The 56088-nt window shown below is 53.5% G+C and carries 58 protein-coding genes (2 of these 58 running past the window's edge); 24 read left to right on the forward strand and 34 right to left on the reverse strand.

Features of this window, described 5'->3' with window-relative positions:
* Positions 1 to 605 carry the start of a bifunctional phosphopantothenoylcysteine decarboxylase/phosphopantothenate--cysteine ligase CoaBC gene (gene coaBC / locus EPIR_RS00375; RefSeq protein WP_023653309.1) on the reverse strand. 610 nt of this gene lie to the left of the window's left edge, so only the first 605 of its 1215 coding nucleotides appear in the window; its start codon is at positions 603 to 605; the stop codon falls past the left edge of the window.
* A gap of 194 nt (positions 606 to 799) precedes the next feature.
* Between coaBC and radC the strand changes: the two genes are divergently transcribed.
* The 4 genes from radC to mutM all read left to right on the forward strand — a co-directional run bounded on the left by radC (position 800) and on the right by mutM (position 3104).
* Positions 800 to 1471 (forward strand): RadC family protein, encoded by a 672-nt coding sequence (gene radC, locus EPIR_RS00380; RefSeq protein ID WP_023653310.1) that lies wholly within the window; start codon positions 800 to 802, stop codon positions 1469 to 1471.
* Between the two features lie 297 nt (positions 1472 to 1768).
* Complete coding sequence (gene rpmB, locus EPIR_RS00385) at positions 1769 to 2005, forward strand: 50S ribosomal protein L28 (RefSeq protein WP_004154798.1); 237 nt, start codon at positions 1769 to 1771, stop codon at positions 2003 to 2005.
* A gap of 16 nt (positions 2006 to 2021) precedes the next feature.
* Positions 2022 to 2189, forward strand: coding sequence for a 50S ribosomal protein L33 (rpmG, locus tag EPIR_RS00390; RefSeq protein WP_001051798.1), 168 nt, complete (start codon positions 2022 to 2024; stop codon positions 2187 to 2189).
* 105 nt (positions 2190 to 2294) lie between these two features.
* On the forward strand, positions 2295 to 3104 hold the full coding sequence (mutM, locus tag EPIR_RS00395) for a bifunctional DNA-formamidopyrimidine glycosylase/DNA-(apurinic or apyrimidinic site) lyase (RefSeq protein WP_023653311.1): 810 nt from the start codon (positions 2295 to 2297) through the stop codon (positions 3102 to 3104).
* Between the two features lie 8 nt (positions 3105 to 3112).
* Here the strand turns inward: mutM and coaD are convergent, their stop codons facing one another.
* Genes coaD through waaA form a run of 3 tightly spaced genes read right to left on the reverse strand, consistent with a single transcriptional unit; the run spans position 3113 to position 5637 of the window.
* The gene (coaD, locus tag EPIR_RS00400) at positions 3113 to 3589 is read right to left on the reverse strand and encodes a pantetheine-phosphate adenylyltransferase (protein WP_023653312.1); all 477 of its coding nucleotides are present in this window, start codon (positions 3587 to 3589) and stop codon (positions 3113 to 3115) included.
* Positions 3586 to 4362 carry a glycosyltransferase family 2 protein gene (locus EPIR_RS00405; RefSeq protein WP_023653313.1) on the reverse strand — a complete coding sequence of 259 codons (777 nt, stop codon included), beginning with the start codon at positions 4360 to 4362 and terminating at the stop codon, positions 3586 to 3588. Before EPIR_RS00405 ends, coaD begins: the two co-directional genes overlap by 4 nt.
* Positions 4363 to 5637, reverse strand: coding sequence for a lipid IV(A) 3-deoxy-D-manno-octulosonic acid transferase (waaA, locus tag EPIR_RS00410; RefSeq protein ID WP_023653314.1), 1275 nt, complete (start codon positions 5635 to 5637; stop codon positions 4363 to 4365).
* Positions 5638 to 6010: 373 nt separating this feature from the next.
* Between waaA and EPIR_RS00415 the strand changes: the two genes are divergently transcribed.
* Positions 6011 to 7024 (forward strand): glycosyltransferase family 9 protein, encoded by a 1014-nt coding sequence (locus tag EPIR_RS00415; protein ID WP_023653315.1) that lies wholly within the window; start codon positions 6011 to 6013, stop codon positions 7022 to 7024.
* On the opposite strand, the gene EPIR_RS00420 is transcribed toward EPIR_RS00415, so the two are convergent.
* Genes EPIR_RS00420 through rfaQ form a run of 3 tightly spaced genes read right to left on the reverse strand, consistent with a single transcriptional unit; the run spans position 7021 to position 10319 of the window.
* The gene (locus tag EPIR_RS00420; RefSeq protein WP_023653316.1) at positions 7021 to 8118 is read right to left on the reverse strand and encodes a glycosyltransferase; all 1098 of its coding nucleotides are present in this window, start codon (positions 8116 to 8118) and stop codon (positions 7021 to 7023) included. The two genes, EPIR_RS00415 and EPIR_RS00420, sit on opposite strands and share 4 nt — an antisense overlap.
* Before the next feature lie 3 nt (positions 8119 to 8121).
* Positions 8122 to 9249 (reverse strand): glycosyltransferase family 4 protein, encoded by a 1128-nt coding sequence (locus tag EPIR_RS00425; RefSeq protein WP_023653317.1) that lies wholly within the window; start codon positions 9247 to 9249, stop codon positions 8122 to 8124.
* The gene (gene rfaQ / locus EPIR_RS00430; RefSeq protein WP_023653318.1) at positions 9246 to 10319 is read right to left on the reverse strand and encodes a putative lipopolysaccharide heptosyltransferase III; all 1074 of its coding nucleotides are present in this window, start codon (positions 10317 to 10319) and stop codon (positions 9246 to 9248) included. The genes EPIR_RS00425 and rfaQ overlap by 4 nt, the downstream gene beginning before the upstream one ends.
* Before the next feature lie 160 nt (positions 10320 to 10479).
* On the opposite strand from rfaQ, the gene EPIR_RS00435 reads away from it, so the two are divergent.
* Both EPIR_RS00435 and EPIR_RS00440 read left to right on the forward strand, forming a co-directional pair.
* Positions 10480 to 11436: a polysaccharide deacetylase family protein gene (locus EPIR_RS00435; RefSeq protein ID WP_023653319.1), complete on the forward strand. Its 957-nt coding sequence runs from the start codon at positions 10480 to 10482 to the stop codon at positions 11434 to 11436.
* Between the two features lies 1 nt (position 11437).
* Positions 11438 to 12541, forward strand: a complete 1104-nt coding sequence (locus tag EPIR_RS00440) for a glycosyltransferase family 9 protein (protein ID WP_023653320.1) — start codon at positions 11438 to 11440, stop codon at positions 12539 to 12541.
* A gap of 12 nt (positions 12542 to 12553) precedes the next feature.
* Here the strand turns inward: EPIR_RS00440 and EPIR_RS00445 are convergent, their stop codons facing one another.
* The 8 genes from EPIR_RS00445 to envC all read right to left on the reverse strand — a co-directional run bounded on the left by EPIR_RS00445 (position 12554) and on the right by envC (position 21328).
* On the reverse strand, positions 12554 to 13534 hold the full coding sequence (locus EPIR_RS00445; protein ID WP_023653321.1) for a glycosyltransferase: 981 nt from the start codon (positions 13532 to 13534) through the stop codon (positions 12554 to 12556).
* Positions 13528 to 14772 carry an O-antigen ligase family protein gene (locus EPIR_RS00450; protein ID WP_023653322.1) on the reverse strand — a complete coding sequence of 415 codons (1245 nt, stop codon included), beginning with the start codon at positions 14770 to 14772 and terminating at the stop codon, positions 13528 to 13530. Before EPIR_RS00450 ends, EPIR_RS00445 begins: the two co-directional genes overlap by 7 nt.
* A 13-nt stretch (positions 14773 to 14785) precedes the next feature.
* Positions 14786 to 15958 carry a glycosyltransferase gene (locus EPIR_RS00455; protein WP_023653323.1) on the reverse strand — a complete coding sequence of 391 codons (1173 nt, stop codon included), beginning with the start codon at positions 15956 to 15958 and terminating at the stop codon, positions 14786 to 14788.
* On the reverse strand, positions 15955 to 16920 hold the full coding sequence (gene rfaC, locus EPIR_RS00460) for a lipopolysaccharide heptosyltransferase RfaC (protein WP_023653324.1): 966 nt from the start codon (positions 16918 to 16920) through the stop codon (positions 15955 to 15957). The genes EPIR_RS00455 and rfaC overlap by 4 nt, the downstream gene beginning before the upstream one ends.
* Positions 16921 to 17967 (reverse strand): ADP-heptose--LPS heptosyltransferase RfaF, encoded by a 1047-nt coding sequence (gene rfaF / locus EPIR_RS00465; RefSeq protein WP_023653325.1) that lies wholly within the window; start codon positions 17965 to 17967, stop codon positions 16921 to 16923.
* 14 nt (positions 17968 to 17981) lie between these two features.
* Positions 17982 to 18914, reverse strand: coding sequence for an ADP-glyceromanno-heptose 6-epimerase (gene rfaD / locus EPIR_RS00470; protein WP_023653326.1), 933 nt, complete (start codon positions 18912 to 18914; stop codon positions 17982 to 17984).
* 173 nt (positions 18915 to 19087) lie between these two features.
* On the reverse strand, positions 19088 to 20014 hold the full coding sequence (locus tag EPIR_RS00475) for a divergent polysaccharide deacetylase family protein (RefSeq protein WP_048696610.1): 927 nt from the start codon (positions 20012 to 20014) through the stop codon (positions 19088 to 19090).
* Between the two features lie 6 nt (positions 20015 to 20020).
* Entirely contained in the window at positions 20021 to 21328 is a 1308-nt protein-coding gene (envC, locus tag EPIR_RS00480) for a murein hydrolase activator EnvC (RefSeq protein ID WP_048696584.1), read from the reverse strand.
* A 351-nt stretch (positions 21329 to 21679) separates the two neighbouring features.
* Between envC and EPIR_RS00485 the strand changes: the two genes are divergently transcribed.
* The 5 genes from EPIR_RS00485 to cysE all read left to right on the forward strand — a co-directional run bounded on the left by EPIR_RS00485 (position 21680) and on the right by cysE (position 24855).
* A complete protein-coding gene (locus EPIR_RS00485) occupies positions 21680 to 22111 on the forward strand; it encodes a rhodanese-like domain-containing protein (RefSeq protein ID WP_023653329.1) in 432 nt (143 codons plus the stop codon).
* Positions 22112 to 22151: 40 nt separating this feature from the next.
* Positions 22152 to 22403, forward strand: coding sequence for a glutaredoxin 3 (grxC, locus tag EPIR_RS00490; RefSeq protein ID WP_023653330.1), 252 nt, complete (start codon positions 22152 to 22154; stop codon positions 22401 to 22403).
* Between the two features lie 84 nt (positions 22404 to 22487).
* On the forward strand, positions 22488 to 22949 hold the full coding sequence (gene secB, locus EPIR_RS00495) for a protein-export chaperone SecB (RefSeq protein WP_023653331.1): 462 nt from the start codon (positions 22488 to 22490) through the stop codon (positions 22947 to 22949).
* The gene (gene gpsA, locus EPIR_RS00500) at positions 22949 to 23968 is read left to right on the forward strand and encodes an NAD(P)H-dependent glycerol-3-phosphate dehydrogenase (protein ID WP_023653332.1); all 1020 of its coding nucleotides are present in this window, start codon (positions 22949 to 22951) and stop codon (positions 23966 to 23968) included. The genes secB and gpsA overlap by 1 nt, the downstream gene beginning before the upstream one ends.
* Positions 23969 to 24033: 65 nt before the next feature.
* Entirely contained in the window at positions 24034 to 24855 is an 822-nt protein-coding gene (gene cysE / locus EPIR_RS00505) for a serine O-acetyltransferase (RefSeq protein WP_023653333.1), read from the forward strand.
* Positions 24856 to 24970: 115 nt separating this feature from the next.
* Here the strand turns inward: cysE and trmL are convergent, their stop codons facing one another.
* The 3 genes from trmL to cpxR are packed head-to-tail and all read right to left on the reverse strand — an operon-like array spanning position 24971 to position 27557.
* The gene (trmL, locus tag EPIR_RS00510) at positions 24971 to 25444 is read right to left on the reverse strand and encodes a tRNA (uridine(34)/cytosine(34)/5-carboxymethylaminomethyluridine(34)-2'-O)-methyltransferase TrmL (RefSeq protein WP_023653334.1); all 474 of its coding nucleotides are present in this window, start codon (positions 25442 to 25444) and stop codon (positions 24971 to 24973) included.
* Positions 25445 to 25482: 38 nt separating this feature from the next.
* Positions 25483 to 26862 carry an envelope stress sensor histidine kinase CpxA gene (gene cpxA / locus EPIR_RS00515; protein ID WP_023653335.1) on the reverse strand — a complete coding sequence of 460 codons (1380 nt, stop codon included), beginning with the start codon at positions 26860 to 26862 and terminating at the stop codon, positions 25483 to 25485.
* Positions 26859 to 27557: an envelope stress response regulator transcription factor CpxR gene (gene cpxR, locus EPIR_RS00520; RefSeq protein ID WP_023653336.1), complete on the reverse strand. Its 699-nt coding sequence runs from the start codon at positions 27555 to 27557 to the stop codon at positions 26859 to 26861. The genes cpxA and cpxR overlap by 4 nt, the downstream gene beginning before the upstream one ends.
* A 152-nt stretch (positions 27558 to 27709) precedes the next feature.
* Between cpxR and cpxP the strand changes: the two genes are divergently transcribed.
* The 6 genes from cpxP to EPIR_RS00550 all read left to right on the forward strand — a co-directional run bounded on the left by cpxP (position 27710) and on the right by EPIR_RS00550 (position 33379).
* Positions 27710 to 28219 carry a cell-envelope stress modulator CpxP gene (cpxP, locus tag EPIR_RS00525; protein ID WP_023653337.1) on the forward strand — a complete coding sequence of 170 codons (510 nt, stop codon included), beginning with the start codon at positions 27710 to 27712 and terminating at the stop codon, positions 28217 to 28219.
* 503 nt (positions 28220 to 28722) lie between these two features.
* The gene (locus EPIR_RS00530) at positions 28723 to 29022 is read left to right on the forward strand and encodes a TM2 domain-containing protein (RefSeq protein ID WP_023653338.1); all 300 of its coding nucleotides are present in this window, start codon (positions 28723 to 28725) and stop codon (positions 29020 to 29022) included.
* A 203-nt stretch (positions 29023 to 29225) separates the two neighbouring features.
* The gene (gene fieF, locus EPIR_RS00535) at positions 29226 to 30128 is read left to right on the forward strand and encodes a CDF family cation-efflux transporter FieF (RefSeq protein WP_023653339.1); all 903 of its coding nucleotides are present in this window, start codon (positions 29226 to 29228) and stop codon (positions 30126 to 30128) included.
* 208 nt (positions 30129 to 30336) lie between these two features.
* Positions 30337 to 31299 (forward strand): 6-phosphofructokinase, encoded by a 963-nt coding sequence (gene pfkA / locus EPIR_RS00540; RefSeq protein ID WP_023653340.1) that lies wholly within the window; start codon positions 30337 to 30339, stop codon positions 31297 to 31299.
* Positions 31300 to 31443: 144 nt separating this feature from the next.
* Complete coding sequence (locus tag EPIR_RS00545; protein ID WP_023653341.1) at positions 31444 to 32433, forward strand: sulfate ABC transporter substrate-binding protein; 990 nt, start codon at positions 31444 to 31446, stop codon at positions 32431 to 32433.
* A 190-nt stretch (positions 32434 to 32623) separates the two neighbouring features.
* Positions 32624 to 33379 (forward strand): CDP-diacylglycerol diphosphatase, encoded by a 756-nt coding sequence (locus EPIR_RS00550; RefSeq protein WP_048696589.1) that lies wholly within the window; start codon positions 32624 to 32626, stop codon positions 33377 to 33379.
* Positions 33380 to 33459: 80 nt separating this feature from the next.
* Here the strand turns inward: EPIR_RS00550 and yhjD are convergent, their stop codons facing one another.
* From yhjD to EPIR_RS00565, 3 genes are all read right to left on the reverse strand, one after another.
* The gene (yhjD, locus tag EPIR_RS00555) at positions 33460 to 34464 is read right to left on the reverse strand and encodes an inner membrane protein YhjD (protein ID WP_023653343.1); all 1005 of its coding nucleotides are present in this window, start codon (positions 34462 to 34464) and stop codon (positions 33460 to 33462) included.
* 173 nt (positions 34465 to 34637) lie between these two features.
* Positions 34638 to 35489: a PhzF family phenazine biosynthesis protein gene (locus EPIR_RS00560; RefSeq protein WP_023653345.1), complete on the reverse strand. Its 852-nt coding sequence runs from the start codon at positions 35487 to 35489 to the stop codon at positions 34638 to 34640.
* 100 nt (positions 35490 to 35589) lie between these two features.
* Complete coding sequence (locus EPIR_RS00565; protein WP_202813326.1) at positions 35590 to 37023, reverse strand: aminotransferase-like domain-containing protein; 1434 nt, start codon at positions 37021 to 37023, stop codon at positions 35590 to 35592.
* 157 nt (positions 37024 to 37180) lie between these two features.
* Between EPIR_RS00565 and EPIR_RS00570 the strand changes: the two genes are divergently transcribed.
* Positions 37181 to 37762 (forward strand): LysE family translocator, encoded by a 582-nt coding sequence (locus EPIR_RS00570; protein WP_023653347.1) that lies wholly within the window; start codon positions 37181 to 37183, stop codon positions 37760 to 37762.
* Between the two features lie 60 nt (positions 37763 to 37822).
* Here the strand turns inward: EPIR_RS00570 and mqo are convergent, their stop codons facing one another.
* The 3 genes from mqo to EPIR_RS00585 form a co-directional block, all read right to left on the reverse strand.
* A complete protein-coding gene (gene mqo, locus EPIR_RS00575; protein WP_048696593.1) occupies positions 37823 to 39421 on the reverse strand; it encodes a malate dehydrogenase (quinone) in 1599 nt (532 codons plus the stop codon).
* A gap of 471 nt (positions 39422 to 39892) precedes the next feature.
* The gene (gene tpiA / locus EPIR_RS00580) at positions 39893 to 40660 is read right to left on the reverse strand and encodes a triose-phosphate isomerase (protein ID WP_023653349.1); all 768 of its coding nucleotides are present in this window, start codon (positions 40658 to 40660) and stop codon (positions 39893 to 39895) included.
* A gap of 118 nt (positions 40661 to 40778) precedes the next feature.
* Positions 40779 to 41372, reverse strand: a complete 594-nt coding sequence (locus tag EPIR_RS00585; protein WP_023653350.1) for a DUF1454 family protein — start codon at positions 41370 to 41372, stop codon at positions 40779 to 40781.
* Positions 41373 to 41461: 89 nt separating this feature from the next.
* On the opposite strand from EPIR_RS00585, the gene EPIR_RS00590 reads away from it, so the two are divergent.
* Positions 41462 to 41905, forward strand: coding sequence for a DUF805 domain-containing protein (locus EPIR_RS00590; protein ID WP_023653351.1), 444 nt, complete (start codon positions 41462 to 41464; stop codon positions 41903 to 41905).
* Here the strand turns inward: EPIR_RS00590 and fpr are convergent.
* Complete coding sequence (gene fpr, locus EPIR_RS00595; protein ID WP_023653352.1) at positions 41896 to 42642, reverse strand: ferredoxin--NADP(+) reductase; 747 nt, start codon at positions 42640 to 42642, stop codon at positions 41896 to 41898. The genes EPIR_RS00590 and fpr overlap by 10 nt on opposite strands.
* A 113-nt stretch (positions 42643 to 42755) precedes the next feature.
* Here fpr and EPIR_RS18635 point away from each other — a divergent pair, with 113 nt between their 5' ends.
* Together EPIR_RS18635 and emrD are read left to right on the forward strand one after the other, a co-directional pair.
* The gene (locus tag EPIR_RS18635) at positions 42756 to 42917 is read left to right on the forward strand and encodes a hypothetical protein (RefSeq protein WP_157037484.1); all 162 of its coding nucleotides are present in this window, start codon (positions 42756 to 42758) and stop codon (positions 42915 to 42917) included.
* A gap of 35 nt (positions 42918 to 42952) precedes the next feature.
* Positions 42953 to 44131: a multidrug efflux MFS transporter EmrD gene (gene emrD, locus EPIR_RS00600; RefSeq protein WP_023653354.1), complete on the forward strand. Its 1179-nt coding sequence runs from the start codon at positions 42953 to 42955 to the stop codon at positions 44129 to 44131.
* A 46-nt stretch (positions 44132 to 44177) separates the two neighbouring features.
* On the opposite strand, the gene glpX is transcribed toward emrD, so the two are convergent.
* Complete coding sequence (glpX, locus tag EPIR_RS00605) at positions 44178 to 45188, reverse strand: class II fructose-bisphosphatase (protein WP_023653355.1); 1011 nt, start codon at positions 45186 to 45188, stop codon at positions 44178 to 44180.
* Between the two features lie 210 nt (positions 45189 to 45398).
* On the opposite strand from glpX, the gene EPIR_RS00610 reads away from it, so the two are divergent.
* Positions 45399 to 46391, forward strand: coding sequence for an arsenic resistance protein (locus tag EPIR_RS00610; RefSeq protein ID WP_023653356.1), 993 nt, complete (start codon positions 45399 to 45401; stop codon positions 46389 to 46391).
* Positions 46392 to 46446: 55 nt separating this feature from the next.
* Here the strand turns inward: EPIR_RS00610 and glpK are convergent, their stop codons facing one another.
* Together glpK and EPIR_RS00620 are read right to left on the reverse strand one after the other, a co-directional pair.
* Positions 46447 to 47961 carry a glycerol kinase GlpK gene (gene glpK, locus EPIR_RS00615; RefSeq protein WP_023653357.1) on the reverse strand — a complete coding sequence of 505 codons (1515 nt, stop codon included), beginning with the start codon at positions 47959 to 47961 and terminating at the stop codon, positions 46447 to 46449.
* A 43-nt stretch (positions 47962 to 48004) separates the two neighbouring features.
* Positions 48005 to 48838, reverse strand: a complete 834-nt coding sequence (locus EPIR_RS00620) for an MIP/aquaporin family protein (RefSeq protein ID WP_048696597.1) — start codon at positions 48836 to 48838, stop codon at positions 48005 to 48007.
* Between the two features lie 446 nt (positions 48839 to 49284).
* On the opposite strand from EPIR_RS00620, the gene zapB reads away from it, so the two are divergent.
* Positions 49285 to 49524: a cell division protein ZapB gene (zapB, locus tag EPIR_RS00625; protein WP_023653360.1), complete on the forward strand. Its 240-nt coding sequence runs from the start codon at positions 49285 to 49287 to the stop codon at positions 49522 to 49524.
* A gap of 76 nt (positions 49525 to 49600) precedes the next feature.
* Here the strand turns inward: zapB and rraA are convergent, their stop codons facing one another.
* From rraA to priA, 6 genes are all read right to left on the reverse strand, one after another.
* Positions 49601 to 50086, reverse strand: coding sequence for a ribonuclease E activity regulator RraA (gene rraA / locus EPIR_RS00630; protein WP_023653361.1), 486 nt, complete (start codon positions 50084 to 50086; stop codon positions 49601 to 49603).
* Between the two features lie 182 nt (positions 50087 to 50268).
* Complete coding sequence (hslU, locus tag EPIR_RS00635) at positions 50269 to 51600, reverse strand: HslU--HslV peptidase ATPase subunit (RefSeq protein ID WP_023653362.1); 1332 nt, start codon at positions 51598 to 51600, stop codon at positions 50269 to 50271.
* Positions 51601 to 51612: 12 nt separating this feature from the next.
* A complete protein-coding gene (hslV, locus tag EPIR_RS00640; protein ID WP_004154863.1) occupies positions 51613 to 52143 on the reverse strand; it encodes an ATP-dependent protease subunit HslV in 531 nt (176 codons plus the stop codon).
* 91 nt (positions 52144 to 52234) lie between these two features.
* The gene (gene ftsN, locus EPIR_RS00645) at positions 52235 to 53116 is read right to left on the reverse strand and encodes a cell division protein FtsN (protein ID WP_023653363.1); all 882 of its coding nucleotides are present in this window, start codon (positions 53114 to 53116) and stop codon (positions 52235 to 52237) included.
* Positions 53117 to 53285: 169 nt separating this feature from the next.
* A complete protein-coding gene (cytR, locus tag EPIR_RS00650; protein ID WP_023653364.1) occupies positions 53286 to 54323 on the reverse strand; it encodes a DNA-binding transcriptional regulator CytR in 1038 nt (345 codons plus the stop codon).
* Between the two features lie 210 nt (positions 54324 to 54533).
* Positions 54534 to 56088 carry the 3' portion of a primosomal protein N' gene (priA, locus tag EPIR_RS00655; protein ID WP_048696601.1) on the reverse strand. It continues 644 nt past the right edge of the window, so the window shows 1555 of its 2199 coding nt (coding positions 645-2199); its start codon lies off the right edge, out of view; its stop codon occupies positions 54534 to 54536.

Here is a 56088-nt window from a genome sequence, read left to right on the forward strand (position 1 = left end):
GCTTCCCGGGTTGGCCCGGCGGTAATCATAATATTGAGATGTTGCAGATCGTTGACGGAGGCTGTCCATGTCGCGGCGTAGTCAACAATATCAAGCGGGTCGAGCATACGCCCTGGCCCTATATCACCACAGGCCTGGCTGCCGCTGTCCGGCCCCCAAATCATCACGCCGCGTTGGGTCAATAGCTGCAAGTTGTGTTGAGTGGGCAGGGCGCGGTACATCTGCTGGTTCATCGCGGGCACGATGGCAAGCGGAGCCGCCGTCGCCAGGCAAACGGTGGTCAGCAGGTCATTCGCCATTCCGGCTGCCAGGCGGGCAATCAGATCGGCCGTAGCGGGGGCGATAATGATCAGATCGGCCCACTTACCCAGTTCGATGTGGCCCATTGCCGCCTCGGCAGCCGGGTCGAGCAGGCTATCGGAAACCTGATAACCTGAAACCGCCTGCAGACTTAACGGGGTGATAAACGCTTTCGCAGACTCCGTCATGACGACCCGCACGTCGGCACCGCGATCGCGTAACCGACGTACCAGCTCTGGCGTCTTGTATGCCGCGATACCGCCACTGACACCCACAACAATACGCTTTCCGGTCAATTCCCTCATTTTGCTGTACGCCTTTTAGTTAAGCCTGCTGGCATCTTGTTATGCCAAAACCCGGCTATTTTATCACACCCGTTCAGCCCGTTGATTTCTCGCCCTGCCAGCTTTGCGAGTAGGCTCGAAAATTCATCACATCATAATAGAAAAACACTGTATATAATGCCATGATTTTCCCTCCTCAGGAAGGAGAAGCGCAGATGGATGACAACTGGCTGGGGCTACCCCCGCGTGAAAAATTATTGCAATGCGGTGCATCAGCGCTAAGCGATAAAGAGTTATTGGCTATTTTTCTACGTACTGGTGTTCGTGGGGTGCATGTGATGTCACTGGCACAGCAACTGCTAAAAGAATTTGGTTCTTTATACCGTTTGATGAACGCTCCGCATAAGGATTTTCAGGCCATTCACGGAGTCGGCATAGCAAAATATGCCCAGCTGAATGCAGTAGCGGAACTGGCACGACGCTGTTTTAGCTGTCAAGAGGCGTTTGATAATCAGGTGGTGGGCAGTGTTGAGCAGATGCTGGATTTTTTAAACAGTTCGCTGGCACATCGGGAACGAGAAATCTTCCAGGTGATCTTTTTCGATAACCAGCATCGGATGATTCATAGCAGTGAGATGTTCAGCGGTACGATTAACAGTGTGGAAGTTCATCCCCGGGAAATTGTGCGTGAAGCGCTAAAACGCAATGCGGCGGCATTGATTCTGGCGCATAATCATCCTTCAGGGCTGGCGGAGCCAAGCCGTGCCGATCGCAATATCACGCAACAAATTATGCGTGCCTGCACCTTAGTGAATATTCGGGTGCTTGACCATTTGGTCATCGGTCGGGGTGAATATGTCTCTTTTGCCGAACGGGGCTGGATGTAAAAAATAAGGTATGACTCAAGCCGTTGAGCCATTTAATTTCATTTTACAGGCCCAATTCCGTGCATTTCGCGCGCAAACAGGACGATTGACAGCGATCCAAAGGGATCTTTATCTGTTCGGGACTTGAGCACTCGCTCTTCAGGGCGTATACTACGCCACCTTTGAGAATCTCGGGTTTGGCGTTTGGGCCTGCTCAGCGGGTTCGCATTGAACTCGCCTGGATGGGCTAAAAGCCTGACGAGGCGGCCAGAACCTTATTTTTAAAGCTCGAGCTGATTTGATTTTTGGAGAATAGACATGTCACGAGTCTGCCAAGTAACTGGCAAGCGTCCGGTAACGGGTAACAACCGTTCCCACGCAATGAACGCGACGAAACGCCGTTTCCTGCCGAACCTGCACTCTCACCGTTTTTGGGTTGAGAGCGAAAAGCGCTTCGTTACACTGCGCGTATCTGCCAAAGGCATGCGCGTTATCGATAAAAAGGGTATTGAGACGGTCTTGGCCGATCTGCGTACCCGCGGTGAGAAGTACTAAGGTAAGGAACTGAAACATGGCTAAAGGTATTCGTGAGAAGATCAAGCTGGTTTCTTCTGCTGGTACAGGTCACTTCTATACCACCACGAAGAACAAACGTACTAAGCCGGAAAAACTGGAACTGAAGAAATTCGATCCTGTTGTCCGCCAGCACGTGATCTATAAAGAAGCTAAGATTAAGTAATTAACCTCAGTGGATGAAAAAACCCGGCTTCGGCCGGGTTTTTTTGTTTGCGGTATAGTGATATTAGCCAATCAGGCGTGACGATACAGCAACGGAGGCGAGTAAATGCCAGAGTTACCAGAGGTCGAAACCAGTCGACGCGGGATTGAACCGCACCTTGTTGGAGCCACTATTCTCCACGCGGTGGTGCGTAACGAGCGCCTGCGCTGGCCGGTTTCTCCAGAAATCCATGCGCTAAGTGACCAGCCGGTGCTCAGCGTTCAGCGCCGGGCTAAATATCTGCTGCTGGAGCTTCCCACCGGATGGATTATCATTCATCTGGGAATGTCGGGTAGTCTGCGTGTCCTGCCTGAAGATATGCCTGCGGCGAAACATGACCATGTCGATCTGGTGATGAGTCATGGCAAAGTGCTGCGCTATACCGATCCGCGTCGTTTTGGTGCCTGGCTATGGTGCCCTGACCTTGATGCCAGTTCGGTATTGTCTCATTTGGGGCCGGAGCCGCTGGACGATAGCTTCTCCGCAGCGTATTTGTTTGAAAAATCTCGAGGTAAGCGCACGGCTGTCAAACCCTGGTTAATGGATAACAAAGTCGTGGTGGGCGTAGGCAACATCTATGCCAGCGAATCGCTTTTTGTCGCTGGTATCTCGCCCGATCGTCCGGCGATGGCGCTCAGCGAGGAAGAAGTCGGGCTGCTGGTCAGTACCATTAAAGCCGTATTGATGCGCTCGATTGAGCAGGGCGGTACCACGCTGCGTGACTTTTTACAAAGTGACGGCAAGCCGGGTTATTTTGCCCAAGAGTTGCAGGTATACGGCCGTGCAGGTGAGCCTTGCCGTGTCTGTGCGATGCCGATAGAGAGCAGCAAGCACGCGCAGCGCAGCACCTTTTTCTGCCGTCACTGCCAGAAATAGTCCGGGATTCAGAGCCTGGCTTTGAGTGCCTGGTAAACAGGAGTCGGCAGGAAAGCCTCTACATCGCCACCGTGGCGCGCGACTTCTTTCATCAGGGAAGAAGAAACAAAGGAATACTGTTCTGAAGGCATCAGGAACACGCTTTCCAGCGTGGGCAGCAGGTGGCGGTTCATCTGTGCCAGCTGCATTTCATATTCAAAATCAGATACCGCCCGCAGGCCGCGCACCAGGACGTTTGCCTGCTGTGCTTTGGCGAAGTTAGCCAGCAACTCACTGAACCCCACGACTTCAACATTCGGCAAATGCGCAACGACTTCACTTGCCAGCGCGACTCGCTCATCAAGTGAGAACATCGGTTTTTTGCTGGGGCTGGCTGCAATTGCCAGCACGAGGCGATCGAACATCCGCGCAGCGCGTGTCACGATGTCGAGATGTCCGTTGGTCATCGGATCAAAGGTGCCGGGATAGATGGCTTTGGTGCTCATAGTCTGCCGCTCCTTGATGCATGATTGAGAGCCCACAGGGCCGTGTATTTATTAAAGGTATATTGGGCGTTAACTACCGCCAACAGCCAGCCCTGTTTGCCATCAAGAAAGCCAGCACGCAGTACCAGCGTCTTGATAAATGCCCCAGCGGTATGGCCGAAAATGGCCGCGATACCGCAACGTTTTCCCTGCTGATGGCGCTGTTTTGCCCATGCCTCGGCATAGGCAAACTGTTTCCACTGGAAGGCGGAAAAATCTCTACAGGTTAGATGCAGCAGGTCACCGTGTAGTCGCTCGGTTTTTGCCCGCGCTGTTTCCAGCGATTCATGAACCAGGCTATCGTTGTAGCGGAAATGCCGTGGATAAAGCCGGATGACGCGGTCCGGATACCAGCCGCTGTGGCGCATAAACCGTCCGAGGAACAGATTGCTGCGCGAAAAACTGTACACCACTTCTGCCGGCGGCTGTTGCAGCACCTTCTCAATAGACTGTTTTAAACCCGGAGTGACGCGCTCATCGCTATCGATCATCAAAATCATCGGGTGGCTGGCGTAGCTCTGTGCGAGCTGGCGCTGCTTGCCATAGCCATGCCATTCGCTGGAGTGATAAACCTTTGCCCCATGACGGGCGGCAATGTTCGGGGTGGCGTCGCTGCTGCCGGAATCGAGTACAATAATCTCATCCGCCCAGCTGACTGACTCCAGACACTCCGGCAGTATGTCTGCCGCATCTTTGGTAATCATCACTACCGACAGCTTCTGACGTGTGCTCATTTAATGATTCCGCTGTGGCAGGTGAGGTTCAAGTAACAGCAGCAGGCGTCCCAGTGCGCCCTGGTTCTGATGCAGTACATCTACCGCGTGTCGACCATAATAAAGACGGTAGTCTTCATCGGTTAACAGCGTATCAATCTCTTTATTCAGTGAATCGGCATCGGTGACGGTGATCAGGCCGTCAGCCTGTTGCAGCCGGGCACAAATATCTTTGAAATTAAAGGTGTGCGGGCCCATTAACACCGGAATGGCGTGGGCAGCAGGCTCTAATGGGTTGTGCCCGCCACGCTCCACCAGACTTCCTCCGACAAAGGCCAGGTCGGCAATGCCATACAGTAACATCAGCTCACCCATCGTATCGCCAATCACCACCTGGGTACTGGTGGAAGGGATCTCGCCGCTGCTACGCAGGATGTAACTTAATCCATTCTTTTGCGTCAATATACGGGCCGTTTCGAAACGTTCCGGGTGGCGGGGCACCAGAATCAGCAGCAGATTAGGGAAGCGCTCAAGCAGTTTGCGGTGCGCGTCCAGAATAATGCTCTCTTCCCCCTCGTGAGTGCTGGTAGCGATCCATACCGGGCGGTGCGGTGCCCACTGGCGACGCAGCGTCACGGCGCGAGCCGCCAGTTCCGGCGTGACCGAAATATCAAATTTGAGGCTGCCGGTCACCGCCAGCTGAACGCGTTTAACCCCCAAACCAATAAAACGTTCACCGTCTTCTTCGTTCTGTGCGGCGATCAGCGTAATGCGTTGCAGCAGACGCTTCATCGATTTACCAATTTTCTGATAACCCCTGGCAGAACGCTCGGACAGGCGGGCATTGGCAATCACCAGTGGGATTTTGCGCGCATGTAACAGAGTAATCATATTGGGCCAAAGCTCGGTTTCCATAATGATCACCAGCCGTGGGCGAACCGTGTCAAAGAAGCGGTTCATGGCACCGGGCAAGTCGTAAGGCAGGTAAACATGATGGACATCTTTACCAAACGCCGAACTGGCACGCTCTGAGCCGGTTGGCGTCATGGTCGTGACCACAATGGGGAGATCGGGGTAGCGATGACGCAATGCCCGCACCAGGGGGATGGCGGCCAGCGTTTCGCCGACCGAAACTGAATGCAGCAGAATACCGTCCGGTTTGACTTTGCCTGCGCAGAAGCCATAACGTTCAGCCCAACGTTTACGGTAGGCAGGGGCCTTGCGGCCGCGTAGCCAAAGGCGAAGCCAGATAAAAGGCTGAAGGAGATACAGCAAGGCGGTATAAATGGTCGTCATCACAGTGATTTCAGGTGGGCAAAGACTTGCGTCCAGAAAGCCGAAAAACAATATGGCATGTTAGCAGATAAGTGACCCCGGCTCACACTACTTCATCTTATAGAGTCTGACTCGTCTTCTTTACCGTGACGGTATTCCCTGTGGACGAGCATTAAGCGTGGCTGGCGGGCAACCGCGTTGGTCAAAAAGTTTTTTTGCTTTTCGTGTGCAGTTTAGTTATTTGTGCTGTCTCAAGATCTGGCATAAAGACATTGACCCTCTTCGTAAGGCGCTCATGGCGCTTTTTAAACGCATTTGGATCTCTTATTAAGAATGAGCTCCAAGTTAATCTGCCGGACACTGCTGGCGAGAAAGTATTGAGACCAGAACAGCAATGAAGAATATTTTGATTATACGGCGTGACAATATTGGCGATCTGGTTTGCACCACGCCGTTGATCGAAGGCGCAAAAACCGCTTTTCCTGATGCTAACATCTATCTGTTAATCAATAGTGTGTCCCAGGATGTGGTGAAAAATAATCCACATATTGAACAGACCTTTATCTACCGCAAGGCAAAACACGCTGCGGGTAAACTGGCGAAGTTGGGCGTTCACATCGAGCGCCTCAAGATGTTTCTGAAGTTACGACGTATTCGTTTTGATGCGGCGATTCTGGCTAATCCACAACCCTGTAAATACAGTGTACGCCTGGCAAAAATGGCGGGTGCGAAGCACATTATCGGCGCAGATACCGGGGACCGGGCGATTAGCGTGCCGTTTCGTCGCGCTGATTTTCGCGGTGAGCATCAGGTAGAACTCACATTCAGCTATCTTTCTGCCATTTCTGACAAGCAGACCCCCATACCCGAAGTGCGTATCTGGCTGACCGACTGGGAGCGGCAGCAGGCTATCAGCCGAATCGATAGCCTGCATCCCGGCGAACGTCCGGGGCTTGCGGTACATATCAGTAGCCGTAGTGCAAAACGTCGTTGGCCGCTGGAACGCTACGCCGAAATCATCCGGCGCTATTTGCAGGAAAATAGCCACGGCAGCGTGCTGATATTCTGGTCACCCCAAGGTACGCTGGCTCCGGATGATATTGGCGATCTGCACCGGGCTGAACAACTCCATGCCGCATGCCTTAGTTCACGCATATCGCTCTATCCCACCTCGTCGATACGCGAACTGGTGGCTGCTTATGAATGCTGTGAGCGGGTGTTGTGCAGTGACGGCGGGCAAATGCATCTGGCCGCCGCAGTGAACAAAAAGCAGGTGGTGCTGTTTGGTGATACTGACCGGAAAGTCTGGCGTCCGTGGTCCGGTCAGCATGAGATCTTGCAAACGCCGTCGGGAGACTGTGTAGACGTCAGCGTGGACGAGGTTTGGCACAGTCTGAATCGCCTTTAGCCTTTCAGGGTTAAATATTGCTGGCAGATGGGCTGCAAATCGTAGCTCATCAGCTGTTGCCTGTCGATTTGAGGCGGGGAATGATAGATTTCTGCCATCTTTTCCGCCAGCGAAGAGCTGTCTAACTCCGCCAGTGCATTGCCCATCCCGGCTCGTTGCAGTATCTCTTCCGGCCCACCGGGGCAGCGCGTACTGACGATCGGTGTTCCGCAGAGTAAAGCTTCAACCAGCACGTTACCGAAACCTTCGCTGTCCGAACTGAGGATCAGCATTGCTGCATGTTTGATCAGGGGATAAGGGTTGCTTTGGAACCCGGCGAAGATAACCCGTTCAGCAATACCCAGCTGTTCTGCCTGCTTTTTTACTGTATCGATCTGCTGTTTATCCCCGGTTCCCACCAGCACCAATTTGGCCAGAATGCCGGATTCGGCATAAGCCTGTAGCAGACGGTCGTGACGTTTGTGCGGGTGGAAACGGCCAACGTGGATCAGCCAGGGTTCACCTTCCAGGGCAAAAGATTCAGCCGCTTGAGAGAGGATGTGATCAATATCAAAAGGATTATTAATGACCGCCAGTCGACCCGGCACGATGGGCAGATTGCACGTTAAGTCATCCGCCACGGCTTGAGAAACCGCGACAATATTTCTTCCCTGATAAACCCGGGCAATCTTACGTTGCTTCAGCCAGCGGTCGAGGCCGCGTCGATGTCCGAGGTAGGACGTGGAGAGAATTCCGTGGATGCAGAACCATACCTTCTTCGCCGACAGGCGTTTAGTGCGAGCGACAATGCGGTCAGTTTTGTGCAGGTGGGAGAAAATAAGATCGTATTCACCACCCTGTTTTTCGCTTTGCGCCACGGCACGATCTAGTGCGCCAGCGCGGCGCGACAGCTCGGTGAGTTTGCGCCAGGGCAAGCGGCTATGACTTTCCACTACCTGATAGTCCACACCTTCAGGGAGGGGATAATTGCAGACATCACGCAGTGAAAACAGGCTTACCTGATGCCCCATTCGCTGCATGCCTTCACACAGTGTCAGCACCACTTTCTCGGCTCCACCGCCGGGTAGTCCGTCGATAATCATCAAGATACGCATGGGTTAATCCAGAATCTGTTGATAAAGAGAAATCAGCTGTTGAGATAAGCGCTGGGGGGTTGATCCCATCACCTGCTCGCGGGCATGGACGGCCATTTGACTGCCGCTGGCCTGTTCGGGTAGCGCCATAATGGCATCACGCAGGGCGGCGATATCCAGCGCATCGCAGATGTAGCCGTTTTCGCCGGGACGAATAAACTCGCTCCCGCCACAGGTGTCAGAGGTAATGACCGGCAGGCCGCAGGCCATCGCCTCAAGGATCACATTCGGGAAGGGGTCATACAGCGTTGGCAGCAGCAGCCCGTCTGCTGCCTGATACCATGCACGCGTATCTGCCTGCATGCCGGCAAATATCACCCGATCGGCGCAGCCGAGTTCACTGGCCAACGCCCGATACTGCCGTTCCGCCTTGTCTTTACCCACTACCAGCAGGTAGCGATTAGTGCCTGCCAGCGCACGGATCGCCGCTGCCAGCCCTTTACGTTCAAAACCAGAACCGACATAGATGAGCAGGCTGGCAGCGGGCGGCAGGGAGAGCTGCTTTCTTATCTGACTACGCTGCTGCTCATCCACCGGCACAAACTGGCTGGTATTAATCGCGTTATAGATGACGTGAACTTTGTCGCTGGCGACGCCGAACCGCGCAATGATTTCCTGCCTGACCATCTGCGCATTGCAGATCACCGCTTTCAGTTCAGGAGCCTGATACATCGCCCGCTCTGCCTCCATCACATAGCGATGGTAGCGGTTAGTTAGCAGCAGTTTTTGACGCCACGCAGGAAGCAGACGGCAACGCTGTTCCAGCCAGCGCTGGTGGACGCCGTCTCCGGCACGGTAGATATCGCAACCGGCAATACGCTCGTGGCTCTGAACAATGTCGAAATTTTCTCGCTGCCAAAGCGCGCGCGCAGCACGGGCAAAGCCGCTCTCGCGGCTGATGCGTCCCCATTTTATCGGGTCGCACAGGTGAAGATGCCAGTTGGCCTGACGTTCGCCTTGCCACTGACGGGTAATCACATTCAGGTCCAGCGCCTGCTGGTCCAGGGCTTCCAGGGCGCGGGCGATGAAGCGCTCAGCGCCGCCGTCAGGGCGGTATTTCTGCCGGACGATCGCCAGTCGAATGGGCCTCATGCTAATAACCTCCTGGCTGCATTCAGTACGGTTTCCACCGGGATAGCATCAAGATAGCGCTCCTCGGTTTTGGTATCGACATTGTCCGGGTCTGGCAGCGGCGCGAAATCACCAGCCCAAATCACCTCACCGTTAACCTGCCACGGGCTCCAGAACGTCAGTTTTGACGGGCCAAACAGCGCCAGACAGGGTGTTTTTAGCGCGGCGGCCATATGCATCGGCACCGAATCCACGCCGATAAACAGCCGGGCTTGGTCAATCAGCGCGGCCAGCTGGTTCAGCGTCAGCTGGCCTGCCAGCGAAATGACATTCTCGTCAGACGGGAGAAGGCTGATGATGTTTTTCACCATATCCAGCTCTTTGCCAGCGGGGCCGGAGGTCAGCACGATAGTATGTCCATCATCATGCAGAGACCGTAACACGGCGGCGAATTTCTCTTCGCTCCAGCATTTAAAAAACCAGCGCGAGGTTGGCTGTACCACAATGTATTTCTCTGTGCCGTTGAGCCGCTGGCGAACGGCCTGGTAATCTGCCTGCGAATAGTGCATTCCCACCGTGCTGTCGATAGCGGCGAGATCCAGCGGGAGAAGCAGCGAGAGATTTTGCTCGACGGTATGCATATTCTGATGTTGCTCGGTGGCCACCAGATGCGTATGGCAACGCTGCCAGAGCGCGCCCTGGCGTTTAGGAAAATTGAAGCCCAGCCGAAGCGGAGCGGCGGTAAAGCGCGTGATGATGGCACTTCGCCACTGGTCTGCCAGGTTAACCACCAGGTCATAACCTTGTTGCCTCAGGGTTTTTAGCAGCCGCCACTCCTGGCCGAGCTGGAAGCGCACGCCTTTTTTCTTCCATGTCCGGTCGATAGCATAAATCTGGTGAATATCCGGGTGACAGGCGAGCATGGCCCGGGTTTCTTCATACAGCAGGACATCGATTTTGGCTTCAGGCCAGGCCGCTTTCAACGAGCGGATCACCGGGGTGGTGAGTAGCATATCGCCGTGGTGGCGGAATTTGATCACCAGAATGCGTTCAGGCTGGTGGGGAGAAAGCGGCAGGTCCGAATGTTTCATGCTATATCGCTGTTCAGTAAACCGGCCCCTGATTCTAAAGCAGTCACCGGGACGTGGCTAGCGCCGCATCGGCAGCCTTAACGGATGGCAGAATAATTTTGCGCAATCGGCGTTCGCTACGTAACATAACCCGCATCTAAGGCATCTTTCAGGACGGAAAATGGGTAAGCCCGCGTTTATCATCACCATCGATACCGAAGGCGATAACCTTTGGCAAAATCATGATCGGATCATGACGGAAAATACCCGTTTTTTGCCACGATTTCAGCAACTGTGCGAGAAATATGCGTTTAAACCCACCTGGCTAACCAACTACGAGATGGCCGTTGACCCGGCGTACGTTGAGTTCGCGCGGGATGTTATCGCTCGTAACAGCGGTGAGATTGGTATGCACCTGCATGCCTGGAACAGCCCACCGCTGTATGACCTCACGGGTGATGACTGGCGGCATAAGCCTTATCTGATTGAATACCCAGAGGATAACATCAGGGAAAAGGTCATCTATATGACTCGCCTGCTGGAAGATACCCTACAGGTGAAAATGCGCAGCCATCGTGCCGGGCGCTGGGCGTTTAATGCCTTTTATGCGCAGTTACTGATTGATCAGGGATATCAGGTGGATTGTTCTGTTACCCCGCGAGTGAACTGGCAGTTTTCTCCCGGAGACCCTCAAGGCAACGGCGGCACGAATTATCAGCATTTTCCCGACAGTGCCTACTTTATCGATCCACAGGATATTTCGAAGGCGGGGAACTCTGCGCTGCTCGAAGTGCCGATGAGCATTCAATACAAGCATTCACCGTTCATGAATCAGGTGAAATCGGTCTACGACCGCCTGCGCGGTAAACGGCGTAGCCCTTCAGTGCACTGGTTACGTCCGATGGGCGGGAATGCAGCACAGATGATCCAGGTTGCGGAGAAGACGCTGGCAGACGGCAGCGATTACGTCGAGTTTATGCTGCACTCCTCCGAATTTATGCCTGGCGGCAGCCCGACATTTAAGACCAAAGACGATATCGACGTGCTGTATCAGGATCTGGAGCAGCTATTCGCCTGGCTGCATGTGCGAACAGTAGGTATGACATTGTCAGAATATTATCAGAAGAAAGTGAATTAACATGTCGAAGAAATGGAAGATCAATCTCACTAATTGGTTTCTGAAAAAATATACCGTCAAGCACGGACGCCTGGAAAACAAGGAAAACTTCGACGCAGCTCTCCCGTTCGATAATATTGTTATCTATTCAACCACCGCGCTTGGCGACTTCATGTTCAATACGCCAGCGATACGTGCAATACGTCAAAGATACCCTGATGCACATATAACGCTGGTGGTGCACGAAAAAAACCGTGAGTTGGTCGAAGGGGGGACAGATTATAACCGTATCGTTTACTGGAACAGTAAAATAAAGACCCTCTCACCCTTGCTGAAGTCTTTGCGTGAGCATCAGCCTGATTTAGCGGTTATCCTACATTCACACCTGCCTTATGACGTGATCAGCGCGGTGATGGCTGGGGCCAAATACGTGATAAGGGATAATTACAGTTCGGGGATCAGCGGGCTTGAACAGTGGCTGACTAACTATATTTTCCATTACTACGGCCATTTCATCCGTCGTAAGCTCGAGTTAATTTCCATTCTGGGATGCCGTAGTGACGATCCCACCATGTTTATTCCCGCGCCTTATCAGGCGGGTATCAGAGACCCTCTGAAAACAACGATTGGTTTTCAGCTGGGCGCTTCAACGGAATCCCGCTGCTGGCCCGTCTCACACTACGTCAAACTCGCGGAGCAGCTGGTTGCACGGCATGGTCATGTGCAGATAGTGCTGATTGGTGGCGGGGGGGATGAAAGTAAAGCCCGGCAATTTATGGCCCAGGTGGATGACGAAACTCGTACCCGTGTCGACGATCGTATTGGCAAAACCGGCTTACAGCAGCTTATTACGCTTATTGACGGTTTTGATGTGTTGGTAACCGGTGACACGGGGCCGTTACACCTTGCCGTGGCGTTGAAAGTCAAAACCATCAGCCTGTTTGTCACCGCCGACCCGCGCACTACCGGGCCGATCCAGGACAATGAGCTTCACTGTATTATTCATGCTTCCCGCAGTGGATTTACCATGGCACTGGAAGCAGAAAGCCCGGTAGGTGTTATTCAGCCTCAACGCGTGTACGACGAAGCCGTGAGGCTTGCAGGACTGGATCTCAGAACATCCTGACGGCGCCTGGCACTATTTTTTGCCTGTCAGGCGGATTTTGGAAAACAACATATCCACCTGAGGGTGGCGCATTTGCCAGATCTTTTTTGCCGGTACCGAGGTGCCGGCGCAAAGGCGCGCAGCCTGCTGCAAAGAGGCAATGGTATGTTTACTATAATGGTAGTAACCATATACGGCTTTAGTGAGACTCTTTACTTCACCAAAACAGTTAACGATCATCCACGCCGCGAGGTTTTTTAGTGCGCTATTTTCCGTTTTATCTTCAGCGAAGCGCACCATTTTGTTTATCGCAAAAAGCATATCTTCAATATCTTCAGGTTTTACATTCCTGGTAATCCCCTGAGAGTTATCGCGATAGAAATAGAGCGTATGATCGAGATGAGCGATTCTTTCACTCTTAAAATAAATGAACGGCGTGAAGATAACATCCTCGTAGCGCCGCCCGGGTTCAAAACGCTCCCCATCTAACAGTTCGCGCTGATATACCCGGTTCCAGAGGTGCCACATCGACCGGGTAAAAAGAGGTTCGAGGCAGCTTACGCCCTTTTTTTTAACGTCATATTCATTGATGCGAACCGCTTCTTCTTGATGGATTTCAGGCAGAGCGTGAGTAAAGCGCTGATAATCAAAATCAAGAAGGTCATACTGACCTGAAAGTAAAACGGGTTTGAGTATTTCAACATAGTGAGGGCTTAATATGTCGTCCGCATCAAGAAAAGTGATATAGCGCCCGCTGGCCTGTTGTATACCGACATTGCGTGTACGGGCAATACCGGAATTCTGTTGTGAAATGTAGTGAACCTGGACGTCAGGATAGCGGGCAATATATTGCGAAACCCGATGAGCAGAGTTATCTGTCGAGCCATCGTTGATCAGGATAACTTCAATATCCTTGTCGATTTGGCTGAACAGAGACTCAAGGCAGGGGATAACAAACGCCTCATTATTAAAAAAAGGCACAATGATGCTGAGCAGCGGACTGGGGGCTAACATGTTGGCTGCCCCGTCGCGGTATGCGGTTTTTTCGCGGAAAGGAAGCTGGCAATAATGGCTAATAAGAATGTTGCCGTTGCCTCTGTACTGAAGAAAATAACGTCACTCAATCCATAGACAACCAACGCCACAGTCACCCCAAACAGCATCGAATTACGCGGCTGCCTGAAAGAGAGCAGCATCAGGCTGCCATAAAATGCTAATAGCAGCATAACCCCCCAGGCGCCTTTTAATGACCAGGTTTCCAGGATTTCATTGTGCATATGTACGGTCAGATAACGTTGGGCGTTATAAAGTTGTGGGTCGTTTTTAATGATCTCTAATGCTTCACTGGCGCGTTGCTCAGCAGACTGACCAAATGGAGCCTCATTGCCTGTGCGTATCGCGACAATCTGCATCCATACGCGTGAGAACACCGAGTTTTCTGACTGAGTATCATTGACTGCTGCGACGTTTTGTTCAAAATCATTGATCCTGCTCATCACCATATCTTTAAATAGCAGACCTGTTGAAGCGAGAAGGACAGGAACTAACAGAATAATGGCAAATTTATGACGTATCGGAATAATGTTTTTTGTCACAATGACGGTGAGCAAAATAAGCGCTGGATAAGCGATCATCGCAGCACGAGTACCGGTGAGAATAATGGATGAACAGGTGAGAATAAATGCGGCGATATAAAAAAACAGGCGAAAGCGGATTTTAAGCATCATAATCGACTGCATCATCACCAGACTAATGGCCGTCAACAGATAAGCAACAATCGTTGTGCGGTCAAAATTTAATTCTATTCTGGACTGAAGCAGCCATAGCCCCTGATAGAGTGCGTAGGTGTTAACCAGCAGCCCAACGGCGATACTGACGACGAGCGTTATTTTTTGCATGGCAATACGCTCGTTCAGCGCGACCAGGCTAATCACCGACATGGCGATAATCAGGCGTGCTGTTGACATGTAAGCGCGATAAACATTGATATAAGGCCCTTGTTGTTTAACAGCAACAAGCCAGAATATCGTTCCTAAACCGAACGCAAGAAATAACAATGAGACAATAAACTTGAGTTTATCTCGTGTGTAATATCTTATGTTTAAAACGATCGCGATAAATGAAAGATAACTTGCAACATAAAATATATCCGTGCCGAATTTCAGACCAAAAGGAACGGTAGCAAAAGCAATCGCACAACATGTATAAATCAGATAGCTAAAAACGGGATGCGGACTTCTTTTTGTCAACATAATAACGGCGATCCTAAAATGACTGTCCGGTAAAAAGGTTGAGTGTTTTATCAAACTCTTTCTTAAACATATCAAAGTTTAATGATTGTATAGAGTAATTCTGTGCATTAAGGCTGAATTGACGATATGTCTCTGCCACCATCAATTTCTCTACGGCATCAGCACATTCAATATGGGATAGCAGTTTCGGTGAAACCATCGCGTCATTCACCGGATCGTATACGTCATAGGGGAAATCAACGTGAAGCCCTGAAAGTGTGTGGTGTTCTGTTACCGACACCTTTGGCGAGATCCCCAACCCGCACACGCCATCGATTACCGCTTCTGGCTGACCATCAACCAGCGGGAAAATAACCGGGACGCCGTAATACAGGGCTTCCATACAAGACAGACCGAAAGGCTCCGTAACAGGGGTGCTCATGTAAATATCCGTGCGGTTAAAGAAATCTGACACGTTATGCTGAAATCCCGTAAAGGTGACGCGATCGCTCAACTGTAACTTCTGCACCAAAGTTTCAAAGGCCTCCTTGTCCGGGCCCTTTCCGGCAATCTCCATGACAACGTCATGACCCCGTCGGATTAATTCATCGAGTGTCAGTAGCGACACGCTAATCCCTTTCAGGCTGACTAAACGCGATGCCGAACCCAGTCGCAGGGGGATATGTGGTGCTTTCGGTTGCTGGCTTATGCTGTCCGGGGTTTTAATCCGGTTGAGCACCACCGGGTTAGGGCAGGGTAGGTTGAAGCGTAATTCCATGACTCTTTTTGAGGCATGTGACGCTGAAATGACGCCGTCCAGCATGGCAAAAAAGCGACGGGTTTTTGCGTTGTCGGCATAGCGCCATGAACAACCGTGATCGTAATAGAGGAGCTTGCCGCGTTTAGGCTTGGCAGCCAGTCCGGGGATCAGGTCCCAGACAATGATGACATCGGCAGTGGCTTTGAATATTTTCCATTGCAGCAGAAACTTACGTAAAAATTGCGGGCAGCGTAGCGGTAACGTATTGAATAATCGCGTCGCAAAGGTCACTTTTTGTTGCGGCATCTGGCGCTTAATTTCTTCACCAATATCGTGACTGACACAGATTACCGCATTGCTGCCATCAGTGGTTTCATTGATGTATTGCAGGAACAGGCGCTCGACACCACCCATTTTTGCCAAATTGATAATATGGAGTTTTTTCATGCGATAACCTGTTGCAGCGCTGCCTGAACTATTTCAGCGGTGAGTGTCGCCATATTTTTATCGGGTGAGATCAGCGCCTGTTGATTTTTACCATAGCCACCAATCAGCCCCGGATCGGTTGGGCCGTACAGAGTAATATTAGGGCGGTCGAGGGCGGCAGCAAGGTGGCTCAGCCCGGTATCAACCGATACCACGGCGCGCGCACCGGCTAGCGTACCAGCCACCTGCTCCAGCGTCAGTTTTGGCAGAACATCAACGAAGTCAAAGCCTTCTGCCAGCCGCAGCGCGCGCTGATATTCATGTCCGGCCCCCCACGGCAGTTTGATTTGCAAACCCGCAGGCTGCATTGAAGCGATTAACTCGCGCCAGTGGCTTTCCGGCCAATGCTTGTTATCGCGAGTGGTGGCATGCAGAAACACCAGATACGGGTTGGCTGAATCGGGCAACGTCTGCGTAAAATGCTGGGCGATGGCATAGTCACCCATTGTGGCAGGCAGCGGATAGTTCAGGCTTTTGGCAACAAGCTCCCGGGTACGCTGAACCGCATGTTGCTGTTTGCTGATTTCATAGCGTTTGTCGTACCACCAGCTGGCAAAAGGTTCCCGGGCGCTACGGCTATCAGCACCATGTTTTATGCCTTTTGCCAGGCGAGTGACCAGCGCCGCGCTCTTAATCAGGCCCTGGGCGTCAATGATGGCGTCATATTCACGCGCCTGAAGCTCACGTTTAAAATCCACACGCTCTTCACGCACCTGGCTGCCAAACCAGTGTTTGCGCCAGCGGCGTATCGCTACCGGCAGCACGCGGTCTACCGCAGGATGCCAGGAAGGGATCTGGGCAAAGCCTTCTTCCACCACCCAGTCAAAACGGATCTCGGGAATGGCCCGCATCGCATCGGTGAGTGCAGGCAGTGAGTGAAGTACGTCCCCCATCGAGGAGGTTTTGATCATCAGAACCCGCATTCAAACTCCTGAATTGGGATGAAGCATATCCAGCTCGGCCATGACCCGTTCTGGCGTAATATCGATCAGGCTCTGGTGATAGCCCTCATCAGCATCCCCTTTGCGCAGCTTGTGGTAGCCGGTAATTAAACGGATAACCCGTGCTTTTTCAGACAGCGGCGGAGTGAAGTCCGGGCTGCTTGGGCCATAGAGTGCAATCAGCGGGCGATCCAGCGCAGCGGCGATATGCATCAGCCCGGAGTCATTGCTGACGATAGCGTGACAGCAGGCAAGCAGGATCACGGCCTGTTCAAGCTGGGTTTCACCGGCAAGATTGCGGCAGTGTTGCTGTGCGTCTTCCGGCAGGCCTGCCAGGATCTGCTGGCCGGTCTCATGGTCTTTGGCAGAGCCGAACAGCAGGATTTGATAACCCTGCCCGATAAGACGTTGCGCTAGCGCAGCGTAGTGATAGTGCGGCCAGCGTTTAGCCGGGCCAAATTCCGCTCCGGGACAGAAACCGATGATCGGGCGCTGATTGTCCAGCTCAAAGGTGCTGAGGATGGTCTGTTTTTCTGCGTCCAGTACCCTAAGCTCAGGCCGCAGCAGCGGCAGCGGCAGATCGTTCGCGCTGCGGATATTGGCTTTGTCATACCCCAACGCCACATAGCGCTGCACCATCAGTGGAAAGGCGGTTTTATCCAATACGCGCAGGTCATTCAACAGACCGTAGCGCATCTCGCCACGCCAGCCGGTGCGGCGTGGAATGGCGGCAAAAAAAGGCACCAGAGCAGACTTAAATGAGCCGGGCAACACGATGGCACGGTCATAACCTGTCGCGCGCAGCGCTTTGCCCAGGCGATGACGTTCAGCGATCTGAAGCGCACCATGACCCAGCGGCATCGGCAATGCCTCGTTGACTTCCGGCATGCGTGACAGTAGTGGACGGCACCAGGCGGGTGCCATCACGTCAATCACCGCTTCAGGATTTTCGGCTTTCAGGGTGCGATAGAGACTTTGTGACATCATCATATCGCCGACCCAGGAAGGGCCGATAACCAGAATTTTCATCTGCGAACCGCCTCTTACGCGTTACGGTTGAGCCACGCCATATAGTCCGCGACACCTTCCGCAACGGTCTTGAAGGGTTTATCGTAGCCTGCCGCACGCAGTTTGGTCAGATCGGCGAGGGTAAATGCCTGATAGCGGCCTTTCAGTTTTTCCGGGAAGGGAATGTACTCAATGTCACTGCTCTGATGATACTTCAGCGCGGCATCGGCGACTTCCTGGAAGGATTCGGCGCGGCCCGTGCCGCAGTTGAAGATGCCGGATACGGCATTTTCCCAGAACCACAGATTCACCGAGGCGACATCTTCCACATAGATGAAGTCGCGTTTAAAGCCGTCGCTGCCTGCGAACAGCTTCGGGTTTTCGCCATTCTTCAGCTGGGTATTGAGATGGAATGCCACGCTCGCCATGCTGCCTTTGTGCCCTTCACGCGGCCCGTAGACATTGAAATAGCGGAAACCACAGACCTGCGACTGTGCTTCCGGCAAAATCTCACGCACGTAGTGGTCAAACAGCATTTTGGAGTAACCGTAGACATTCAGCGGCTGCTCGTACTGGCGTTCTTCGATGAAGTCGGCATTACGGCCACCGTAGGTAGCCGCAGAGGAGGCGTACAGGAAGGGAACCTGATGTTCCAGACACCAGTGCAATAACTCTTTTGAGTACTGATAGTTATTATCCATCATGTATTTGCCATCCCACTCTGTGGTGGAAGAGCATGCGCCTTCATGGAAAACGGCTTCAACATCGCCAAAGTCTTCATCTGCCAGAATCGCAATCAGGAAGTCTTCTTTATCCATGTAGTCGGCAATATTCAGGTCCGCGAGGTTAGCGAACTTAGTGCCATCTTTCAGGTTGTCGACCACCAGAATATCGGGGCGACCCTTGTCGTTGAGCGCTTTAATAATATTACTGCCAATTAATCCAGCACCGCCGGTAACGATAATCATGAGCTATAACCCTAAACAGTGGGGTGAAACAGGACGCTCCACACGCGAATGGTTCATATCATAACATTTCCACGCGGCGTCGACAGTGGTTGGAGTCTGTAACCTGCCCAATCGCTGTGGCGGAAAACACGCCTTATCCGTGCCAGCGAACGCGTTGTGGAAACAGGCCCGGTTTAAAAATGGAATTTCACCGAAAGTTTTCTGGATATCTCTTGCACCATCTGATTGCTCTTAATGCTATCGGAGATAACCTCCAGCGCCCGCGTTGCCGGAACCGGAACCACTTTGACATGGCATACTGAACCGCCACGGAATGGATTACGCGGTTTTAGCGGCCGTGCCTTGCCGTCTGAAGGTAAAGGGGCCGGGTTAACGCGCTGTGCTTCATTGAGCAACTGGCTTGGGCGCACCAGGGTAATATCTGCGGGTAAGGTTGGCAGCATCTGCTGGAGTACCCTGACCGTGGACGGGTGAGGATGGCCTATCGCAATGGCCGAGCCGTCGCGCTGGGCGAGGCGCACCGCACGCGTAAACTGTACGCGGATATCCGCTTCATTCTGACTGTCGTCAAGGAACACCCGACGTTTTACCACCTTCACGCCCGTACCTGCAGCTGCGCGGGTCGCCTGACTGTTGCCGATAGTCATACTATCAAGGAAGTAAAAGTTATAGTGACTGAGCACCTGCATCACTTTCTGCATACCCGGCAGGCTGGAGGTCATCGCGCTACCCATGTGGTTATTCAGGCCAACGGCATAGGGCACAGCGGCAGCGGCTTCACGTATAATTCGTGCGATCTCTTCAGCAGACATATCCGGGCGCAGAGTGTCTTTTTCCAGTGGCTGTTTGCTCAGTGGTGCCATCGGCAGATGGATCAGCACCTCATGACCGCTCTGGTGGGCTTTGGTGGCCATTTCGCGCGCGTGCGGCGCGTTGGGCAGCACGGCGACTGAAACGGCGGCAGGCATCTGTAATACCTGCTGCTCCTGCGCTGGGCGATAGCCGAAATCATCAATGACAATCGAAAGGTTACCCGCCCAAGCCGGGCTGGTGATGGCGAGGGCAATCAGCGCCTGGCCGAGTTTTTGCAGTTGTGGGATCAACACTTATCTTCCTAACCACGGTAGTGGATTGACGGCCTGCCCCTGGCGGCGGATTTCAAAATAGAGTGACGGCGTGCCACGGCCACCGCTGGTGCCGACCAGGGCAATGGGCTGCCCGGCGTGCACCTGCGTCCCTACGCTGACCAGCGCGCTCTGGTTGTAGCCATACAGGCTCATATCGCCTTTGCCGTGCTCAACCACCACCACCAGGCCGTAACCTTGTAGCCAGTCGGCCATCAGCACACGACCATCGGCGATCGCTTTAACTTCGGTGCCTTCCGGTGCGCCAATCACCAGCCCTTTCCAGCGCAGTTCTCCCTGTAACTGTTCACCGAAGCGATGCTCAATGTTACCGCGAACGGGCCAAAGCGCCTGACCCGCTGGCCGCCCAAGACCGCCGGTACGTGAGATCAGCGCACGTTCGCTCTCGGTGGGTTTATAAGTCGACCCTTTACTTTTGGCCTGCACCTCACGCTTGCGCACGATTTCGGCTTCACGTGCTTCTTGCTCTGCCCGAGCCTTAGCCTCACGTTCAGCTTTGGCAAGCTTATCGCGCAGACGCGTTTCGTTGTGTTGCAGTTCAACCAGCTGCGCCTGATCTTTTTCCAAAGAGGACTCAAGGGTTGTCAGGGTTTTCTTACGCGCCTGACGAGCTCCATCCATTTTCAGATTCTGTTCCTGCTGCTGTGTGAGCAGGGATTTTTGTTGCGCCTGTTTATCGACCAGGCTGGTTTTCTGCTGCGCCAGGTCGCTGCGTGTCTGCTTCAGCGCCTCAATGGCTTGTTGCCGCGCATCGTTCAGGTAGCCGAAGTAAGCCAGTATGCGTTCGCTACGCTGGCTCGCTTCACCGCTCAGGATCAGCTGTAAACCGTTGTGTTGGCCCTGACGGAATGCGGCATCTAGCTGCGCACCAAGACTGGTTTCCTGCTGCTTTTGCTGCTGCTGAAGTTGATTAATCGATGCGGTCAGGCTGGCAATGTCTTTATTAAGCGCGGTGAGGATGTTCTGGGTCTCGCGTAACTGACGGCTGGCCTGCGCGATGATTTTTTCCTGGCTTTGCAACTGGTCAAGCAGTTCGCTGCGTTGCTGTTTTTGCCGCTGTACACTTTTCTCTTTCGCCGCGATATCCTGCTGAATGCTTTGCAGCTGTGATTTGCTGTCTTCGACGGCCTGTACAGAAAAAGAGAATAGCAGTGCGCCCGTGCAGAATGCACTGGCGGCCAGTGTGGACAAGCTTACGCGTAGTGACAGCGCTTTCGTCTGTGGATAACGCGGGGTCCATGAATGTAACACCGTTACTTTTTCCCTCATAGTTACGGATTATTCCACGATGAACAGCCGCTTACCAGCCGTCTTACCGTGGTTTTCTATTTCTGGTGGTAACAATTCCAGTCTGGTAAGTGCGACAGCAAATGCATTTGTGTCACCAGCCAGACGGTCAACACATGAGCGATAATTCGAGAGCCTGCGCAACAATTAACCGCTTCAGAACGTGACGATGTCATCACAGGATAGCCGTTTTAACCAGCGGGTACTTTTTTTTGTAATCTGCCGCAGAAAACGTAACTCTGAAGGGCTTCTCGACTGTACATGGCACAACTGGCAGGTATACTCAGAAGCCTTGTTTTCGCTTATTAACCCTTTCGGGAGTTGTTACCCCTCATGCAAGATATTATGCAGTTCGCAGGCAATCACACCATTTTAGCTTTGGCGTGGGTTGTACTGCTGGTTTTGGTGATCGTCACCACCGTTAAGGGCATGTTCTCCAAAGTAAAAGTGATTAGTCGTGGTGAAGCGACTCGATTGATCAACAAAGAAGAAGCCGTGGTAGTAGACGTGCGTGGGCGTGATGATTACCGCAAGGGCCATATTTCTAATGCGATTAACGTGCTGGCCGCAGATATCAAGAAAGGTAGCTTTGGCGAGCTGGAAAAACATAAAGCCCAGCCGCTGATCGTGGCTTGTGCCACGGGCACCTCTGCTGTTGAATCGGCAGCGCAGCTTAATGCGGCAGGTTATGAGCAGGTGTACGTACTGAAAGATGGCGTTTCAGGCTGGAGCAGCGAGAACCTGCCATTGGTTCGCGGCAAATAAACCGTAGAACCGCGATCAATTCATTTTTGGAGGGCCGAACATGGCGACTGTTGAGATCTACACCAAAGCAACCTGTCCTTTTTGCCATCGGGCGAAAGCGCTGCTGGATCAAAAAGGGGCCCGCTATCAGGAAATCCCGATCGATGGGGATGCCTCAATGCGTGAAGTGATGATAAAACGCAGCGGCCGTACCACGGTTCCTCAAATTTTTATTAATGCGCAGCACATTGGTGGTTGTGACGACCTGTTCGCTCTTGACGGTCGTAACGGTCTTGAGCCGCTGTTAAAATAGGGAAAGGCTGCGCATCGGCGCACTGTATTGCCTGTCTATTGTTGCCGCACAGTAACGGATTATTAACTCATAGGGTCAAGTACCATGTCAGAACAAAACAACACCGAGATGTCTTTCCAGATCCAGCGTATTTATACCAAAGATGTCTCTTTCGAAGCACCTAACGCACCGCAGGTTTTTCAGAAAGAGTGGGAACCTGAAGTTAAACTGGATCTTGATACCGCGTCGAGCCAGCTAGCTGACGATGTGTATGAGGTGGTGCTGCGCGTAACGGTGACAGCGACCGTAGGTGAAGATTCCGCATTCCTGTGTGAAGTTCAGCAGGCGGGCATCTTCTCCATTGGCGGTATTGAAGGGACTCAGATGGCACATTGCCTGGGCGCATACTGCCCGAATATCCTGTTCCCGTATGCTCGTGAATGTATCACCAGTCTGGTCGCGCGTGGTACTTTCCCGCAGCTTAACCTCGCACCGGTTAACTTTGACGCGCTGTTTATGAATTATCTCCAGCAGTCAGAAGGTGCAGCGCCGCAGCAGGACGCGTAATGCGTAACGCTTATGCTGCGATGAGCGTTATCGGTGCCGGTTCTTACGGCACCGCTTTGGCAATAACGCTGGCCCGTAACGGTCATAAGGTGGTGCTGTGGGGGCATAATCCCCAGCATCAAGCTCAGTTACAGGCAGACCGTTGCCATCAGGCCTTTCTTCCCGATGTGCCTTTCCCGGACACCCTGATAGTCGAAAGCGACCTTGCGTCAGCGATTGCGGCCAGTCGCGATTTGCTGGTGGTCGTGCCGAGCCACGTATTTGGCGATGTCTTGCAGCAAATAAAACCTCACCTGCGTGCCGATTCGCGTTTGGTCTGGGCAACCAAAGGTCTGGAAAAAGAGACCGGGCGATTGTTGCAGGATGTGGCGCGTGAGATCCTCGGGGAGAATATCCCGCTGGCAGTGATCTCTGGGCCAACCTTCGCCAAAGAGCTGGCGGCGGGTTTACCAACCGCGATTGCGCTGGCGGCAACGGATAGCGTGTTTGCTGAAGAATTGCAGCAGTTGCTGCACTGTGGCAAAAGCTTCCGCGTCTATAATAATCCCGATTTTATCGGCGTGCAGCTGGGCGGAGCGGTTAAAAACGTTATCGCTATTGGCGCGGGGATCTCAGACGGTATTGGCTTCGGTGCCAATGCACGCACCGCATTAATCACCCGTGGTCTGGCAGAAATGAGCCGTCTTGGCGCGGCGCTGGGTGCCGATCCTGCTACCTTTATGGGGATGGCCGGGTTGGGCGATTTAGTCCTGACATGCACAGATAATCAGTCACGCAATCGACGCTTTGGCATGATGTTGGGGCAGGGCTTTGATGTTGAAGGCGCACAGAATGCCATCGGGCAGGTTGTCGAAGGTTTCCGCAATACCAAAGAAGTCAAAGTACTGGCAGAGTCTTACGGTATTGAGATGCCGATTACCGAACAAATTTATCAGGTTCTCTATTGCGGAAAAAAGGCGCGCGATGCAGCATTGAGTCTGCTGGGGCGCTCAAGGAAGGACGAAAATAACGGCGGCTGAGCCGAATCCACAGTGTAGTCGTCTGTGGCGTCTGATCGGACGCCATTTTTTATGGGGAGAGAATCATGTCGTGCGTAGAACCTGAACAGATCTGGGATGACATCAAAACAGAAGCGCGCGCGCTGGCTGAGTGTGAACCGATGCTGGCCAGTTTTTACCACGCCACGTTATTGAAACATGACGACCTGGGAAGCGCGTTGAGCTATATGCTGGCTAATAAGTTGGCGAATCCCATTATGCCAGCGATTGCCGTGCGTGAAGTGATTCAGGACGCCTACCGACAAGATCCGTCGATGATTATCTCCGCTGCCTGCGATATCCAGGCGGTGCGTCAGCGCGACCCGGCAGTGGACAAGTATTCCACCCCGCTGCTGTATTTGAAAGGCTTCCATGCGTTGCAGGCTTATCGTATTGGCCACTGGTTGTGGAACGAAGGCCGCCGAGCGCTCGCCGTCTATTTGCAGAACGAAATTTCCGTCTCTTTTGCCGTGGATATCCACCCTGCGGCGAAAATTGGTCGCGGCATTATGCTGGACCACGCAACCGGCATCGTTGTCGGCGAAACGGCAATCATTGAAGACGATGTCTCGATTCTGCAATCGGTCACTCTTGGCGGTACCGGTAAAACCAGCGGCGATCGTCATCCCAAGATCCGCGAAGGGGTAATGATCGGGGCGGGTGCCAAGATCCTCGGTAATATCGAAGTGGGGCGCGGTGCGAAAATCGGCGCGGGCTCAGTGGTGTTACAGCCTGTGCCTCCGCATACCACCGCTGCGGGTGTTCCGGCTCGTATCGTCGGCAAGCCTGACAGCGACAAGCCATCGATGGAAATGGACCAGCATTTCAATGGGATGGTGCCAGGTTTTGAGTTTGGTGACGGGATCTGAAAGCGGCTTCACTCGCTGACCGTTTGCGGGTCGGGCTGTGCCCGACCTTGTCAAGCATTTAGCGTCTGTGTCACCTTCTCTGCACGAGCAGCACGCGAACTGGCTGCCACAGGGTTCAGTCTCTCAATATTGCGCCTGCGTAATCCAGCTGTCTCCACGCCTCATACACCACCACTGAAACTGCGTTAGATAAATTCATGCTGCGGCTGTCCGGCATCATCGGGATGCGAATTTTTTGCTGTGCCGGCAGTGTATCAAGCACCCCGGCAGGCAGGCCACGCGTCTCGGGTCCAAATAGCAGGTAATCTCCCTCCTGATAGCTTACCGCGCTGTGTGCAGGCGTACCTTTGGTAGTGAGAGCAAACAAACGCTGTGGTACTTCCGAGGCGACAAATGCCTCATAGTTGGCATGATGCCTGATTGCGGCGAATTCGTGATAGTCCAGCCCGGCACGACGCAGTCGTTTATCATCCCAGGCGAAACCGAGAGGCTCGATTAAATGCAGCTGAAAGCCGGTATTGGCGCAAAGGCGGATGATATTTCCGGTATTTGGCGGGATTTCGGGTTCAAATAAAACGATATTTAGCATGATGCGGCCCTCAGGAACGAGGGCCGAAGGATAGCAAATTAATCACTGTGAGTGGTATACAGCGGTAGCCATATTGTCAGGCGCAAACCACCCAGCGGGCTGTTATCGGCTTTGACCCAGCCACGGTGCTGCTGAATGGCGTTATCGACAATCGCCAGCCCCAGGCCAGTGCCGCCAGATTCACGATCGCGCGCCTCATCGGTACGGTAGAATGGACGGAAAATCTGTTCGCGGTCTTCCTGGCTAACACCTGGACCGTCGTCATCGACATGAACGGTAATGCCCTGTTTATCAACCGCAAAGCTGACCGAGATTTTACTGTGCGAATAGCGCAGAGCGTTGCGCACAATGTTCTCAAGCGCGCTTTCTAGTGAGCTGGGGTTGCCGTAAAGCGGCCAGGGACCGGGAGGATAGGGGATCTCCAGCATTTTCCCCATCTGCTCGGCTTCAAAGCGCGCATCTTCCAGAACATCCGACCACAGGTGGTTAGCCTTGATCGCCTCACTCACCAGCGCATTTTTGTGTTGGGTACGCGACAGTACCAGCAGGTCGCTGATCATTCCGTCCAGCCGCTGCGCTTCCATCTCAATACGACCCAGCTCTTTACCTTCACCGTGACGACGGCGCATCAGGGCGGTCGCCAGCTGCAGTCGCGTGAGCGGGGTGCGTAGCTCATGGGATATATCGGATAATAAGCGCTGCTGTGCGTTCATCATGCGTTCCAGCGCGCTGACCATCTGGTTAAAGCTGGCACCGGCTGCGAGGAACTCCTGTGGTCCCGACTCCAGTTCAGGACGCTGGCGTAAGTTACCTGCCGCGACATCATCGGCGGCATGTTTCAGTTTCCGTGCGGGTTTTGCCAGGCTCCATGCCAGCCACAGCAACAGCGGTGAGCTAATCAACATGGTGACAATCAGCAGCAACAGCGGGCGGTCAAACAGCAGGTTGATAAAGTCCAACTGTGAACTGCCTGCCGGACGGATCAAATACAGCTGATAGTTATCTTCACCATCGTGAATGGAGAACGGCCCCACCATCTCCAGGCGGCCGTACTTTTTCTTCTGCGGACGATCGGCGTTATCAGACTGCCCGATAAAATTACGGATCACCTGTATTTCATTATGCTGCGCGCCAATCACACGCCCTTCACTGGTGACCAAAAGCAGTCGCTGTCCGGGGGGCGCCCATTTGTCGATGGCGCGAAACAGCCTGCGCCACCACATTAAATCGTTGGGCGGATCCTGACTGAGTTCCGCCTCAACATGTTGCTCAATCATCGTGCCCTGCCGCTGCTCGTTGTCCAGCAGCGGCGTCATCTGACGCGAATCAAGTTTGGGCAGCATTAACACCAGCATCAGTACCAGCGCCAAAGTCAGCCAGAAAATGGCAAAGATACGGGTGGTCAGGCTGGATATCATGTTGCGGATACCATCAGGTAACCCCGGCCTCGCAGCGTCTTAAACCACGGATGGGCGTCCTGGCGTTCCGGCAATTTGCGCCGCAGGTTGGAGATGTGCATATCAATTGCCCGGTCAAAGGGCGTCAGGCGCTTGCCCAGCACTTCCTGGCTGAGATGCTCACGCGAGACCACCTGACCAAGATGCTGGGCCAGCAGATAGAGCAGGGTAAATTCGGTCCCCGTTAAATCAAGCGTCTCACCATCAAAGCTGGCTTCCTGACGGCCTGGATTGAGTCGTAGCAGGTCAACTTCCAGTGTGGGCGAGCTGTTGTCGTGATGCTGCTGTTGTTCGCTCCAGTTAGAACGACGCAGAATGGCGCGAATACGTGCGACCAGCTCACGATCGTTAAAAGGTTTAGGCAGGTAGTCATCTGCTCCCAGTTCAAGGCCAAGTACGCGGTCCAGCTCACTTCCGCGCGCGGTTAACATAATGACCGGCGTCTGATGTTGTTGACGCAGTTCCTTCAACGTATCGATACCGTTTTTCTTTGGCATCATGACATCAAGCAATAACAGATCGACGCTGTTATCCAGTAGCGTCAGCGCCTGCTCGCCGTCACCGGCAACCAGAACGTTAAATCCTTCCATCTCAAGCAATTCTTTCAGTAGCGAAGTCAATTCGCGGTCATCGTCAACCAACAAGATCTTATTCATTTTTTATTGCCCTCCGCAGGCAAAATACCGTGAACGAATGCGCTCAATCTATCACTTTACGTAGTTTTACACCCCCTGACGCATGTTTGCAGCGTGCACCGTAGACTCGATTTTGTTGAATCGAAATACGGAAACGTACCTGGGAGTGAGCGATGCGCAAAGTTACTGCCGTCGTTGTGGTTCCGGCGCTGATATATATCCTCTTCGCCGCCTGGTTTGCAAACGCCGCGACGACTGAAGAGACACATCAGGATGACGGAGCGAACCGTACACTGAGGCAATTTCCACAAAACCACATGTTTGATGGCATCAGTTTGACGGAACAGCAGCGTCAACAGATGCGTGACCTGATGCAGCAGGGCAGGCACGATCGATCTCCTATAAGTATTAACGATTTAGAGAAACTGCACGAACTGATTATTGCAGATAAATTTGATCAGGTGGCCTATGAGGCTCAGGCAAAAAAAATTGCACAGGCTGAAGTTGTTCGCCAGGTCGAGATGGCCAGGGTTCGCAACCAGATGTACCATCTGTTAACGCCTCAGCAGCAAGGCATTTTGAACAAGAAACATCAGCAGCGCCTTGATGAACTGCGCAGGTTGACGAATATGCAGCTCTCCTCACCGCTGCAGGCAGCCAGCAGTTCCGATAGAACTCCTTAGCAACATTAAAACAGTATCCTTGTTTTCCTTGCCATAGACGTATCCCTGTCTACCCCGCCATGATGGCGGGTTTTTTTTATCGTCCGCTATCGCTACTTTCTGAATCAGACCGCCATAACACGTTACCGCCGTCTGCCTGTGCCTTTCTCACTTCCGTTACAAGGTCAATCGCGTTTATCGGGTGCCTGTTTTAACCCCGCTTTTCAGGACTTTCCCGCAGCGTATCGGGATTGCGGCTTTGTCCCGAAATCTACCTCAACGTGATGATTTATCACCCATACTGGTGCGGAAGATTTAGAAAAACTGATGAAACTGAATAGATTAATGATGAGACTTATCTTAATATGCGCACGGCTAACGATAGCGATGAGCAGTTAAACCTTATCGCCATATAAAGAAAATATGACCCATCAGCGCAGCAATTCATCATTTAGATGGCGGCCTGAAATCTTAGGCTTGAGGCCGGTTAAATAATACGTTTGTCTGAAAAATTAGGAGAGTTTATGTCTGGGATGGTTTTTTGCCGTGGTTGCGGCAAGGAGATACACAGTACTGCTAAGGCATGCCCCGGTTGCGGTGCGGGTCAGAATACGGGTAGCGGCGACAAAAACAGAATTGCAGCAGCATTGCTGGCATTGTTCCTCGGCGGGTTTGGTGTACATAAGTTTTATCTGGGTAAAATCGGTCAGGGTTTCTTATATCTGATTTTCTGCTGGACTTTTATACCAGCGTTTATCTCGTTCATAGAATTTATCATCTACCTGTGCTCTTCAGATGAAAACTTTGCACGAAAGTACGGCTGATTAAACCTTACAAAAAGCTGAAAAAATCGTATCGTCAGTGTTGCGGGATGTCATCGATATATCGGCAATGTGTGCAATAAACCCATTATTCAACATGTTGCCATTCATCAGATAACATATTCCCGTCTACCCCGCCATGATGGCGGGTTTTTTTTATCGCAGATCCAGTATACTTAACCGACTCAATCGGGTGGATAGCCGCTATGAATGCAAACTATGCGCGGCAGGTCTTTGCGGCGGCTATTGCTGCCACGGTACTGGCTTCGCTGCTACTGATTATTAAAATTTTTGCCTGGTGGTATACCGGATCGGTCAGCGTTCTCGCGGCGCTGGTGGATTCGCTGGTCGATATTGCCGCTTCTTTGACCAATCTGCTGGTTGTGCGCTATTCCTTACAGCCTGCCGACGCCGAACACACTTTTGGTCACGGTAAAGCTGAGTCTCTTGCCGCACTTGCACAAAGCATGTTCATCTGTGGCTCCGCGCTCTTTCTGTTCCTCACCGGCTTACAACATTTAACCTCTCCTGAAGAGATGAAAGCCCCTCTGGTGGGGATTATCGTTACGCTGATAGCGCTGTTTTCTACACTGATTCTGGTCACATTCCAGCGTTGGGTCGTCCGCCACACTCGCAGTCAGGCAATCCGTGCCGATATGCTGCACTATCAGTCTGACGTGGTGATGAATAGCGCTATTTTGCTGGCGCTGGCGTTGAGCTGGTATGGTTTTCAGCGCGCCGATGCATTGTTTGCTTTAGGCATTGGCGTCTGGATTTTATATAGCGCTTTGCGTATGGGCTACGATGCCGTACAGGCGCTGCTCGACCGCGCTTTACCCGTTGCAGAACATCAGGCGATCGTTGATATCGTCGCAGCCTGGCCTGGCGTATGTGGTGCGCATGATATTCGCACCCGGCAGTCCGGCCCGACGCGCTTTATTCAGCTGCATTTGGAAATGGATGATCATCTGCCGCTCTGTGAGGCGCATCGGCTGGCGGATCAGGTTGAACAGGCGCTGCTGCACAAGTTTCCAGGTTCTGATGTGATTATCCATCAGGATCCTCGCTCCGTGGTGGCGAAAGAACGGCAGGGAAAATTCGGGCAGTGAGCCGTTTTCAACAAAACGACGGCGCGAAAACTGCCAAAAAGATGCGAAAGCGCAAAAAAATAGCCGAATACTGCCAGACCTGAATCAATTCGTCCCGCAGGGTTTGATATACTAGTGCTATTCATTGAGTCGATTATCTTTTTCGTGCACGTCGACCCGCTACGGCGTCCAGAATTCATCATTTGCATCAACAAGTTCAGAGGTTGTCATGATCAAAAAAATCGGTGTACTGACCAGTGGTGGCGATGCTCCGGGCATGAACGCTGCGATCCGCGGCGTTGTGCGCGCTGCCCTTAGCGAAGGTCTTGAAGTTTGCGGTATTTATGATGGCTATCTGGGATTGTATGAAGACCGCATGATCAATCTCGACCGCTACAGCGTGTCGGATATGATTAATCGTGGTGGTACCTTCCTGGGTTCGGCACGCTTCCCTGAATTTCGCCATGAAGATGTGCGCAGCGTCGCCATTGAAAACATGAAGAAACGCGGTATTGACGCGCTGGTGGTGATTGGCGGTGACGGTTCATATATGGGTGCTAAGCGACTGACCGAAATGGGCTTCCCATGTATCGGTTTGCCGGGCACTATCGATAACGACGTGGCCGGTACGGATTACACCATCGGTTATTTCACCGCGCTGGAAACCGTGGTGGAGGCCATAGACCGTCTGCGTGATACTTCATCCTCGCATCAGCGTATTTCAATCGTTGAGGTGATGGGGCGTTACTGTGGCGATCTGACACTGGCGGCGGCGATTGCCGGCGGCTGTGAGTTTATCGTGCTGCCGGAAATTCCTTATACGCGTGAAGAGCTGGTGAATGAGATCAAAGGCGGTATCGCCAAAGGGAAAAAACACGCGATTGTGGCGATCACGGAACATATTTGCGATATCGACGAGCTGGCAAAATATATCGAACAGGAAACTAAACGCGAAACGCGCGCAACGGTGTTGGGTCATATCCAGCGCGGCGGTGCTCCGGTTGCATACGACCGTATTCTCGCGTCACGTATGGGAGCCTACTCGATTGAGCTGCTGTTACAGGGGTACGGCGGGCGCTGTGTCGGCATTCAGAACGAGAAGATGGTGCATCACGATATTATCGATGCGATTGAAAATATGAAGCGTCCGTTTAAAGGTGACTGGCTGGATACTGCCAAGAAACTTTACTAATTGGAAATAAGGCGCTGGTTATCAGCGCCTTTTCTCTGCAAAACCTTATTCCATATGGTTATGACAACTAATTTTTAATTCTTTAATACGTGCAATACTTTGTGTCACGCTCCATAACAGATAAAACCTTTGGGAGTGCGTGCAATGAATAAGTGGAGTGTGGGAGTTACCCTGTTACTGGCCTCAACCAGCGTACTGGCGAAGGACATCCAGCTATTAAATGTCTCATATGACCCAACCCGTGAGCTATATGAACAGTATAACAAAGCGTTCAGCGCGCACTATAAGCAGGAAACCGGCGACGATGTGATCGTCCGTCAGTCGCATGGCGGCTCCGGTAAGCAGGCAACCTCAGTGATCAACGGCATCAAAGCCGATGTGGTGACCCTGGCGCTGGCGTCAGACGTTGATGCAATTGCCGAACGTGGGCGTATTGATAAAAACTGGATCAAACGTCTGCCCGACAACTCCGCACCTTATACCTCCACAATTGTATTCCTGGTACGTAAAGGCAATCCGAAACAGATCCACGATTGGCCGGATCTGATTAAGCCTGGCGTGTCCGTCATTACGCCAAATCCTAAAACTTCCGGTGGAGCACGCTGGAACTATCTGGCTGCCTGGGGATGGGCGCTGGATCAGAATCACGGCGATCGGGCGAAAGCGCAAGAATACGTTAAGGCGCTATTCAAGAACGTTGAAGTCCAGGATTCCGGCGCGCGTGGCGCAACCAATACCTTTGTCGAACGCGGCATCGGTGACGTGCTGATTGCATGGGAGAATGAGGCTTATCTGGCGGTTAACAAGCTAGGTAAAGACAAGTTTGAAATTGTTACCCCGAGCGAATCTATCCTTGCTGAGCCGACCGTCTCGGTGGTCGATAAAGTGGCTGATGAACGTGGAACCCGTAAAGTGGCCGATGAGTATCTGAAGTATCTCTATTCGACCGAGGGGCAGGAAATTGCGGCACAAAACTTCTATCGTCCGCGTGATGCAGCCGTCACCAAAAAGTATGCCAGCACCTTCCAACCGGTAAAGCTGTTTACCATTGATGGCAAGTTTGGTGGATGGACACAGGCGCAGAAAACCCACTTCGCAGAAGGGGGAACATACGATCAGGTGATGAAGCGTTAAATTTATTTTCTATTCCGCATAGTTAATAAGAGCCGGCAAACGTCGGCTCTTTTTTTTAATGGTAGGTGCTTAAACTGGATAGGATGGCCGTATTGTTTCCAATAAATTCGCTGAAGCAGAATGATTTTTCATGATTTTCTGCCTGGCTTGGTTTACATTGTGAACAATTATCGGGTAGAGGTTTGAAATGATGCAGAAGCGAAAACGGGTCATTACCGTTCTGATAGTTTTCGTCGGGCTGATAACACTATCTTTATTCTGTATTGCATTGAATTATAATAGTAAATCAGACAAGCTTTGGCAGATTATTAGTCAGCAATGCATTCCCGAACAGCAGTTCCACGGTCACCCTGAGCCTTGTCGTCAGGTTAATATTGCCAACGGTTATGTGGTGATGAAAGATCAAAACGGCCCGCTGCAATTCTTATTGATGCCGGTTGCCAAAATTAGCGGAATCGAAAGCCAAAAGTTGCAGAATCCGGCCACGCCTAATTTTTTTTCCGAAGCCTGGCGGGCACGTCACTTTATGGAGGAGAAACGCGGAGTACGTATTGACGATAGCAACTACTCGCTGGCCATTAATTCACGCTGGGGACGTAGCCAAAATCAGCTTCATATTCATATCTCCTGCCTGCGCCCTGATATTCGTCAGCGGTTGGATGCGCTAAGCTCAACATTGAATGCAACATGGCAAACCCATCAGCTCGGCGAGCATGAGTATCAGCTGCGCGTGGTGACGCGTGACGAATTTAAACGTACCAGCCCGTTTATTCGTCTGGCGAATGAGCTACCCGGTGCCCGTGATGACATGGGCAGTTATGGCATGGCCGTCGCGGCGTTGGGCGACGGCAAACGAGTGCTGATGGTGGTGAAACGTCATCTCCTGTCGCTGAACTTGGCTTCTGCCGAGGAGCTACAGGACCACAGCTGCGCCTTGCTAAAATAAGGCATTGGGGCGGGGGATTTCAGGCCGCTGGCGCTCCGGCAGAGGGCCGATCCCTGGTTCAGGATCGACCCTCTGGCCTATCAGCTCTGCTCCGCGTCTTCCTCATCGTTCTGGTATTGTGCCGTCGCGATCCAGGCGGCACAAAACAGGATTAGCCGCGCAAAGAAGTAGAAAAATGCCATCAGCCCCAGTACTGAACCAAAGGCAGCACCGGAAGGCGACGAAGCCAGTTTAGGCAGCGTCAGAGTCATAATAAATTTGATCGCCTCAAAACCGATTGCCGCCAGCAGAGTGCCGCGAAACAGCGCTTTTTTACGCGGCTTATGGCGTGGCAGTATCCAGAAAATCCACAAAAACAGCAGGTAGTTGGCGAAGATTGAGATCGACAGAGCGATCAGCGTCATCGCCGGACGCAGCCATTCAATGTTCTCCAGGCCTAGCGCGTGCACGATGCTCGCCTGTGCAGCCCCGGCAATGGAGGTCAGCGAAAGGGTGACCACTAACGCCAGTATCAGGCCAATCAGCGAAATGAAGTCACGCGTGTATTTAAACCAGACTTTTTCCTGGTCCTGTGGGGCGCGCTCCCAGACATCACGCGACTGGGCACGGATCGCCTCGCGCAGGTTCCCCATCCAGCTAATTCCGGAATAAAGGGCAACCAGCAGCCCCGTCAGCCCGACGGTGGTACGCTGCTGAATGGCGGTATTCACCGTATTTTTCAGCGTAGACGCCAACGACGGATCGCTGATATTACTGACGATCTTATTAATCAACTCGGTAAGCAAATCTTGATTTGATGCAAGTACGAAGCCGATGGCGGCAAACGAAACCATCAGGATGGGGATCAGTGAAAGAAATGAGAAATAGGTAATCGCGGCGCCAAACTGGCTACCCAGGCGGTCGTTGAATCGTTCCCCTGCCCGTAAAAAGTGCGCCACCGCCGGAATAGCCTGGAACCAGCTAACCAGTCGTGATACGCGAGTAATGGACTTGTCGATGGTATGATTACCGGTTTTTATCGCAATGAGCGGCTTATCCGCAGACTGCTCACTGTTTTGGATGTCACATTGTTGATTATCTGCCATGAATCCTTCTTTATTCCTTCTGATAAATCGTCTGCTGCCAATTATAGCCTGCTGATCAGCTAACGTATCGTTTCAGAGCCTGACGGTGCGAATCTTCGGGTGAGTTATCCACCGGTGGAAGCTGCAGAAAAGGGCATAGCGCGCGGCGGGCCAAACGATGGCCCGCGCGTTATTTATGCCTGAATAGTGCCGTTAATGACCGTGATGGTCTGCCCGCCAATCCAGATACCGTCGGCGGCGTAACCCACGCTAAGCCGACCTGCCCGCTGTAACGCCGTTCCCTGACGGACCTGGTAATCCAGTTCCACCCCGCGCGCCTGGAAATAACGCGCCAGACAGGCGTTGGCGCTGCCTGTTACCGGATCTTCGTTCAGCGCGCCCTGTTCAATGATGAGTGCCCGCACTTCGTACTGCTCATTTGCACCTTGCAGTGGCGCAAATATCATCACGCCATTCACCCGCGTTTTTTGTAGCAGGCGGGCAAACTCCACCGCATCTGGCTTTGTCGCCAAAACGGCCTCTGCTGAGGCCATCGGCACCAGCAGCCAGCGAATACCCATATCAGCAATCATCACCGGAAGCTGTTCTTCCATCGGCGCGTTGTTAAGCGCGCTGCTAATCGGGGCGTCGCTGAACGGTGTGAGAATGGCCTCCGGTGCGGCAAAGGCCAACGCACCGTTCGCGCCGATTTTGATTTTTACCAGCCCCAGCGGGCACTCCTGCACGATCTGACCGGGTAGTTTGATCGGATGGCCGGCTTCCAGTAGCGCATGTGCGGTGCCAAGCGTTGGATGCCCGGCGAATGGAAGCTCCATATCCTTTGTGAAAATACGCACCCGGTAGTCGGCTGCTTCGTCTGTCGGCGGCAGCACGAAAGTGGTTTCCGAAAGATTGGTCCAGCTGGCGATAGCCTGCATTTGCGCATCGCTCAGGCCGTTGGCATCCATAATGACTGCCAGCGGATTACCGTTACAGGGGGTGGAAGTAAAAACGTCCACCTGTTTGAAAGGGCGTAGTTGCGTCATGTTTGTACCTGTCAGGGTTTAAAAAGAGGGGGGGTTATCAGTATCGATACCTATTAATAGTACACAGCGGCTAAAAAAGAGATGGCATTAAGCTGAAACATTAATTCATCCCGGCGGCGATGCCGCTCATCTCGCAGGCCAGTGCGCCGGTACGTTTCAGCGCCCAGGTATAGCGTTCATCGAACGGATAGCAGCAGGAGAGTCTTAGCGCGTGATTACAGCGCTCGCCCAGCGTGTAGAGCGCGCCCGGCGTCAGGCAGATCTTCTCCTGTAACAGCCGATGGAATAACTCAACGCAGTTGATATCACCCGGCAACTCGACCCAGAAAACAAAGCCGCCGCTCGGACGTGTCGCACGGGTGCCCTGTGGAAAATGACGGGCGATGATCCCGCGTGCCTCTTCCAGTTGGGCGGCGTAACGGCGGCGTAACGTGCGGAGATGGTGATCATAGCCCCCGGATTCGAGGAAATGGCCCAGGGTTTCCGACAACAGGCGCGATTCGGCCAGTGAAGAAACGGCTTTCAGCCGCGCCAGCTGTTGGCTGAAGCGCCCGGCAGCAATCCAACCGATATGAAAGTCTGGGGTGACGGTTTTGGTGAAGCTGGCGCAATAAAGAACCCAGCCTCCCTGGTCAAAGGCTTTAACCGCTGGCGTCAGCGGCCAGCAGAACTGGAGTTCGGCATATAAACCATCTTCCAGTAATGGCACCTGATAGTGGTTTACCAGCCGCGCCAGCCGCTTTTTTCCCTCCAGGGTCATAGTGCTGCCTAGCGGATTCTGTGCATTCGGCATTGCAATCAGTGCCTGAAGGCGCTTTTCCTGTAGCAGTAACTCCAGCGCATCCAGCGATAGCCCGGTTTGTGGATCGGTGGGGATCTCTACCACCTTGAGGCCGAGGCTGGCGATAAGCGGGAAAAGATAAAAATAGGTTGGCGTCTCCACGCCGACGCAGTCGCCAGGTTTTGTCACCGCCCGCAGCCCAAGCTGTAGCGCCTCCATACAGCCGTGGGTGAGAGTAACATCATCGGCACCGATAGTGATGCCGAGCTCCATTGAGCGGCGTGCAATTTCACGCCGCAGGCGCGGGCTGCCCGGCGGCAGGGCGTAGCGGCCAATCAGTTCAGGTTCGCGGCGCAATAACGAGGCCATAATACGGCTGATTTTCGCCGTCGGAAAAAACTCGCCGCTCTGGGGGCAGGCAAGCGAGATATTGGTGTATTCATGATGATTCTGCGCAGCAAATACCGTGTCTATCAGATCCAGCTTCTCGCTGCCAGGAGAGCGTACGCTGGTGTGATGGAGAGCCTGGCGCGTGAGCGGCGGCAGCGCATCGCGCACGTAGTAGCCGGACTGCGGACGGGCCTCAATCAGCCCACGATCTTCAAGGATGCCGTAGGCGGTAAGCACCGTGTTAATGCTGACCTGGTGCATACTGGCACAGCGGCGAATCGCAGGAAGACGGCTACCGGGCATAAACGTGCCCTGATGAATAGCCTCTGCGAGGGTTTCTGCCAGCTGGTGGTACAGCGTCATCTGCGGGTCTGCGATGGACACAGTCGTCTCCTGAAAGAATGGGTACAGTCGTTATTTTTCAAGTTTGTACTCATAACAATAGACATTTTCTGCATCTGTTACCATCAAATTTAAGCCTTTACACTGATGTTCTTATTTGCCATGCAGGACATCAATCATGCTCGATCCCTCTTTTATTAGTTATGTCACCGTGATGTCGATCACCCCTGGCCCTAACAACCTGATGCTGGCCACGTCCGGGGTTAATTTTGGCATGCGCCGTACCTTGCCGATGGTGAGCGGCATCCTGATAGGCTGTGGATTACAGACGGCGCTGGCGGGGGTGATGCTTGACGTGTTACTGCAATGGATGGGCGCAGTACGCCTGCCGCTAACGCTACTTGGCTGTAGCTACCTGCTGTGGTTATCATGGAAAATATTCCGTTCGGGCGCACCCGAACTGCGTGAAAAAGCGCGCCCGATGACCTTTATCGGCGGGGTCTTGTTCCAGGCGGTGAATCCCAAAGCCTGGCTGATGGCGATTAACATCGCGCTGATATACGCAGTGAACAGTCATATATTGACGGTGATGTTGAGCTTTATGCTCTTGAACCTGCCGTGCATTTTACTTTGGGCATTGATGGGCGATCGGCTGGGAAGGCATTTACAGGTTGCATGGAAGCTGCGGCTGTTTAACAGCCTGATGGCGCTGTCACTGTTAATAACCACGTTATGGATGTTAGTGGGAGCGCTGGCGTAACGTCGGCGGGTTCATCAGTCAGGATGAAGGCGACCTTTTCACGGTCGCCCGAATTGAGATTTATTTGCCGATAACCGAATGGGTTGAGACAGCCGGTTCATCGTTTGCTGCCGGATCCATCGGTGAGTAATCAAGCTGCAGGATGCGGCTGGTTTCAGCCAGTTCTTTCTCGGTAGCGGCAACATTACCGTTTAGTTTCTGTCCATAGAACGGAATAATCGCCTTCAGTTTGCTCTGCCATTCCGGCGTGACCATCTGCTGTTTAAACACTTTGCTCATCAGTTCCAGCATGATGGGGGCTGCGGTAGAAGCGCCGGGAGATGCGCCAAGCAGCGCCGATATGGTGCCATCCTGCGAGGTGACCACTTCGGTACCCAGCTTCAGCACGCCGCCCTTATTGGCATCTTTTTGGATGATCTGCACGCGCTGGCCGGCTTTGACTCTGCGCCAGTCGTGCTTCTGCGCCTGCGGGAAGTACTCGCGCAATGCACCAATGCGATCATCTTCACTCAGCATCACCTGTCCTACCAGATACTTCACCAGATCAAAATTATCAAGACCGACACGCAGCATCGGCGTCAGGTTCGACGGGGTAATCGAACTGAACATATCCCACAGGGAGCCCTGTTTCAGGAACTTGGTCGAGAAGGTGGCGAAGGGGCCAAATAGCAGCACCTGTTTGCCGTCCAGCACTCTGGAATCCAGATGCGGAACCGACATCGGCGGTGCGCCAACGGAAGCTTTACCATACACCTTCGAATGATGGTGTTTCACCAGCTCCGGGTTGTCGGTCACGAGGAACTCACCGCCAACCGGGAATCCTGCGTAGTTTTTTGCCTCTGGTATATCCGATTGTTGCAGCAGCGTCAGCGCGGCCCCGCCCGCCCCAATAAAGACGTACTTTGCCCTGATGACTGTTTTTTCATCGTTATTTTTCAGGTCGGATACGGTGACGTTCCAGCTGCCATCGGCATGACGTTTGAGGGCGCGCACTTCGTGGCTGGTCTGACGCTCAAATTTGTCGCTTTTTTGGAGCGATGCCACCAGCTGCCGCGTGATTTCCCCGAAGTTAACGTCCGTTCCGGTCGGAATACGCGTTGCCGCCACTTTCTGCGTGTGGTCACGACCTTCCATCACCAGTGGTACCCACTCTTTAATCTGGCGCGGATCTTCGGAGAACTCCATACCACGGAACAGCGTGCTCTGCTGTAGCGCCGTGAAACGTTTTTTCAGGAAATTGACGTTGGCGTCACCCCAGACGAAGCTCATATGCGACACGCTGGTGATAAAGCTTTTCGGGTTGCTCATCACATTGCGTTGCACCTGATGTGCCCAGAAACGACGAGAAATCTGGAACGCTTCATTAATCTCTATCGCTTTTTTAATGCTGACGGAACCGTCCGCATTTTCTGGGGTGTAGTTCAGCTCCATCAGGGCTGAGTGGCCAGTTCCGGCATTATTCCAGCCGTTCGAGCTCTCTTCTGCCACACCGTCCAGTCGTTCGACCATGCTGATGCGCCATTCCGGCTCCAGCTCTTGCAGGTAAGTACCGAGTGTGGCGCTCATGACTCCACCCCCGATAAGTAATACATCGACGTGCTTGTCTACTGCCATTTTGCGCATGAGACGACATCTCCGTGTGTTGAGTAAAATCAACATGTTAACTAAAGAAATAGCGCAGGGGAGTCGACAACCAGTTTGACTGCCTCGCCCTTTCTGGATTGCATACAGTGAAAAACCACATGAATTTAGGGGAGGTTGAACGCTGTGCAAATGCTTTAGAAATATACCATTGTTACGGGGTAATTAAAAAATTGTTTAAAGATTAAAAGTAAGAATCATAGCAGTCACAAAATAAGTAACATTGATAACGAACGTTGCATCGTCGGCGTTGATTTTGCCTGCTTCTGGGATAGTTCGCGTTAATTTACCTGCTTTGATTGGCGCAAGCGTAGCGGTCGGGCGGGGTAATGGCCGATAAAGTCGTTGAGCAGGCCGGGTGCTGAGTTCGGGGCAGGGCAGGATGCGGTATTGTACGCAGATAAAAGGATGACGTCTGGAGCAAGACGGAGAAAGACGTGGGTGAAACAGGACAGCAAATCCTGCCCCGCGTGGGGCAGGATCACCGCATCAGGCTTTTTTCGCCGCCGCCGCCGCTTTAACAATCACGGCGAAAGCATCTGCCTTCAGGGATGCGCCGCCCACCAGGGCACCGTCGATATCTGGCTGAGCAAACAGCTCTGCCGCATTTTTATCGTTCACAGAACCACCGTACTGAATGATGACCTGTGCGGCCACCGTCGCGTCTTTCTTGGCGATATGGTCGCGGATAAATTTGTGCACCGCCTGAGCCTGAGCAGGAGTCGCTGATTTGCCCGTGCCGATTGCCCATACGGGTTCGTAAGCGATCACCACGCCGGTGAAAGCGTCAGCGCCCTGGGTGTTCAGTACGGCATCGATCTGACGTGCGCAAACTTCTTCGGTTTTACCCGCTTCGTTTTCCGCTTCGGTTTCACCAATGCACAGTACCGGGATCAGACCCGTCTGCTTCAGCACGGCAAATTTCTTCGCGATAGCTTCGTCGCTTTCTGCGTGCCAGGTACGGCGTTCGGAGTGGCCAATAATAATGTACTGCGCGCCGATATCTTTCAGCATGTCGGCAGAGACTTCACCGGTGAAAGCGCCTGACAGGTTAACGTCAACGTTCTGCGCACCCAGGGCGACAGGGCTGCCGGAAATGGCCTGTTTCGCCTGCTCCAGATAGATAACAGGCGGGGCAATCGCCACACCACAGCCATCAACGCCGCTTAACTCGGTACGCAGACCGGCGATCAGTTCGTTGACCATGTGTTTGTTGCCGTTCAGTTTCCAGTTACCCATAACTAATGGATGTCGCATTGTATCCTCCACGCTTAGAGAGTGTTAAAGCTGCCGACGGACAGCATTGTCTGCCAGACAGTATAGAGAGTAAACCTTGGAAAGGCTTTGCTTTTTGTCATCCTTTGGACTCGGGATTTCAAGGTGTTGCCAGCGCCAATTTCACCGGCTCCACCGCGAAAGTCAGTCCTTTTTCGCCATTATCCGCCACGATATAGCGCAGCGCACCATCCGTTTTCTGATAAAAACGCGAACCTTTGCCCTCTGCCAGCAGGGTATTTACCCGCTGAAGACTCTTTTCTGCGCTGAGCATTGGCTCGAAAAAGCGGACAAATGCGGCCATGTAAGCCAGCGCCTTCTCGCGTGAGACTTTCTGTTCGGGGCCGGGTATCGGTAGCCAGGTAAGCTGTAATGTTTTGATTTTTCCCGTACCGTGTTCCAGCGCGGTGGAGGAGTAAAGATTTTCATTGATCTTACTGGCTGCACGCGTCAGATTGCTCTTGTCATTCTGGCTATCAATCGCACGGTATTCAACCAGAGGCAATGTCGTGTTTGCCGCATTATACTTCTCGCGAAACTGGGCAATAGTCATATCGAATGTGGGCGATCCTGTCTGCAAGTACGGCGCTGCCGATATCGGTTCCGTCCGGCTTGACGGATCGACAGCGGCGTTTGTTGCCGTTGTCGTTATGGCGCTAATCAGTGCAATCCCTGCCCAAATTGCTCTTTTCATTTTGTCGGCCTCTGTCTGTCTGTCCAGCCCAAGATTAAACGGACAATGGCCGTCCAAGTCAAAGGCACCCGAACTCTGAGATAAAAATAATGACCTTACAACACTGGTGTTTCTCTTATCGCGGCCGTCTGGGGCGGCGCGACTTCTGGATTTGGCAGCTTTGCTGGCTGCTGATGTTGTTGCTGCTGTTTACGCTGGCGGGCAATGGTTTGCTCGATACACAAACCGCTGCCTTTTGCGTGGTGTCTTTACTGTGGCCAGCCAGTGCGGTGCTGGTGAAACGTCTGCACGACCGTAATAAAGGCGGGCAGTGGGCGCTGCTGATGGTCATCGCCTGGATGCTGATGGCGGGCAACTGGGCGATGCTGCCCAAAGAGGCGCAGTGGCTGGTGGGGCGTTTTATTCCGACCCTGATTATGGTCGGCATGTTGGTCGAACTGGGCGGATTTGCCGGTCAGACTTCCGATAACCGTTTTGGTAAACCGGCGCAGTCGGTGGTGTTCCTGCGCCGCAGGACGGCTGATTACCAGTAGTGCTCGCTGGTCATATGCCCCGGTTTGCGTTTGAGATGTTTACGCATGCCCCGGCTCTCTTTCAGTAACTGTTGCGTATCTCGCACCATCTGCGGGTTGCCGCACAGCATCACATGGCTGTTTTCGGCATCAATCTTCAGCCCGGTGACGGCTTCCAACTGCCCGTTTTCAATCAGCGCGGGGACTCTACCGGTCAGTGAACCCGCACTCTCTTCACGACTGACTACGGTGTGGATCTGTAGCTGTCCGCTGTAACGCTGCTGTAGCTGTTGCATGAGTGGCAGATAACTCAAATCCCTCGCGTAGCGCGCCGCATGAACCAGTACGATATTTTTAAAGCGCTCCAGACCTTTCCCTTCCTGTAGGATCGACAGATACGGGCCGATGGCGGTACCGGTCGCCAGCATCCATAGCGTTTCGCACGGCGGGATCTCATCGAGGATAAAGAATCCCTGGGCATCGGCGGTGATCATCACCTCCTCGCCGGGTTGCAACGCATGTAATTTTGGACTCAGCTTGCCCAGCGGCACGGTGACCAGATAGAACTCCAGATCTGTATTGCCCGGTGCATTTACATAGGAGTAAGCGCGAACCACACGTTCGCCATCTATTTCCAGCGCCAGCTTGGCGTATTGCCCGGCGGTAAACGGGTCGATGGGGGCGGTTACCGTCAGGCTGAACAAACTGTCGGTCCAGTCGGAGACTTTTTTCACGCGTGCGTTAACCCATACGGCCATAAAAAACTCCTTAAATTCGCTTGCGGCATGATTGGCGTTTCTGCGGCTATCTTCACCAACCATGATGATTTTTTCCAGCTAGCGACCAGAATGAAAGCTCTTATAGACAAAGTATGCGCACGAATAACGACAGGCGTAAAAAAAAACTTACAGCTGCGCCTTTAATTACTGACAGCATCACCCCAGCTATTTGCGCAATTCCACTCGCTTTGTCTGATATTCCTGATATTTTCATCGCCATAATTCCGGGTATCCCGGCGTATCCTGCTGGATAAAGGCTTTTTTCCACAAATTATACTGATGTGAGTCGATGAAAAAGATTGAAAACGGGTATCTGCTGGTGATGCTGATTGCTTTACTGGCGGTGGGGCAGATGGCACAGACCATCTATGTTCCGGCAATGCCGACTATTGCCGAGGCGTTTCATATTGGTGACGGAATGGTGCAGCGTGTGATGGCGGCCTACCTGATGACCTATGGCGCATCGCAGCTGTTTTATGGCCCGTTATCAGACAGCATTGGTCGTCGCCCGGTGATCCTGCTGGGTATGGCGGTGTTTATTGCAGGCTGCGTTACCGCACTGCTGGCGGACAGCCTGAATGGGCTGGTCCTGGGAGCGGCCATTCAGGGAATGGGCACCGGCGTAGCCGGGGTGATGGCGCGTACCATGCCACGCGATCTCTATGCCGGCAGCGCCCTGCGTCATGCCAACAGCCTGTTGAATATGGGCATTTTGATCAGCCCGCTGATTGCGCCCGTCATCGGGGCCGGGTTGACGTATCTGTTTGGCTGGCAGGCGTGTTTTGCCTTCTTACTGCTGCTGTGTCTGATGGTGACGGCGGCAATGCTGCGCTGGCTGCCGGAGACCCGTCCCGTGGGCCAGCCGCAGCGGCCTTTTTTCTCGCGCTATCGACCGCTACTGGCCGATGGTCATTTTATCCGCTATCTGGTTATCCTGATTGGTGCGCTGGCCGGGATTGCGGTGTTTGAGGCCAGCTGCGGCGTACTGATGGGCGGCGTGCTGGGAATGAGCAGCCTTGCTATCAGCCTGCTGTTTATTCTGCCTCTGCCCGCCGCATTCTTCGGGGCCTGGTTCGCCGGACGCAGCGACAAACCTTTTGTCAACGTGATGTGGTACGCGGTAAACAGCTGCCTGCTGGCGGGCGTCATGATGTGGATCCCCGGCTGGCTGGGGATAATGAACCTGTGGACGCTGATCGTGCCGGCATCGCTGTTCTTTTTTGGTGCCGGGATGCTGTTTCCACTGGCGACGACCGGAGCAATGGAGCCGTGGCCCTATATGGCGGGTACGGCCGGAGCGCTGGTGGGCGGGTTACAGAACCTGGGGTCGGGCCTTACCGCGTGGCTGTCGGCCATGCTGCCGCAAAATGGTCAGTTCAGTCTGGGTATGCTGATGTTTGCCACCGCGCTGCTGATCCTGCTGTGCTGGCTACCTCTGTCTAAGGAGCCGGAACCGCATACGGCTTAAACGCCAGCGGCCGGGCTGTTTTTTGCCCGGCCCGCCAGCGGGTGGATTACAAAATATAGGGATGCAGGTTCTCGTCTTTCAGGTCGAGATAATGAGTCGACTGGATGCGGCGAATGGTGCGCGATTTACCACGGATCAGCAGCGTTTCGCTGGTCGCCATATTGCCTTTGCGCGTGATGCCTTTGAGCAGGTCGCCGCTGGTGATACCGGTGGCAGAGAAAATCACATTATCGTTGCGCGCCATCTGCTCCAGAGCCAGTACCTGGCCGGCCTCAATGCCCATTTCACGGCATCGCGCCTGTTCCTGCTCGCCGAGACGACGATTTTCAACGCTATCGCCCTTCACCTCGTGCCGCGCCAGCAGGCGGCCCTGCATATCACCATCCAGCGCGCGGATCACCGCAGCGGAGATCACGCCCTCCGGCGCACCGCCGATGCCATACATCACATCGACTTCGCTGTCTGGCATACAGGTAAGGATTGAGGCAGCGACATCGCCATCCGGGAAGGTAAATACGCGCACGCCGAGCTGTTGCAGACGGGCAATCACTTCATCATGGCGCGGCTTTGCCAGCAGCGTGACCGTCAGTTCGCTTAGCGGTTTGTTGATGGCAAGGGCGATACGTTGCAGGTTTTCTTCCAGCGGCAGGTTCAGGTCAATAGAGCCTTTCGCTGCGGGGCCGACCACCAGTTTTTCCATATACATATCCGGGGCGTGCAGGAACGTGCCCTGATCGCCCACGGCCATCACCGTCAGTGCGTTGGCCTGGCCCAGCGCGGTCATACGCGTGCCTTCAATCGGATCAACGGCAATATCCACCGCGTCACCGCTTCCGGTACCGACTTTTTCACCGATATACAGCATCGGCGCTTCATCAATTTCCCCTTCGCCAATCACGATCTGCCCGTCGATATCGACCTTATTGAGCATAATACGCATCGCGTGTACCGCCGCGCCGTCTGCCGCATTTTTATCGCCACGGCCCAGCCACTGATAGCCAGCCAGCGCGGCGGCTTCGGTGACACGGGAAAATTCAATCGCCAGTTCTCGTTTCATGACATGCCTCGGGAAAGTAATCAGGTGGGAAGTTTATCATCGTTACGGCCTTATTTATCAGGGCTCTGGCGTTGCATATCACCTGTGGTCTGGTGAAACCGATCGGGATGCGATAAATTTCACGCAAACACAGGGCAATATGACTGAAAATAAAGCGTTATCCTCCACAGTCCGGCAGTGAACGTTCACGCCATAACAAAAGGATTTTTCATGTCTGCATCTGCCGCTAACATGGCCAATCGTCTCAGGAATGGCTTTGAACACCACCAGGTGAGCATTTATTTTAGCGCGATAGCGATCGCTGGCTTAGCCGCCTTGGTTCTGCCCGGTACGCCCGTTCTGGCATCTGCTATTAACCCGGCATTGGCATTGATGCTGTTTGTGACCTTTCTACAGATTCCGCTGGCCGGGCTTGGCAAGGCGGTAACACGGTTACGCTTCCTGTTACCTCTGCTGGTGGCTAATTTTCTGTTTATCCCCGCTCTGGTCGCCATCCTGATACCGTTTCTGCCGCAAAATACGCTGCTACTGCTCGGCGTGCTGCTGGTTCTTCTGACGCCCTGTATCGACTATGTTGTGACGTTTTCCCAGCTTGGTCGCGGTGATTTCCGTCTGCTGCTGGCCTCTACGCCGATATTACTTATCGCGCAGGTGCTGCTGCTTCCGTTCTATCTGCATCTCTTTCTCGGGGAGCAGGCCGCAGGGCTGGTGCAGCCCGGGCCGTTTATTGATGCTTTTCTCTGGCTGATTGTGGCTCCGCTGTGTCTTGCCGCCGTCACGCAGTTATGGAGCAGGCATAGCAGGCTGGGAAATTCGGTCGCGGAGGGGCTTGGCCTGTTGCCGGTGCCAGCGACCGCACTGGTTTTATTTATTGTGGTGGCGGCCATGCTGCCACGGCTGGGAGGGCTCTGGCCCCTGGCCTTGCAGGCTGTGCCTGTCTACGTTGCTTTCGCCGTGCTTGCCCCGCTGGCCGGATGGCTTGCCGCCAGCATGTTTCGCCTGGAGCCTTCTGCCGCCAGAGCGGTGGCCTTTAGTGCCGGAACCCGTAACTCTCTGGTGGTACTGCCGCTGGCGCTAGCCGTGCCGGGCGCTATCCCGGTTCTGCCCGCCATTATTGTCACGCAGACCTTCGTTGAGCTGTTGAGTGAGCTGATTTACATCCGCCTGATCCCTAAGTTGGGCCAGCCGCGACAAAATCAGTAGCTGAACAGGTGCAGGAGGGAGGTTGCCCGTGGTGCGCGACCACGGGCGGACAGAATTAGCTGTCGTCTGTGTCTTCCCACGCCTTGGCGCGGCTGACGGCTTTTTTCCAGCCGGAGTACAGCACATTACGCTGGGTGGTTTCGATGCCAGGGCGGAATTCGCGTTCGATGACCGACTTGGCGCGAACTTCATCCAGATCTTTCCAGAAGCCAACGGCCAGCCCTGCCAGATAAGCCGATCCCAACGCGGTCACTTCACGTACCTCAGGGCGCTCAACGCGCGTACCGAGAATATCGGACTGGAACTGCATCAGGAAGTTATTCGCCACTGCTCCACCGTCCACGCGCAGCGATTGCAGGCGGGTGTTGGCATCGTTCTGCATGGCTTCCAGTACATCGCGAGTTTGGTAGGCGATCGATTCCAGCGTGGCGCGGATAATATGGTTAGCGTTGGCTCCGCGCGTCAGGCCGAAGATGGCACCGCGCGCATACGGGTCCCAGTAAGGTGCGCCTAAACCGGTAAAGGCGGGAACCATATAAACGCCGTTGGTGTCTTTCACTTTCGTCGCAAAATATTCGGAGTCCGTGGCGTCACTAATTAGCTTCATCTCGTCGCGCAGCCACTGAATCGACGCGCCGCCGATAAACACCGCTCCTTCCAGCGCGTAGTTCACCTCACCGCGCGGGCCACAGGCGATGGTGGTTAGCAGGCCGTGGGTGGAGGTGACGGCTTCAGTGCCAGTATTCATCAACATAAAGCAGCCCGTGCCGTAGGTGTTTTTCGCCATACCCGGCTGAACGCACAGCTGGCCGTACAGCGCCGCCTGCTGGTCACCAGCAATACCCGCGATAGGGATGCGCGTGCCGCCCTTACCGCCAATATTGGTTTGACCATACACCTCAGAAGAGGACTTCACTTCAGGCAGCATTTCACGCGGGATATCCAGGATCTCCAGCATGCGCGCATCCCATTCCAGCTGATGAATATTGAACATCATGGTACGCGAGGCGTTGGTGTAATCGGTAATGTGCACCCGCCCTTGCGTCATCTTCCAGACCAGCCAGCTGTCGACGGTGCCAAACAGCAGCTCGCCACGCCGTGCGCGTTCACGGGAACCTTCCACATGGTCAAGGATCCATTTTACTTTGGTGCCGGAGAAATAGGGGTTAATCACCAGGCCGGTGGTGTGGCGAATGTACTCTTCCAGCCCCTCTTTTTTCAGCTTTGCGCAGTAATCGGCAGTGCGCGGATCCTGCCAGACAATGGCGTTATAGATCGGTTTACCGGTCTGTTTATCCCAGATAATCGTCGTTTCGCGCTGATTAGTGATGCCAATAGCGGCAATTTCATCGGAATTGATATCCGCATGCGCCAACACTTCCACCAGGGTGGAGCTTTGCGAAGCCCAGATATCCATCGGATCATGTTCCACCCAGCCCGCTTTCGGGTAGATTTGCTGAAACTCGCGTTGCGACACCGCGACAATATTGGCGTCATGATCGAGGATAACGGCACGGGAACTGGTGGTTCCCTGATCGAGGGCAACGATGTATTTTTTTTCGACGGTCATAGTCTCTTCCTGATGGATAAGCGGTAAGCAGGATTACGCTTTTTTATGGTTTAGCGCGTGACGCTGATTCTGGGTGTTTTTCCACAACCTTACCCGGAAGGTTGCTGGCAATCAGGGCGCGATAGCCAAAGGCTCCGAGGCTGGCACCAAACAGTGGGCCGAAAATCGGCACAAGGAAATAGGGGATATCACGAGCGCCGGTGAAGGCAACGTTACCCCAACCAGCGGCCCAGGCGAAGAGCTTGGGGCCGAAATCTCGCGCCGGGTTAAGGGCAAAACCGGTCAGTGGGCCCATTGATGCCCCGATGGTGGCAATCAGCAAACCAATCAGCAGCGGGGCGATTGGACCACGCGGCAGGCCATTGCCGTCATCGGTAAGTGCCATAATCAGCGCCATCATAATCGCGGTAATGACTAATTCAACCAGAAACGCCTGGCCGACGCTGATATGCGGATTAGGGTAGGTAGAGAAGACCCCGGCGAGATCGAGGCTTTCCACGCTGCCGCGTACCATTTGATGAGTCTGCTCGTAGTCGAGGAACAGATTATGATACAGGGCGTAAACCAGCGCGGCGGAACAAAATGCGCCAGCCACCTGCGCGATAGCAAAAGGAATGACCTTGCGGCCATCAAAGTTGGCAAACAGCCACATGGCTACGCTGACGGCGGGATTGAGGTGTGCGCCTGAAATGCCCGCAGTGAGATAAACCGCCATCGCCACGGCAAGGCCCCAAATAATGCTGATTTCCCACTGGCCAAAGCTGGCATCCGCCACTTTCATTGCGGCGACGCAACCGGCTCCGAAGAAAATTATGGTGGCCGTGCCGAGAAATTCCGCGATGCACTGCCCCTTTAGTGTACTTGTTGCATTACTCATCATGTCATTCCTGTAGGCGAGGTTATGGATTGTTGTTTTTTTGTCGACAGCGCTGAAGCTCTCGCATCTTATTTGTAGGTTCAATGTGAATTTATCGTTAACGAGCATTAACGAGAAATAGCGAAATCAAAAAATGTGTTCTGCGTCATGAAAATGAGCGTTTTCGCGTCTTTTTGCTTTTGGGAACGTTCACGGCGCACGTCGGGTTGCCTGTAAACTGCGCATTTTCTTGACGCGAACTGGATAATGGATGGGGGTGAAAGAAGTCTGCGCCAGGTGTAGACCGAAAATTGTGACTGACTGCCCTCGCTGTAGGGTTAGCTGCTGGACTTGCGCTGCTGCTCTACTTACAATCGATACATCGTTGTTATCCGCGGAATGCCGGTTCATTCCTCACCCCTGCGGCTAGCATCATCAATGCCCTGCGATTAGGAGAGGTTAGAGAAATGTCATTTGAAGTGTTTGAGAAACTGGAAGCGAAAGTACAGCAGGCGATTGATACCATCACGCTGTTGCAGATGGAAATCGAAGAGCTAAAAGAACAAAACGGTAATCTGAACAATCAGGTTCAGCAGGCGTCCGGCAACAGCGAAGCGCTGGTGCGTGAGAATCAGCAGCTGAAGGAAGAGCAGCACGTCTGGCAAGATCGCCTACGGGCACTGCTGGGAAAAATGGAAGAGGTCTGATGCTTCTCCCTCGTTAAAACAGAGAGCGAAAGCTGAGAACGGGTGCCTGTGGCACCCGTTTTGCTATGCGATTGAGCTATTCGATATCGAGCGGATCTTCAGACAGGATCATGCCGGTATTGTCAGCATACAGGTGGTCGCCAGAGAAGAAGGTGACGCCGCCGAAATTCACCCGCACATCGCTTTCACCAATGCCTTCACCGGCAGCACCGGCTGGGATGGCGGCAATTGCCTGAATACCAATATCCAGCTCTTCCAGGTCATCTACCTGGCGCACCGATCCATAAACCACAATGCCTTCCCACTCATTATTCAGCGCTAGTCTGGCGAGAGCCGCATCAACCAGCGCACGCCGCACCGAACCACCGCCATCAACCAGCAGAATGCGGCCACGACCGTTCTCCTCCAGCAAATCATACAGCAGACCGTTGTCCTCGAAACATTTGACCGTGATAATTTGCCCGCCAAACGAGGTGCGTCCACCAAAGTTTGAGAAAAGCGGTTCAACGACGTTCACTTCTTCGTGATAGATGTCGCACAGTTCTGACGTATCGTATTTCATAAGGTTTTCGTCTGTTTGCCAGAGGGAGATTAAGTATATCGCTTAACGATGGCTGTTGGCAAAATCATCAGTTGTTAATCCTTGATGCACAAGCATGAAAAAACCATGCCGCCGATGGCAGAAGTCGCTATGAGGTGAGTGAACACAAAAAACCCGGCGATGATGCCGGGTTGAGATCAGGATTACAAAATAAAGCGGCTGAGGTCTTCGTCGGCGACCAGTTCATCCAGATGCTTACTGACATACTCGGCATCAATGGTGATCGACTGACCGTTAAGGTCGCTGGCATCATAGGAGATCTCCTCCATCAGACGCTCAAGCACGGTATGCAGACGGCGGGCGCCGATATTCTCTGCGGTTTCATTCACCTGCCAGGCAGCGGCGGCAATTTTGCTGATCCCGTCTGGCGTAAAGCTGATATTTACCCCTTCGGTATTCATCAGCGCTTTGTACTGGACGGTGATAGAGGCGCTTGGCTCCGTCAGGATCCGTTCGAAGTCATTGGTGGTCAGTGCCTGTAGCTCGACGCGAATAGGCAGACGGCCCTGTAGCTCCGGGATCAAATCTGACGGGCTGGCAACCTGGAAAGCACCGGAAGCAATAAACAGAATATGGTCAGTTTTCACCATGCCGTGTTTCGTCGATACGGTACAGCCTTCCACCAGCGGCAGCAGATCGCGCTGAACGCCTTCACGCGAAACGTCCGGGCCGGATGATTCGCCGCGTTTACAGACTTTATCGATCTCATCGATAAACACGATGCCATGTTGTTCGACCGCGTCGATGGCTTCCTGTTTCAGTTCTTCCTGGTTAACCAGCTTGGCCGCTTCCTCTTCCACCAGCAGCTTCATGGCTTCTTTGATTTTCAGCTTGCGCGGTTTCTGCTTCTGACCGCCGATGTTCTGGAACATTGACTGTAGCTGGCTGGTCATCTCTTCCATACCCGGAGGTGCCATAATTTCCACGCCGCCGGAAATGGCCGCCAGGTCGATCTCAATTTCTTTATCGTCCAGCTGCCCTTCACGCAGTTTTTTGCGGAATGACTGGCGTGCAGAGGAAGGTTCCGCCGGGGTTTCGTTCTGGCCCCAGTTGTTTTTTGCCGGGGGGATCAGCACGTCAAGAATACGCTCTTCTGCCATTTCTTCGGCGCGATAGCGGTTTCTCTCAATTGCCTGAGAACGGACCATTTTGATCGCAGAATCGGTCAGATCGCGAATAATCGAATCCACTTCCTTACCCACATAACCCACTTCAGTAAATTTGGTCGCCTCAACTTTAATGAAAGGCGCATTGGCCAGTTTGGCCAGACGACGGGCAATTTCAGTTTTACCCACACCGGTTGGGCCGATCATCAGGATGTTTTTTGGCGTCACTTCATGACGCAACTCTTCGTCCAGCTGCATACGGCGCCAGCGGTTACGCAGGGCAATCGCCACCGCACGCTTAGCGCCATCCTGGCCGATGATAAATCTGTTCAGTTCGCTGACAATCTCGCGCGGAGTCATAGCTGACATAAATTAGGATCCTTACGCTTTGGAGGGTAATTCTTCGATGGTGAGGTTATGGTTGGTATAGATGCAGATATCACCTGCAATACCCAGCGCTTTCTCCACAATGTCGCGCGCGCCGATGTCGGTATTTTCCAATAGCGCCCGCGCTGCTGCCTGAGCATATGGGCCGCCTGAACCGATGGCAATCAGGTCGTTTTCAGGTTGGATCACGTCACCATTGCCGGTAATGATCAGTGAGGCATTTTCGTCAGCCACCGCCAGCAGAGCTTCCAGCTTGCGCAGCATACGATCGGTACGCCAGTCTTTCGCCAGTTCCACTGCCGCTTTGACCAGGTGGCCCTGGTGCATTTCCAGTTTGCGCTCAAAAAGTTCAAACAGGGTAAAAGCGTCTGCAGTACCGCCAGCAAAACCAGCAATGACTTTGTCATTGTAGAGACGACGTACTTTTTTTACGTTGCCTTTCATTACCGTATTGCCGAGGGTAGCCTGGCCATCACCGCCAATAACTACCTGGCCGTTACGTCGTACGCTTACTATTGTTGTCATGGGCAGACCCCTTGTTACCGTCAAAAATACGGCCCCACACGTCTTGTGTGGGGCGCAGATGTAACCAGATATGGGGTGGATTTGGGAGGTTTCAACCCCCGGTTGCAACAGGAATACAATTTGAATGGCCGGAGCCATGCAGGCGTTTCAGAATAGAGTCAGCCGTACTGCGACTGTTATATGGACCGATAACAACACGATTCCAGCCGCCGCCGGTGGTGATGCGGCTTTCGAATCCTTCAAATGCCAGCTGGGCGCGGACGGACTCGGCCTGGTCAGTCCCTTTAAATGAACCACACTGTAAGACCCAACGCTGAGTCGTCTGTTTTTCCGCTTCTTTTGGTTTGTTTTCAACTTTTTGCTGCTCGGAAGCTTCCGGTTTAGCCTGACGTACCGGCTCACGCGCTGGCGGTGCAACAGGATGGACAGGCACAGCAGGAGAGCGTTGCGGCTGAGTTTGCGGCGGTGGCGTGCGCGACTGCTGCTGTAGCTGATTCTGCTGCTGACGCTGTATGGTCTGCTGGCGTTGCGCGGGGGTTTGCTCGTTCCACGGCACTTCGTTGAGCTGGGTTGGCTGCTGGCGCATATCCGCCTGCATCTGATCCAGTAGCTGGCGTTGCTCATCGGTGAGCTGCGCCTGAGAATGCGCTTCACCACCTGACGTCGGTTCCGTCGGCGTAGGGACGCCAATCTGGCGATTCTCCAGCTCTTTTATGTAGCGCCAGCGCTCTTCGGGCTTGGGTGGCAGCCCATTACCGGTTGCTTTGTGATCCGGTATCGTCGGTGTTTCTTCTTTTTTATGATGCGCAATAAACCACAGGCCACCTACAAAGGTGACCAGAACGGCAACCGCCAGCACGACCATGATTTTTGATACGCCAGATCCACTGCTGCGTTTTTTGCTGCGACTGTTGGTCTTTTTACGACGCGTCCCTGTCGCCCGCTCGCGGCTTACATAATCTTTTTGTGCCACTATCGTTCCGCTAATATTCTATGAAAGGGAGGGCCGGGTCGCGTTGATACTGGTGCCCGGCTATGGTCCGCCATGTTACTCAAGGGGCGGAAGTTTGACCAGCGGCGATCTTACTAAGAATGCGCTGATTTTCTCTGCGGCATGAGGGATATCCCTTACCGCAGAAATTTTAGTTATGTTCGCGTAGCGAAGGGGCAGTACTGCCACGGATCTTCAATTCAAAATCCAACAGTCTTGAGCCGTTGCTGACGGTTTTTCCCTGTAACTGCTCTAGCAAGAGTAGCATCGCTTCGCGACCTATGCTGAATCGCGGTTGGGCGACGGTGGTTAACTGCGGATCGCTATAGCGTGACAGTTCAATATCATCAAAACCGATAATCGACAGGTCTTGTGGCACACGCAGGCCCATATTTTTCGCCTGTGACATGGCCCCCAAAGCAATAATATCGCTGTGGCAGAACAGCGCGTCGGGCGGTTTTGGCAGCTTCATCAGCTGTTTCATTGCCTGGGAGCCGGCATCGAATGTGAAGTCACCGCGCACGATATATTGCGGCTCCACGGGGGCCCCGTGGCGACGCAGTGCCTGAATATAGCCCTCCAGGCGATACTGGCACAGCGGCATCTCCTCTGGCCCGGAAATACAGGCTATACGGCGGTGGCCGAGCTTTTGTAAATGGTTAACCGCTTCAAACGCTGCGGTCAGATTGTCGATATGCACCGTCGGTATTTCCCGCTCCGGGGCAAACTCATTGGCCATAACCATTGGCGGCAAAAGACGCGGGTCTTCCATGCTGGTGTCAAACGGGACTTGCGAGCCCAGCAGCACCATGCCGTCGATCTGACGCGTCAGCATCATATTAAGGAACGATTTCTCTTGGTTGTTCTGGTGCGCGCAGTCTCCGATCAGCACCAGGTAACCATGACGGGTGGCGACCACTTCAATGCCACGGATAATTTCACTGAAAAAAGGGTCGCAGATATCCGGGACAATCACCAGTACAGTGCGTGACTCACTACGCCTCGCGTGACGAGCGATGGAATGAGTCGAGTAGCCAACGGCAACGGCCGCCAGTTCAACTTTGCTGCGCGTGGCGGCAGAAACCTTTTCGGGATTCATCAGGGCGCGGGAGACCGTTGCCGTGGATACGCCTGCTTTTTTCGCCACGTCCTTCATGGTCGCCACGGTGGTATCTTGATTGTGCTCCAACGCTTCTCTCCTCACGCCAGCTTGAGCCACTGACCTGACTAACTGATAAAGATGACATTTTACAGTGATTCAGATTGGGATACCTGAGCCGACAAACCCGCATTGTTAACAAATATAGCGTTACGATGTGACTTAATTTGCATAAAGATTGTGACTTGTGCGACTTTTTTCGATCCGCTACGCAACTTTGCCATGCAGACGGTGACAGGTTCAGCTCTCTGTCGGATCGATATCAAGCGTCCATTTGACCTTGCGCGACTGGGGCAAAGTGCCAATCAGCGGCAGGCTGGTTTTGATTAGGCGTTGAAGGTGCGCGCGGGAAGGATGCTGTAGCAGTAACTGCCAGCGATAACGCCCCCCGCGTTTAGCCTGCAATGCTGGAACCGGGCCCATCACCCAAAAAGAGTGATCCTTGAGTGGGCTGGCCTCTAGCAGGTTACGCAGCTGTTGCAGGAACAGGCTGGCCTGCTGGTTGTCATGATCTTCGGCGCGGAACAGCGCATGGCTGGTGAACGGCGGCAGAAATACGCTATTACGTTCGCTGAGTGCCTGGCTGGCGAACGCGTCATAGCCCTGATGCAGTAACGTTTGCAGTAGCGGATGTTCGGGGTGATGAGTTTGCAGGACGACTTCGCCCTGTTTACCAGCACGTCCGGCGCGTCCGGCGACCTGGGTATAAAGTTGAGCAAATCGTTCAGATGAGCGGAAGTCAGCGGAAAAGAGGGCGCCGTCTACATCCAGCAGTGACACCAGCGTGACATCCGGAAAGTGGTGGCCTTTCGCCAGCATCTGCGTACCGACAAGGAGGCGTGCGCCGCCGCGATGCACTTCCGCCAGCTGCTGCTCCAACGCCCCTTTACGACTGGTGGTATCACGGTCGATACGGGTCAACGGCACGCCGGGGAACAGCCCGGTGAGGTTGAGCTCAAGCTGTTCTGTTCCCAGGCCAACGGGCACTAAATGCGTTGATCCACATTGCGGACACTGGTGCGGGATTGGGCGCTGGCTGTCGCAGTGGTGGCAGCGTAGCTGCCGCTGTTGTTGGTGCAGCGTGTAATAGCGATCGCAGCGCTGGCATTCGGCAATCCAGCCGCATTCGTGGCACAGCAGGGTGGGAGAGAAGCCACGGCGGTTGAGAAACAGCAGTACCTGGTTGTCCGCTTTCAGATGCTGGCCGATTTTTTTGATCAGCATCGGCGACAGGCCGCCCTGCAACTTAACGCCTTTCAGGTCGACCAGCACCTGTGTCGCCCTGGTGGCATTTCCGGCACGCTTACTCAGGTTCAGCTGGCGATATTTCCCCAGCTGAACGTTATGCAAAGTTTCCAGCGCCGGGGTGGCGGAACCCATCACGATGGGGATATTTTCCTGGCGCGCGCGAAATACCGCCAGATCGCGAGCGTGATAGCGCCAGCCCTCCTGCTGTTTGTAGGAGCTGTCATGCTCTTCATCAATAATGATCGCACCCAGGCGCGCAAAAGGCGTAAACAGCGCCGAACGGGTGCCGATGACAATCGCCGTTTCACCGCTGCGTGCGCGCAGCCATACGGCGAGACGTTCGCTGTCATTTAACCCGGAATGCAGGACATCCACCGGGGCATTAAAACGCTGGCGAAAACGGGCGATGGTCTGTGGCGTCAGGCCGATTTCAGGCACCAGCACCAGCGCCTGATGGCCGCTGGCGAGAATATTTTCCAGCACGCTCAGGTAGACCTCGGTTTTTCCAGAGCCGGTGATCCCCGCCAATAGCCAGGCAGAGAACTGG

The sequence above is a fragment of the Erwinia piriflorinigrans CFBP 5888 genome (assembly GCF_001050515.1).
Classification (GTDB): Bacteria; Pseudomonadota; Gammaproteobacteria; order Enterobacterales; family Enterobacteriaceae; genus Erwinia; species Erwinia piriflorinigrans.

Bases quoted from the DNA above. Each gene is read 5' to 3' on its own strand.
- EPIR_RS00560 (WP_023653345.1), bottom strand. From the start codon at position 35,489: ATGACGCAACTACGCCCTTTCAAACAGGTGGACGTTTTTACTTCCACC.
- rfaF (WP_023653325.1), bottom strand. From the start codon at position 17,967: ATGAAAATTCTGGTTATCGGCCCTTCCTGGGTCGGCGATATGATGATG.
- gpsA (WP_023653332.1), top strand. From the start codon at position 22,949: ATGCGTAACGCTTATGCTGCGATGAGCGTTATCGGTGCCGGTTCTTAC.
- EPIR_RS18635 (WP_157037484.1), top strand. From the start codon at position 42,756: ATGCGCACGAATAACGACAGGCGTAAAAAAAAACTTACAGCTGCGCCT.
- pfkA (WP_023653340.1), top strand. From the start codon at position 30,337: ATGATCAAAAAAATCGGTGTACTGACCAGTGGTGGCGATGCTCCGGGC.
- rfaC (WP_023653324.1), bottom strand. From the start codon at position 16,920: ATGCGGGTTCTGATGATCAAAACCTCCTCGATGGGGGACGTACTTCAC.
- emrD (WP_023653354.1), top strand. From the start codon at position 42,953: ATGAAAAAGATTGAAAACGGGTATCTGCTGGTGATGCTGATTGCTTTA.
- EPIR_RS00405 (WP_023653313.1), bottom strand. From the start codon at position 4,362: ATGAGCACACGTCAGAAGCTGTCGGTAGTGATGATTACCAAAGATGCG.
- tpiA (WP_023653349.1), bottom strand. From the start codon at position 40,660: ATGCGACATCCATTAGTTATGGGTAACTGGAAACTGAACGGCAACAAA.
- radC (WP_023653310.1), top strand. From the start codon at position 800: ATGGATGACAACTGGCTGGGGCTACCCCCGCGTGAAAAATTATTGCAA.
- EPIR_RS00445 (WP_023653321.1), bottom strand. From the start codon at position 13,534: ATGTTAGCCCCCAGTCCGCTGCTCAGCATCATTGTGCCTTTTTTTAAT.
- EPIR_RS00565 (WP_202813326.1), bottom strand. From the start codon at position 37,023: ATGACGCTGTACCACCAGCTGGCAGAAACCCTCGCAGAGGCTATTCAT.
- secB (WP_023653331.1), top strand. From the start codon at position 22,488: ATGTCAGAACAAAACAACACCGAGATGTCTTTCCAGATCCAGCGTATT.
- fpr (WP_023653352.1), bottom strand. From the start codon at position 42,642: ATGGCCGTATGGGTTAACGCACGCGTGAAAAAAGTCTCCGACTGGACC.
- mqo (WP_048696593.1), bottom strand. From the start codon at position 39,421: ATGTTGATTTTACTCAACACACGGAGATGTCGTCTCATGCGCAAAATG.
- cysE (WP_023653333.1), top strand. From the start codon at position 24,034: ATGTCGTGCGTAGAACCTGAACAGATCTGGGATGACATCAAAACAGAA.
- glpX (WP_023653355.1), bottom strand. From the start codon at position 45,188: ATGAAACGAGAACTGGCGATTGAATTTTCCCGTGTCACCGAAGCCGCC.
- EPIR_RS00415 (WP_023653315.1), top strand. From the start codon at position 6,011: ATGAAGAATATTTTGATTATACGGCGTGACAATATTGGCGATCTGGTT.
- glpK (WP_023653357.1), bottom strand. From the start codon at position 47,961: ATGACCGTCGAAAAAAAATACATCGTTGCCCTCGATCAGGGAACCACC.
- EPIR_RS00545 (WP_023653341.1), top strand. From the start codon at position 31,444: ATGAATAAGTGGAGTGTGGGAGTTACCCTGTTACTGGCCTCAACCAGC.
- zapB (WP_023653360.1), top strand. From the start codon at position 49,285: ATGTCATTTGAAGTGTTTGAGAAACTGGAAGCGAAAGTACAGCAGGCG.
- hslU (WP_023653362.1), bottom strand. From the start codon at position 51,600: ATGTCAGCTATGACTCCGCGCGAGATTGTCAGCGAACTGAACAGATTT.
- EPIR_RS00585 (WP_023653350.1), bottom strand. From the start codon at position 41,372: ATGAAAAGAGCAATTTGGGCAGGGATTGCACTGATTAGCGCCATAACG.
- fieF (WP_023653339.1), top strand. From the start codon at position 29,226: ATGAATGCAAACTATGCGCGGCAGGTCTTTGCGGCGGCTATTGCTGCC.
- rraA (WP_023653361.1), bottom strand. From the start codon at position 50,086: ATGAAATACGATACGTCAGAACTGTGCGACATCTATCACGAAGAAGTG.
- yhjD (WP_023653343.1), bottom strand. From the start codon at position 34,464: ATGGCAGATAATCAACAATGTGACATCCAAAACAGTGAGCAGTCTGCG.
- rpmB (WP_004154798.1), top strand. From the start codon at position 1,769: ATGTCACGAGTCTGCCAAGTAACTGGCAAGCGTCCGGTAACGGGTAAC.
- EPIR_RS00455 (WP_023653323.1), bottom strand. From the start codon at position 15,958: ATGAAAAAACTCCATATTATCAATTTGGCAAAAATGGGTGGTGTCGAG.
- EPIR_RS00570 (WP_023653347.1), top strand. From the start codon at position 37,181: ATGCTCGATCCCTCTTTTATTAGTTATGTCACCGTGATGTCGATCACC.
- EPIR_RS00485 (WP_023653329.1), top strand. From the start codon at position 21,680: ATGCAAGATATTATGCAGTTCGCAGGCAATCACACCATTTTAGCTTTG.
- trmL (WP_023653334.1), bottom strand. From the start codon at position 25,444: ATGCTAAATATCGTTTTATTTGAACCCGAAATCCCGCCAAATACCGGA.
- rpmG (WP_001051798.1), top strand. From the start codon at position 2,022: ATGGCTAAAGGTATTCGTGAGAAGATCAAGCTGGTTTCTTCTGCTGGT.
- waaA (WP_023653314.1), bottom strand. From the start codon at position 5,637: ATGACGACCATTTATACCGCCTTGCTGTATCTCCTTCAGCCTTTTATC.
- rfaQ (WP_023653318.1), bottom strand. From the start codon at position 10,319: ATGAAACATTCGGACCTGCCGCTTTCTCCCCACCAGCCTGAACGCATT.
- EPIR_RS00550 (WP_048696589.1), top strand. From the start codon at position 32,624: ATGCAGAAGCGAAAACGGGTCATTACCGTTCTGATAGTTTTCGTCGGG.
- hslV (WP_004154863.1), bottom strand. From the start codon at position 52,143: ATGACAACAATAGTAAGCGTACGACGTAACGGCCAGGTAGTTATTGGC.
- EPIR_RS00435 (WP_023653319.1), top strand. From the start codon at position 10,480: ATGGGTAAGCCCGCGTTTATCATCACCATCGATACCGAAGGCGATAAC.
- EPIR_RS00420 (WP_023653316.1), bottom strand. From the start codon at position 8,118: ATGCGTATCTTGATGATTATCGACGGACTACCCGGCGGTGGAGCCGAG.
- EPIR_RS00425 (WP_023653317.1), bottom strand. From the start codon at position 9,249: ATGAGGCCCATTCGACTGGCGATCGTCCGGCAGAAATACCGCCCTGAC.
- mutM (WP_023653311.1), top strand. From the start codon at position 2,295: ATGCCAGAGTTACCAGAGGTCGAAACCAGTCGACGCGGGATTGAACCG.
- grxC (WP_023653330.1), top strand. From the start codon at position 22,152: ATGGCGACTGTTGAGATCTACACCAAAGCAACCTGTCCTTTTTGCCAT.
- envC (WP_048696584.1), bottom strand. From the start codon at position 21,328: ATGAGGGAAAAAGTAACGGTGTTACATTCATGGACCCCGCGTTATCCA.
- EPIR_RS00590 (WP_023653351.1), top strand. From the start codon at position 41,462: ATGACCTTACAACACTGGTGTTTCTCTTATCGCGGCCGTCTGGGGCGG.
- EPIR_RS00530 (WP_023653338.1), top strand. From the start codon at position 28,723: ATGTCTGGGATGGTTTTTTGCCGTGGTTGCGGCAAGGAGATACACAGT.
- cpxR (WP_023653336.1), bottom strand. From the start codon at position 27,557: ATGAATAAGATCTTGTTGGTTGACGATGACCGCGAATTGACTTCGCTA.
- EPIR_RS00610 (WP_023653356.1), top strand. From the start codon at position 45,399: ATGTCTGCATCTGCCGCTAACATGGCCAATCGTCTCAGGAATGGCTTT.
- coaD (WP_023653312.1), bottom strand. From the start codon at position 3,589: ATGAGCACCAAAGCCATCTATCCCGGCACCTTTGATCCGATGACCAAC.
- cpxP (WP_023653337.1), top strand. From the start codon at position 27,710: ATGCGCAAAGTTACTGCCGTCGTTGTGGTTCCGGCGCTGATATATATC.
- cpxA (WP_023653335.1), bottom strand. From the start codon at position 26,862: ATGATATCCAGCCTGACCACCCGTATCTTTGCCATTTTCTGGCTGACT.
- EPIR_RS00450 (WP_023653322.1), bottom strand. From the start codon at position 14,772: ATGTTGACAAAAAGAAGTCCGCATCCCGTTTTTAGCTATCTGATTTAT.
- EPIR_RS00620 (WP_048696597.1), bottom strand. From the start codon at position 48,838: ATGAGTAATGCAACAAGTACACTAAAGGGGCAGTGCATCGCGGAATTT.
- rfaD (WP_023653326.1), bottom strand. From the start codon at position 18,914: ATGATTATCGTTACCGGCGGTGCTGGATTAATTGGCAGTAATATTATT.
- EPIR_RS00440 (WP_023653320.1), top strand. From the start codon at position 11,438: ATGTCGAAGAAATGGAAGATCAATCTCACTAATTGGTTTCTGAAAAAA.